The 53,294-nt window shown below is 66.8% G+C and carries 50 protein-coding genes, 1 tRNA gene and 1 pseudogene; 17 read left to right on the top strand and 35 right to left on the bottom strand.

Features of this window, described 5'->3' with window-relative positions:
• Positions 1 to 17: 17 nt before the first annotated feature.
• The 3 genes from ACVBEQ_RS23710 to ACVBEQ_RS23700 form a co-directional block, all read right to left on the bottom strand.
• The gene (locus ACVBEQ_RS23710) at positions 18 to 437 is read right to left on the bottom strand and encodes a hypothetical protein (protein ID WP_473163203.1); all 420 of its coding nucleotides are present in this window, start codon (positions 435 to 437) and stop codon (positions 18 to 20) included.
• Positions 438 to 626: 189 nt separating this feature from the next.
• Complete coding sequence (locus tag ACVBEQ_RS23705; protein WP_447155859.1) at positions 627 to 968, bottom strand: hypothetical protein; 342 nt, start codon at positions 966 to 968, stop codon at positions 627 to 629.
• 626 nt (positions 969 to 1,594) lie between these two features.
• The gene (locus ACVBEQ_RS23700) at positions 1,595 to 2,215 is read right to left on the bottom strand and encodes a PadR family transcriptional regulator (protein ID WP_447155858.1); all 621 of its coding nucleotides are present in this window, start codon (positions 2,213 to 2,215) and stop codon (positions 1,595 to 1,597) included.
• Between the two features lie 54 nt (positions 2,216 to 2,269).
• On the opposite strand from ACVBEQ_RS23700, the gene ACVBEQ_RS23695 reads away from it, so the two are divergent.
• The 5 genes from ACVBEQ_RS23695 (at position 2,270) to ACVBEQ_RS23675 (ending at position 5,814) form a co-directional block, all read left to right on the top strand.
• Positions 2,270 to 3,121 (top strand): class I SAM-dependent methyltransferase, encoded by an 852-nt coding sequence (locus tag ACVBEQ_RS23695; RefSeq protein WP_447155857.1) that lies wholly within the window; start codon positions 2,270 to 2,272, stop codon positions 3,119 to 3,121.
• 98 nt (positions 3,122 to 3,219) lie between these two features.
• Positions 3,220 to 4,098: an SDR family oxidoreductase gene (locus tag ACVBEQ_RS23690; RefSeq protein WP_447155856.1), complete on the top strand. Its 879-nt coding sequence runs from the start codon at positions 3,220 to 3,222 to the stop codon at positions 4,096 to 4,098.
• Positions 4,095 to 4,922, top strand: a complete 828-nt coding sequence (locus tag ACVBEQ_RS23685; protein WP_447155855.1) for an alpha/beta fold hydrolase — start codon at positions 4,095 to 4,097, stop codon at positions 4,920 to 4,922. Before ACVBEQ_RS23690 ends, ACVBEQ_RS23685 begins: the two co-directional genes overlap by 4 nt.
• Positions 4,919 to 5,563 (top strand): hypothetical protein, encoded by a 645-nt coding sequence (locus ACVBEQ_RS23680; protein WP_447155854.1) that lies wholly within the window; start codon positions 4,919 to 4,921, stop codon positions 5,561 to 5,563. Before ACVBEQ_RS23685 ends, ACVBEQ_RS23680 begins: the two co-directional genes overlap by 4 nt.
• 119 nt (positions 5,564 to 5,682) lie before the next feature.
• Positions 5,683 to 5,814: a hypothetical protein gene (locus tag ACVBEQ_RS23675; RefSeq protein ID WP_447155853.1), complete on the top strand. Its 132-nt coding sequence runs from the start codon at positions 5,683 to 5,685 to the stop codon at positions 5,812 to 5,814.
• A 31-nt stretch (positions 5,815 to 5,845) separates the two neighbouring features.
• On the opposite strand, the gene ACVBEQ_RS23670 is transcribed toward ACVBEQ_RS23675, so the two are convergent.
• The 8 genes from ACVBEQ_RS23670 to ACVBEQ_RS23635 form a co-directional block, all read right to left on the bottom strand.
• Positions 5,846 to 6,040, bottom strand: a complete 195-nt coding sequence (locus ACVBEQ_RS23670; RefSeq protein WP_447155852.1) for a hypothetical protein — start codon at positions 6,038 to 6,040, stop codon at positions 5,846 to 5,848.
• 63 nt (positions 6,041 to 6,103) lie between these two features.
• On the bottom strand, positions 6,104 to 8,614 hold the full coding sequence (locus tag ACVBEQ_RS23665) for an ABC transporter permease (protein WP_447155851.1): 2,511 nt from the start codon (positions 8,612 to 8,614) through the stop codon (positions 6,104 to 6,106).
• 50 nt (positions 8,615 to 8,664) lie between these two features.
• Entirely contained in the window at positions 8,665 to 9,459 is a 795-nt protein-coding gene (locus ACVBEQ_RS23660; RefSeq protein ID WP_447155850.1) for an ABC transporter ATP-binding protein, read from the bottom strand.
• A gap of 370 nt (positions 9,460 to 9,829) precedes the next feature.
• Positions 9,830 to 11,005, bottom strand: coding sequence for a DUF6544 family protein (locus ACVBEQ_RS23655; protein ID WP_447155849.1), 1,176 nt, complete (start codon positions 11,003 to 11,005; stop codon positions 9,830 to 9,832).
• Between the two features lie 72 nt (positions 11,006 to 11,077).
• A complete protein-coding gene (locus ACVBEQ_RS23650) occupies positions 11,078 to 11,644 on the bottom strand; it encodes a DUF4389 domain-containing protein (protein ID WP_447155848.1) in 567 nt (188 codons plus the stop codon).
• Positions 11,590 to 12,540 (bottom strand): hypothetical protein, encoded by a 951-nt coding sequence (locus ACVBEQ_RS23645; protein WP_447155847.1) that lies wholly within the window; start codon positions 12,538 to 12,540, stop codon positions 11,590 to 11,592. The genes ACVBEQ_RS23650 and ACVBEQ_RS23645 overlap by 55 nt, the downstream gene beginning before the upstream one ends.
• A 97-nt stretch (positions 12,541 to 12,637) precedes the next feature.
• Positions 12,638 to 13,336 (bottom strand): SRPBCC family protein, encoded by a 699-nt coding sequence (locus ACVBEQ_RS23640; protein ID WP_447155846.1) that lies wholly within the window; start codon positions 13,334 to 13,336, stop codon positions 12,638 to 12,640.
• Positions 13,337 to 13,618: 282 nt separating this feature from the next.
• Positions 13,619 to 14,089, bottom strand: a complete 471-nt coding sequence (locus ACVBEQ_RS23635; RefSeq protein WP_447155845.1) for a pyridoxamine 5'-phosphate oxidase family protein — start codon at positions 14,087 to 14,089, stop codon at positions 13,619 to 13,621.
• Between the two features lie 550 nt (positions 14,090 to 14,639).
• On the opposite strand from ACVBEQ_RS23635, the gene ACVBEQ_RS23630 reads away from it, so the two are divergent.
• Complete coding sequence (locus ACVBEQ_RS23630; protein WP_447155844.1) at positions 14,640 to 15,026, top strand: hypothetical protein; 387 nt, start codon at positions 14,640 to 14,642, stop codon at positions 15,024 to 15,026.
• Positions 15,027 to 15,377: 351 nt separating this feature from the next.
• A complete protein-coding gene (locus ACVBEQ_RS23625) occupies positions 15,378 to 15,899 on the top strand; it encodes a hypothetical protein (RefSeq protein WP_447155843.1) in 522 nt (173 codons plus the stop codon).
• A gap of 311 nt (positions 15,900 to 16,210) precedes the next feature.
• On the opposite strand, the pseudogene ACVBEQ_RS23620 reads toward ACVBEQ_RS23625, so the two are convergent.
• From ACVBEQ_RS23620 to ACVBEQ_RS23610, 3 genes and pseudogenes are all read right to left on the bottom strand, one after another.
• Positions 16,211 to 17,846: pseudogene (locus ACVBEQ_RS23620) on the bottom strand (sensor histidine kinase).
• A 518-nt stretch (positions 17,847 to 18,364) separates the two neighbouring features.
• Positions 18,365 to 18,715: a hypothetical protein gene (locus tag ACVBEQ_RS23615; protein ID WP_447155842.1), complete on the bottom strand. Its 351-nt coding sequence runs from the start codon at positions 18,713 to 18,715 to the stop codon at positions 18,365 to 18,367.
• Between the two features lie 148 nt (positions 18,716 to 18,863).
• A complete protein-coding gene (locus ACVBEQ_RS23610) occupies positions 18,864 to 19,775 on the bottom strand; it encodes a vacuolar protein sorting-associated family 26 protein (protein WP_447155841.1) in 912 nt (303 codons plus the stop codon).
• A gap of 234 nt (positions 19,776 to 20,009) precedes the next feature.
• Here ACVBEQ_RS23610 and ACVBEQ_RS23605 point away from each other — a divergent pair, with 234 nt between their 5' ends.
• From ACVBEQ_RS23605 to ACVBEQ_RS23590, 4 genes are all read left to right on the top strand, one after another.
• On the top strand, positions 20,010 to 20,201 hold the full coding sequence (locus tag ACVBEQ_RS23605; protein ID WP_447155840.1) for a hypothetical protein: 192 nt from the start codon (positions 20,010 to 20,012) through the stop codon (positions 20,199 to 20,201).
• Positions 20,202 to 20,427: 226 nt separating this feature from the next.
• Positions 20,428 to 21,342 carry a hypothetical protein gene (locus ACVBEQ_RS23600; RefSeq protein ID WP_447155839.1) on the top strand — a complete coding sequence of 305 codons (915 nt, stop codon included), beginning with the start codon at positions 20,428 to 20,430 and terminating at the stop codon, positions 21,340 to 21,342.
• 73 nt (positions 21,343 to 21,415) lie between these two features.
• Complete coding sequence (locus tag ACVBEQ_RS23595) at positions 21,416 to 21,547, top strand: hypothetical protein (protein WP_447155838.1); 132 nt, start codon at positions 21,416 to 21,418, stop codon at positions 21,545 to 21,547.
• Positions 21,544 to 22,062, top strand: coding sequence for a nitroreductase family deazaflavin-dependent oxidoreductase (locus tag ACVBEQ_RS23590; protein ID WP_447155837.1), 519 nt, complete (start codon positions 21,544 to 21,546; stop codon positions 22,060 to 22,062). The genes ACVBEQ_RS23595 and ACVBEQ_RS23590 overlap by 4 nt, the downstream gene beginning before the upstream one ends.
• 172 nt (positions 22,063 to 22,234) lie before the next feature.
• On the opposite strand, the gene ACVBEQ_RS23585 is transcribed toward ACVBEQ_RS23590, so the two are convergent.
• From ACVBEQ_RS23585 to ACVBEQ_RS23575, 3 genes are all read right to left on the bottom strand, one after another.
• On the bottom strand, positions 22,235 to 22,633 hold the full coding sequence (locus ACVBEQ_RS23585; RefSeq protein ID WP_447155836.1) for a hypothetical protein: 399 nt from the start codon (positions 22,631 to 22,633) through the stop codon (positions 22,235 to 22,237).
• 643 nt (positions 22,634 to 23,276) lie between these two features.
• On the bottom strand, positions 23,277 to 23,507 hold the full coding sequence (locus tag ACVBEQ_RS23580; RefSeq protein WP_447151831.1) for a three-helix bundle dimerization domain-containing protein: 231 nt from the start codon (positions 23,505 to 23,507) through the stop codon (positions 23,277 to 23,279).
• 595 nt (positions 23,508 to 24,102) lie between these two features.
• Positions 24,103 to 24,315 (bottom strand): hypothetical protein, encoded by a 213-nt coding sequence (locus tag ACVBEQ_RS23575; RefSeq protein ID WP_447154558.1) that lies wholly within the window; start codon positions 24,313 to 24,315, stop codon positions 24,103 to 24,105.
• 351 nt (positions 24,316 to 24,666) lie between these two features.
• On the opposite strand from ACVBEQ_RS23575, the gene ACVBEQ_RS23570 reads away from it, so the two are divergent.
• Together ACVBEQ_RS23570 and ACVBEQ_RS23565 are read left to right on the top strand one after the other, a co-directional pair.
• Entirely contained in the window at positions 24,667 to 25,449 is a 783-nt protein-coding gene (locus tag ACVBEQ_RS23570; protein WP_447155835.1) for a GAF and ANTAR domain-containing protein, read from the top strand.
• Positions 25,449 to 26,213, top strand: coding sequence for a GAF and ANTAR domain-containing protein (locus ACVBEQ_RS23565; protein ID WP_447155834.1), 765 nt, complete (start codon positions 25,449 to 25,451; stop codon positions 26,211 to 26,213). The genes ACVBEQ_RS23570 and ACVBEQ_RS23565 overlap by 1 nt, the downstream gene beginning before the upstream one ends.
• A 318-nt stretch (positions 26,214 to 26,531) precedes the next feature.
• Here the strand turns inward: ACVBEQ_RS23565 and ACVBEQ_RS23560 are convergent, their stop codons facing one another.
• From ACVBEQ_RS23560 to ACVBEQ_RS23530, 7 genes are all read right to left on the bottom strand, one after another.
• Positions 26,532 to 26,783, bottom strand: coding sequence for a hypothetical protein (locus tag ACVBEQ_RS23560; RefSeq protein WP_447155833.1), 252 nt, complete (start codon positions 26,781 to 26,783; stop codon positions 26,532 to 26,534).
• Positions 26,784 to 27,134: 351 nt separating this feature from the next.
• On the bottom strand, positions 27,135 to 28,130 hold the full coding sequence (locus ACVBEQ_RS23555) for an Acg family FMN-binding oxidoreductase (protein ID WP_447155832.1): 996 nt from the start codon (positions 28,128 to 28,130) through the stop codon (positions 27,135 to 27,137).
• Positions 28,131 to 28,481: 351 nt separating this feature from the next.
• The gene (locus tag ACVBEQ_RS23550) at positions 28,482 to 28,934 is read right to left on the bottom strand and encodes an ANTAR domain-containing protein (RefSeq protein ID WP_447155831.1); all 453 of its coding nucleotides are present in this window, start codon (positions 28,932 to 28,934) and stop codon (positions 28,482 to 28,484) included.
• A 1,370-nt stretch (positions 28,935 to 30,304) separates the two neighbouring features.
• Positions 30,305 to 32,170 (bottom strand): putative bifunctional diguanylate cyclase/phosphodiesterase, encoded by a 1,866-nt coding sequence (locus ACVBEQ_RS23545; protein WP_447155830.1) that lies wholly within the window; start codon positions 32,168 to 32,170, stop codon positions 30,305 to 30,307.
• Positions 32,170 to 34,368, bottom strand: coding sequence for an Rv1355c family protein (locus ACVBEQ_RS23540; protein WP_447155829.1), 2,199 nt, complete (start codon positions 34,366 to 34,368; stop codon positions 32,170 to 32,172). Before ACVBEQ_RS23540 ends, ACVBEQ_RS23545 begins: the two co-directional genes overlap by 1 nt.
• Positions 34,365 to 35,396, bottom strand: a complete 1,032-nt coding sequence (locus ACVBEQ_RS23535) for a hypothetical protein (protein WP_447155828.1) — start codon at positions 35,394 to 35,396, stop codon at positions 34,365 to 34,367. Before ACVBEQ_RS23535 ends, ACVBEQ_RS23540 begins: the two co-directional genes overlap by 4 nt.
• Before the next feature lie 1,176 nt (positions 35,397 to 36,572).
• Entirely contained in the window at positions 36,573 to 36,881 is a 309-nt protein-coding gene (locus tag ACVBEQ_RS23530) for a DUF4193 domain-containing protein (protein WP_447155863.1), read from the bottom strand.
• 450 nt (positions 36,882 to 37,331) lie between these two features.
• Between ACVBEQ_RS23530 and ACVBEQ_RS23525 the strand changes: the two genes are divergently transcribed.
• Positions 37,332 to 37,724, top strand: a complete 393-nt coding sequence (locus tag ACVBEQ_RS23525) for a hypothetical protein (RefSeq protein WP_447155827.1) — start codon at positions 37,332 to 37,334, stop codon at positions 37,722 to 37,724.
• 107 nt (positions 37,725 to 37,831) lie between these two features.
• Here the strand turns inward: ACVBEQ_RS23525 and ACVBEQ_RS23520 are convergent, their stop codons facing one another.
• The 5 genes from ACVBEQ_RS23520 to ACVBEQ_RS23500 all read right to left on the bottom strand — a co-directional run bounded on the left by ACVBEQ_RS23520 (position 37,832) and on the right by ACVBEQ_RS23500 (position 44,395).
• Complete coding sequence (locus ACVBEQ_RS23520; RefSeq protein ID WP_447155826.1) at positions 37,832 to 37,999, bottom strand: hypothetical protein; 168 nt, start codon at positions 37,997 to 37,999, stop codon at positions 37,832 to 37,834.
• A gap of 1,826 nt (positions 38,000 to 39,825) precedes the next feature.
• Positions 39,826 to 39,898, bottom strand: a tRNA-Arg gene (locus ACVBEQ_RS23515).
• Between the two features lie 146 nt (positions 39,899 to 40,044).
• Complete coding sequence (locus ACVBEQ_RS23510) at positions 40,045 to 41,928, bottom strand: putative nucleotidyltransferase substrate binding domain-containing protein (RefSeq protein ID WP_447155825.1); 1,884 nt, start codon at positions 41,926 to 41,928, stop codon at positions 40,045 to 40,047.
• Positions 41,929 to 42,000: 72 nt separating this feature from the next.
• Complete coding sequence (locus ACVBEQ_RS23505; protein ID WP_447155824.1) at positions 42,001 to 42,861, bottom strand: glutamate ABC transporter substrate-binding protein; 861 nt, start codon at positions 42,859 to 42,861, stop codon at positions 42,001 to 42,003.
• Between the two features lie 70 nt (positions 42,862 to 42,931).
• On the bottom strand, positions 42,932 to 44,395 hold the full coding sequence (locus tag ACVBEQ_RS23500) for an amino acid permease (RefSeq protein ID WP_447155862.1): 1,464 nt from the start codon (positions 44,393 to 44,395) through the stop codon (positions 42,932 to 42,934).
• 468 nt (positions 44,396 to 44,863) lie between these two features.
• Here ACVBEQ_RS23500 and ACVBEQ_RS23495 point away from each other — a divergent pair, with 468 nt between their 5' ends.
• Positions 44,864 to 45,592 (top strand): TerD family protein, encoded by a 729-nt coding sequence (locus ACVBEQ_RS23495; protein ID WP_447155823.1) that lies wholly within the window; start codon positions 44,864 to 44,866, stop codon positions 45,590 to 45,592.
• 15 nt (positions 45,593 to 45,607) lie between these two features.
• On the opposite strand, the gene ACVBEQ_RS23490 is transcribed toward ACVBEQ_RS23495, so the two are convergent.
• Both ACVBEQ_RS23490 and ACVBEQ_RS23485 read right to left on the bottom strand, forming a co-directional pair.
• Positions 45,608 to 47,308, bottom strand: coding sequence for a RecQ family ATP-dependent DNA helicase (locus tag ACVBEQ_RS23490; protein ID WP_447155822.1), 1,701 nt, complete (start codon positions 47,306 to 47,308; stop codon positions 45,608 to 45,610).
• Positions 47,305 to 47,859: a MarR family winged helix-turn-helix transcriptional regulator gene (locus ACVBEQ_RS23485; protein WP_447155821.1), complete on the bottom strand. Its 555-nt coding sequence runs from the start codon at positions 47,857 to 47,859 to the stop codon at positions 47,305 to 47,307. Before ACVBEQ_RS23485 ends, ACVBEQ_RS23490 begins: the two co-directional genes overlap by 4 nt.
• A gap of 79 nt (positions 47,860 to 47,938) precedes the next feature.
• On the opposite strand from ACVBEQ_RS23485, the gene ACVBEQ_RS23480 reads away from it, so the two are divergent.
• Positions 47,939 to 48,340 carry a nuclear transport factor 2 family protein gene (locus ACVBEQ_RS23480; RefSeq protein ID WP_447155820.1) on the top strand — a complete coding sequence of 134 codons (402 nt, stop codon included), beginning with the start codon at positions 47,939 to 47,941 and terminating at the stop codon, positions 48,338 to 48,340.
• 19 nt (positions 48,341 to 48,359) lie between these two features.
• Here the strand turns inward: ACVBEQ_RS23480 and ACVBEQ_RS23475 are convergent, their stop codons facing one another.
• From ACVBEQ_RS23475 to ACVBEQ_RS23460, 4 genes are all read right to left on the bottom strand, one after another.
• Positions 48,360 to 48,989 carry an FMN-binding negative transcriptional regulator gene (locus ACVBEQ_RS23475; protein WP_447155819.1) on the bottom strand — a complete coding sequence of 210 codons (630 nt, stop codon included), beginning with the start codon at positions 48,987 to 48,989 and terminating at the stop codon, positions 48,360 to 48,362.
• Positions 48,990 to 49,045: 56 nt separating this feature from the next.
• Complete coding sequence (locus ACVBEQ_RS23470; RefSeq protein WP_447155818.1) at positions 49,046 to 49,723, bottom strand: DUF2461 domain-containing protein; 678 nt, start codon at positions 49,721 to 49,723, stop codon at positions 49,046 to 49,048.
• A gap of 169 nt (positions 49,724 to 49,892) precedes the next feature.
• Positions 49,893 to 50,975, bottom strand: coding sequence for a L,D-transpeptidase (locus ACVBEQ_RS23465; protein WP_447155817.1), 1,083 nt, complete (start codon positions 50,973 to 50,975; stop codon positions 49,893 to 49,895).
• A 153-nt stretch (positions 50,976 to 51,128) separates the two neighbouring features.
• Positions 51,129 to 52,463, bottom strand: a complete 1,335-nt coding sequence (locus ACVBEQ_RS23460) for an alpha-amylase family glycosyl hydrolase (RefSeq protein WP_447155861.1) — start codon at positions 52,461 to 52,463, stop codon at positions 51,129 to 51,131.
• Between the two features lie 296 nt (positions 52,464 to 52,759).
• Between ACVBEQ_RS23460 and ACVBEQ_RS23455 the strand changes: the two genes are divergently transcribed.
• The gene (locus tag ACVBEQ_RS23455; protein ID WP_447155816.1) at positions 52,760 to 53,287 is read left to right on the top strand and encodes a hypothetical protein; all 528 of its coding nucleotides are present in this window, start codon (positions 52,760 to 52,762) and stop codon (positions 53,285 to 53,287) included.
• Positions 53,288 to 53,294: the final 7 nt, after the last annotated feature.

Genomic DNA, 53,294 nt, shown 5'->3' with positions numbered 1-53,294 from the left:
AGTCGGTGATTAAGCTATTAAGCGCCCGGTTCATCGAGCACGAATCGATGGTCGAGGATGGGTTCGACAATGCGCCATTCCTGTTGAATGGTGTCCTCACGGGCGAATCGGTGGCGGTGGCCGTCCATGGCGTCGTCGAGGAGCCGTTCGTAGGCTTCGCGTCGATGCCCGAGGGCGGTGGTGAAATCGACTTTGAGGTCGACGGGTTGGGCGATGGTGCGGGCGCCGGGAGCCTTGGTTTGCACGGACATGGTGACGCCGTCGTCGCGGCCCAGCCGGAACCGGATGAGGCCTGGCTGGGGTTCGGTGGCGTCGTGTCCGGCGAAGAGCAGACGGGGTGGCCGGCGGAGTTCGACGACTGCTTCGGTGGCATCGCCGGGCATATATTTTCCGGCGCGGACGTGGAACGGCACACCCGCCCACGATCGACGGCTCAAGCGGTGCTCCCGGTTCACGCTGTGGGCGGGTGCCGGTGGTTTGCCCTCGCTGCCGGCGCCCCACCGGTGGAGGCGCAGTACGCGACGCAGACGGCAGCGGAGATGATCGGGTGGGCGCTGGCGTTGTCCCGACGACCGCCCGGGCGTACGCGGGGGATTGGGCGCTGTTCACCGAACCCGACCACATCTTCAGCAGCAGGCGACGCCATCGCAGCGGCGGCGCTGATGTCCACAGCACCGCCGCTCGGGCGACCCGTTACTGCGCAGCGACGGATGACGCGAAGAAAACCTTGGCGTCCGCGTCTCCTGGCTGTGCGAGGACGTGACATGGTCGAAGTCGGTCTCCCAATCAGCGACCGAGACCCGAACCAGGTCTCTGCTGAGAGTTGATTGGCTCGACGCCTTGAATCGGAAACCCCCGCCGTTGTTCTGCACCGGCGTGGTGGGGGTATGCGCCGGAACGGTGTCGAACTGCCCGACGGTCGTGGTGAACGCCGAGCCATATTGAGCCAGCGCGCCGTTCTGCTTCACCTGCGTGCCGAGCAGGCCCTCGATCTTGAGTGATGCTCCTATTGGGTGTCATGACCGGTGGAATCCGCCAACCTCGTTACCACCGGACACGGCCAGTGGATCCACTCCGCCCGGAGCCGGAGCCACCCAGCAACTGGCTAAGTAATTCGCTGCGTCGACGCCGTCCGAGAAATCGTTTGGCGACTTGGAAACGAACGCGGGCCTACCGGCGGGCACTGCGGTTCGTCGATCACCACCACACCGTCGCTGCGGAGTCGCCCGGCGGGTACCTGTAGCCATTTGGAACCAGCACGGTCGAGCTGGAGACCCACCTCGAGTTACTGCACTGGGAACTCGGCGCGGCCCCCATCGGCGTGTCACCCCGGCCAGCAGCCACTTCCAGATCGAGCTTTCCCAGGCTGCGGGAGGTCGAGCCGGGTTTGGCGTGACCATCGCCTGCGTCCGTCAGTCCCTGCGCGCAAACGACCTCGAGACCATCCTCCCGTCGCGGCCGCGCCTTGTGCAGGGAAAAGGCGCGGCCGCGACCGGCAAGTCAGCCCCATGATGTGCAGTATGGAGACGGCGTTGGCGTTGGCGTTGCGGTAGGCGATCTGGCGTCACCGTGAGCCGCTGTCGCATCGAAAGCCTCACCAGTCGGCTCTCCGCGCGATTGCCTGCAGGTCAGCCGGGTCAGCGACGGCGTCGGCTGGGTTCTCCGGCCAGGTTTCGACCGTTTCAGCGGCCCAGTCGGCCCACCGGGCAACCATTGCGTAGAAGTCGGTGAAGAAGGCCCCGGCCAGCATGGGCGGGGCTGCGCGGTCCTGCTGAGGGCCCTCTCCGGATGCGTATTCGCGGGCGATGGCCAGGTTGCTGGCGTTGGCTTGCTCGGCCCAGGCGCGGGCGGCGGCAATTGTTCGCAATGCGTCGTCGCGGGTGCCGTTGTCGGCGAAGGTGAGCTTGACCAGCTGCTCGAATTCGACGGCCGGTCCCTCTCCCGGTTCGGCTAGCCACTCGGCCAGGGCGGCGCGGCCCTGGCCGGTGATCGTGTAAACGGTGCGTGGCCGCTGGCCCACGTGCTCGGTGGCTGCGGTGGACCATCCGAGCGCCACCAACTTCTTGGGTTCCAGGTAGAGCCGGCTTTCCGCGCGCGGCCACATCCGTCCGAGGCTGCGCTGGACCTGCCGGGTCAGTTCGTAGGTGCTCCATGGATGTGCAGCAAGCAGGCCGAGGACGGCAAATGTGGTGCTGGTAGCGCGAGGGCTTGACATTTACTCTCCTTGAGACGATCCTTGGTACTCTCAATGAGAGTATAGGAGAGGGAGATGTTCGAGACCACGGCCGCCGTCGATGCGAGCAACCGGGACCAGGAGCGTTCCTGGGACGGCGACGATGGCGCTTACTGGGCCACCCATTACGAGCGCTTCGAGGCCTCGTTGGCGCTCTATCAGCCGGCGTTCATGGCAGCCGCGGCCATCAGCCCGCATCATCGGGTGCTCGACATCGGCTGCGGCACCGGTGTTTCCACTCGCGCGGCCGCTGAGGCGGCACACACAGGGGAGGTGCTGGGCGTCGACCTGTCCGCGCAGATGATCGCTGTCGCGCGTCGGTTGGCCAACCGGGCCGGACTGCGCAACGTGGCATTCGAGCGGGCCGACGCCCAGATCCACCCCTTCGAAAACGAGCATTTCGACCGTGTCATCAGCCGCACCGGAGCAATGTTCTTCGGTCGCCCGGACGTGGCCTTCCGCAACCTGCGGCGCAGCCTGAAGCCCGGGGGTCGGCTCGCCCTGCTGGCCTGGCAATCACCTGACCGTCAAGAGTGGGTCAGCGCCTTCTCCCAAGCGCTCACCGGCCGGACTCCGCCGATGCCGCCCGCCGACCTCCCGGGCCCTTTCTCCCTCAGCGACCCCGACCGAGTGCACGCTTTGCTGCAAGCAACCGGGTTCAGCGACATCCAGTTGACCGCGGCCACCGAAACAACCACCTATGGACGCACTGTCGACGAGGCACACGACCTTCTTCTGGGCACACTCGGCTGGATGCTCGAGGGACAAGACCAGCGGCGACGCGAACAGTCGATCGCCGCGCTGCGCAGCGTCCTCGAAACCCACGTCACCGCAGACGGGGTCCGTTTCGGATCCGCCGCGTGGCTGATCACCGCGCAACGCACCTAGCAACCTAGGAACGACCTGAGTTCTCCGAGGGTCAGCACCACCATTCACGCGGTCGCCTGACCACCGCAGACAACACCTACCCGAAATGGAGCACGACCATGCTCACAACCGTCCTGATCACCGGCGCCACCGGCACCGTCGGGAGCGTCCTCGTCCGTACCCTCGTCGGTTCCGGCGTCCGCCCCCGTGTCTACGTCCGAGATCCCGAGAAGGCCCGAGCACTGTTCGGCGGCGACATCGATGTCAGCGTAGGGGATCTCGCCGACCAGGACGCGCTACGCCACGCCCTCACCGGGGTGGACGCGTTCTTCCTCGCTTGCGGCAACGTCCCCGACCAGGTGGACCTCGAGTGTGCGGCCATCGACGCCGCCACATCCGCAGGCGTACGCCGATTGGCGAAACTCTCGGCACGCGGCGCCGCCAGCACCGCCACCGCTGCGGTGTGGCGCGCACACGCGGCCATTGAGGAACACCTCACCACTGCCAATGTTTCGGCGGTGATCCTGCGGCCCGCGTTCTACATGACCAACCTGCTTGCAGCGGCCGAACCGGTGCGTCACTTCAATGCGCTGCCGGCCGCGGCCGGCACTGCGCCTATCGCCATGATCGACCCGGCCGACATCGCTGCCGTGGCAGCCCGGGTCCTGTTCGACGACTCGGTTCGCCCGGGTGTCTTGCAGCTGACCGGTCCTGAAGCCCTCACCTACCACCAGGTCGCACAACGGCTGTCCGACGTCACCGGTCGCGACATCAGTTACCTGGACGTGCCTCCCGACGACGCCGCCAAGGCGATGGTGGCCAACGGGATTCCCGAACCAACCGCGAGGCAGATCCTCGAAGTCTTCGCCGGACTACGACGCGGCGAGTACGCGACCACCACCGACGACGTGCCGCGCATCATCGGCCGGGCCGGCAGGACACTCGCCGAATTCGCCCGCGCCCACGCAGCTGCCTTCACCGAGTTGGTGAAGGCGTGAACACCTACTCCGTTGACCAAAGTCTTTGCCTGCCAGCTCTCTTCATCCCGGGCCTGGCCGGCCATGCCGCAGAGTTCGACGCCCTCGCGCAGCTGTTGAGCGGCCCCACCCTCTGTCTCGACCCCGTCTACACCGGTGACCTGTCCATCGCGGGCCAGGCGCAGCACATCACTGAGCAGGCCCTGGCCGCCGGGTTCTACAGGTTCGTCGTGGTCGGGCACAGCCAGGGCGGGCTCGTCGCTCTCGAGTTGGCGGTGTCCCGTCCCGACCTGGTGGCCGGTGTTGTCATCCTGGACTCGCCGATCCAGCTGCCACCACCGCTGAGAGCCGCGCTGCGCCTTTTCACCGCCCTGCTCCGTACACCCGTTGGACCGTCGCTGCTCCGGGCGTTCTACACCGCAACGTTTTCCGAGGTGGACAACCCCCGGCACCGGCACGCCCTACTGGACCGACTTGCCCGTGTGCCGCACGAAGCCGCCCGGCACATCGTCGGCGCTGCATTCGGCTACGACAGCGCCACCGCGCTCAACTCGATCCAGGTACCGGCGTTGTACGTCAAGGCCAACATTCCGACCAAGCTCGATCGGCTACCGGCGTCTGTCCGGGGATGCGAGATCAGCGGGGTCGGCCATTGGGTCCACGTACACCGACCGCGGGACCTGAGCCGGGAACTCCACCAGCTGGCCGTCACCCCACCCGTTAGTGAGGCATTCACGAAACAGCCGACCGTGGCTGTCTTTCCGCTCGCAACACCGCGATCGGTTCATAACGGCGAGCAACTGGCAAACACCGCCCTGTTCAGCTCGAAAGGACCAGTTCCATGAACCCCACCACGGCCGTCACTGGCCCCGACCACACCGAGAACGCCGCCGGACGGTCCGCACCAACACGCCGCAAGCTCGTCACGGCGTGCATCGGCGGCGCCATCGGCGGGCTGGCGCTGTTCTGCGACCTGTCCCTGCACGCCTTCAATCCGCTGGGCCGCTCCTACTACCTGGCGGCCACCGTGATGGCGCTCTGCCTCCTCGGCTTACCGGCTGCGTATTGGCTGCGCGGCGCAATCGCCACCGGATGGCGCCGCGGGCTCGCCGCTACCGGAACCGGCTTGGTCGTCCTGGGTGTCGCCGCCTGGATCACCGCCTTCGCGATCGTGTTCACAGATCCCGACGGCGCCTTCTCCCAACGACTCACCCCGGCAGGGTCGGTCCTGATGGCCCTGGGCATGCTGCTGCTGGGCACCGCAGTACTGGTTTCCCAACGTCTCTCGGGCATTTGTGCACTGGCCCCCTTGATCGTCGGCGTCTACTTCCCCGCCCAGCTCACCATCCAGCTCACCTTCTTCATCAACGGCAAGGACGCCACTCCAGGACCCAATGGCGCCCTGCTGGGAACGTGGGGGCTCCTGTGGGCCTGGGCGGCTTGGGCAGCCTGGTTCCGCGTGGGAACGCGTGGGAACGCGCACTGACGCGGCATCACCCACGGCGTACACGCGTCACGTCCTCCGGCTTGGACCGGACCGCCGCACCGGCGGGCCCCTACTCACCATCGCGCGCATCACCAAAAGCACAAAAGAAAGGAATCACCATGCTGACCAGAATCCGCAGGCGCACCCGTGACCGCCGCAGGCGGGCAACCATGATCAAGACCATTGCCGGCGCGAGCCAGCCGCAAAGGGACGAACTGATCGTCCTGGCACAACGGCAAGGCCTGCTGTGAGTGCGGCCTTGGTACGCCGGCGCCGCCGCCTCTACCGCTGCCTCCGCCGGAAGCTCCACCGACGTTGTGCCGCGGTGATGTCAACGGCAGCCCCAGCAACGACGCCACCCCGGCCCGCGACCCCGGTGACCTCAGCCAGCGCCTGCACAGCCGCGGACAGCTTCACCGGCTGCTGCTCGCTCACTGAGGTCTTGTCGCCTGGGGTGACGGTTAGGATTTCGTCCATTCCTGAGACTCCACTTTTCGGCTCGATTTCGACAGCGTTCGAGACGCGGTGGCACCGCCGGTGTCAGGTGGCGGTGATCGCCCGAAGGACGCCCATCCGGGCTGCGCGGCGGGCGGGGAAGACGGCGGCGAGCACGCCGACCGCACCGGCCAGCAGGACGAACACGGCCAGCTGGGTCCACGGGATGGACAGCACGGTGATGCCTTGACCGGCCATGGCACTACGCAGGCTGATCCCGAAAACGACGCCCAGCCCGATCCCGAATACGGCGCCCAGGATGGCGATGGCCACCGATTCCAGCCGGATCATCGACCGCAGCTGCCGGCGGCTCATCCCGACTGCGCGGAGCAGCCCGACCTCGCGGGTGCGTTCGATCATCGACAGCCCGAGGGTGTTGACGATGCCGAGCACGGCGATGATCACCGCCAGGGCGAGCAGCGCGTAGATGATGGCCAAGAACTGGTCGATCGTTGCCCGTTGGGTGTCGGCGAAGGCGGCCTTGTCCTGCAGTGTCACGGTCGGTAGTGCGGCCAGTTCGGCTTGGATTCCGGCGGCCACCGCGGCCGGGTCCGCGCCGGGAACCTGCGATACGAAGACGATCGAATCGACGGGTGCGACGCCACCGGCGGTGAGAACTGCGGGTGAGACCACGAGGTCCGCGGCGAGGAACCTGTTGGCGGTGATGATGCCGGTGACCGTGAGGTCGGTGGCGCGGGCGGGCAGCCCGACAGTGACGGTGTCGCCGACTTTCCACCCTTCGGCGGCGGCCCGGGGGTTGGAGACCAGCAGACCCTGGTCGCCGGTGGTGAGGCTGCCCGATTCCACGGTCATCGCGACGACCTGGTTGAACACGGGGGGGTCGACCGCGGCCACCGCGCCGTCCTGTCCGTTGACCATGGCAGCGGTGACCCGCAGCGGAACCGCGAGCGCCACCCCAGGGACGGCGGCGATCCGGGACGCGATCGCCGGGGAGAACGGCGCCGACGTTGCGCCGGACACCACGTAGTCGGCGGTGAGGCCGGTGCTGACGATCTCGTCCGTGCTGGACTTCAGGGACTGGCCCAGGACCGCCATGGTGCTGATCAGCGCCAGCCCGATCATCAACGCCGACGCGGTCGCGGCGGTCCGCCGGGGGTTGCGGCGCGAGTTCTCCCTGGCCAGGGTTCCGACGGTTCCGAACAACCGGGGGAACGGTCCGGCGATGACCGCGACGATCGGCCGGCCGATCACCGGGCTGAGCAGCGCAACCCCGACGAACACCGCCAGCACCCCACCACCCAGCACTGCCAGGGCACCGTCGAAGGCCAACCCCCACACCATGAGGACGGCACCCGCAGCGGTCAGCACAGCCCCGCCGAGCATCCGCCGGCGCAGCGATGACTCGGGGATGGCGACCTCGTCGCGCATCGCGGCGATCGGTGGCACCCTGGACGCCTTCCGCGCGGGCAGGTACGCGGCGACGAGGGTGACCAGCACACCGACCGTGTAGGCGGCGGCGACCGTGCGCCACTGGAACACCAGCTCGGCTGCGGTCAGGTCGATGCCGATGGCCCCGAACAATGTCTTCAATCCCTGGGCCAGGCCGACACCGAGCAGCAGCCCGATGGTGGACCCGATCAGCCCGATCACCAGCGCCTCGAACAGCACCGAGCGGGTGACCTGCGGGCGGGACGCACCCAGCGCCCGGAACAGGGCAAGTTCCCGGGTGCGCTGGGCAACGACGATGGAGAACGTGTTCAGGATCAGGAAGGTGCCCACGAACAGCGATACCGCGGCGAACACCAGCAGCAGGGCGGTGAAGATGGACAGGGTCTGTTGCAACTGGCTCTGGTTCTCCGCGGCGGTCTGCTCGTCGTCGACGGCCTCGAACCCGGGCGGCAACGCCGTCGTGACGGCGTCTCGGAGCTCCGAGTTGGGTAGTGTTCCGTCGCCGGTGACAGAAATCTCCTGGAACGCGTCCGCGCCGCCCAGGTACAACTGCTGCGCCGTTGGGGTGTCCATCAACACCAGCGTCGCCCCGACGAGGTTGCCGGTCGGGCCGAAACGGACGGTGCCGACCATGGTGCCGGTCACCGAGGGCTGCTCACTTGAGGTGATCAGCTGCACGCTGTCTCCTACCGCGTAGCCGGCGGTGGCGGCGGTCTTGTCGTCCAGCAGCAGCTGCCCCGGCCCGGTCGGGGCGGTGCCCGAGGTGATGGTGGTGATCTGGGATCCATCCGCGGCGGGGCCGCCGGTGTAGTTCCCGCCGATGCCGGGGGCGCCGCCGCTGCTGCCGCCGCTGCTGATCACCTTGCCGTCTTTGCCGATGACCAGGGTGCCCTGGTCGGTGATGTCGCCGTCGGCCCGGGCAACACCGGGCAACTCGGCCAGCGCCGCGACCAGCGCCGCCGGTGCGACCCTGGTGTCCGAGCCGGTGAACCCACCCGAGGACGCGGCCTGCGAGTCCGCGGGTCGGACCATCACATCCGGGGCGGTCTGCCGGAAAAGGTCGGTGAAGCTGCTGTTCAGGGTGTCGGTGAAGATGAAAGTGCCGGAAACGAACGCGACCCCCAGGACGATCGCGAAGGTACTCATCGCCATCCGAAGCTTGTGCACAAGCAGGCCTTTCAACGTGGAGTGCAGCATCACGACACCCCCGCCGGGAGTGAACTGTTGCTGTCGAAACCCTTCATCCGGTCAAGCACCCGATCCGCGGTGGGATCGGCCATCTCGTCGACGATCCGCCCGTCGGCCAGGAACAGCACCCGGTCGGCGTACCCGGCGGCCACCGGGTCGTGGGTGACCATCACCACGGTCTGGTCGAACTCCCGGACCGAACGGCGCAGGAAACCCAGCACCTCCGCGCCGGCCACCGAATCGAGGTTCCCGGTCGGTTCGTCGGCGAAAATGATCTCTGGACGAGACAGCATGGCCCGGGCGCACGCCACTCGCTGCTGCTGGCCACCGGAGAGTTGGCTCGGCTTGTGCCGGACTCGCGCAGCCAGGCCCAGGGTGGCGATCACGGTGTCCGACCAGGCTCGGTCAGGTTTCCGCCCGGCGATGTCCATGGGCAGGGTGATGTTCTCCAACGCAGTCAGGGTCGGTACCAGGTTGTAGGACTGGAACACGAACCCGACCCGGTCCCGCCGGAGCAGTGTCAATTCCTTGTCTTTCAGCGTGGTCAGCTCCGCGTCGCCAATGAAAACCCGCCCCGACGTCGCGTCATCAAGCGCAGCAAGGCAGTGCAGCAACGTCGATTTCCCCGAACCCGACGGCCCCATGATCGCGGTGAACTGGCCGCGACCGAATTCCACGCTCACCCCGTCAAGGGCGGCCAGCGCGGTATCCCCCGACCCGTACACCTTCCGCAGATCAATCGTCCGAGCCGCCGCAGTCCCAGGGAGACCGTCAAGAACAGTGGGAACGAGACTTGTACTCATCATGCAACTCCGGGCTCAGACCAAGCATCAAATGGTGGAGAAAAACAGACGGCCCGACAGGGCCATGCAACAAGGATTATCCCCTTAGTTGAGATGTGTCACCGACCAATTCCATGATCCGGCCACACGCAGATGATGACGTTCATCACCACTCGAAGAAAAGGCCATGAATTCCTGCCGCACCTGCCGGATAAAACAGCTACGGGTGAGATCTCGCGTGGATCTACCGGGGTAGGTGTCCTCGAGGACGGTGTTGGTCATGACGTCGTGGAAACGGGCGGGTTCCTCGAACATCGCCCGGTGCCCGGAGTGGTCGAACACGAAGAGCTGTTTGGTCGGTGCCTGCAGTTGGATGAACCATTCCCCCCGCTCAGCCGTCCGTGCGACTGCCGGCGGCGATAGGCCAGATCGACGGTTCTGTGCTGCGGTGTCGGTGAGCCTGGTTGTAGGCCAAGGAGGTGAGTGCGAACTCGCCGTAGGTCCAGGCGCCGGTGGCGGGGTGCCACCTGGTCTCCGCAGTGGTGGGGACCCTCGCGGGGCCCACCTTGGCGTAGTCGCGGACCGGGGTGCTCCAGCCCACGCGAGTGAACGTGCGACCATCCGGTGAGCCCGCCGCCCTATCGTCGGAAACAAAATCGACCAGGTCGCCGTCGTCGTCGAACGTCAGTTCCGCTGTGATGGTGTTGACCCCCAGGGTGAAATGGCCGATGACATGGTGCGCGTCAACGCAATCCCAGGTGACCGTGAAATTCGAGGTGGCGAAGATCAGTGCGCCCGGCGCCAGGACGCACATGTCGTTGAACAGGGTGACCGTTTCGGCGCGGGTCATCTCAGCGCCGTGTGCATCGACCATGGTGCGGACGGACAGCAGCCTAACCCGCATCGTTGCGCCCTTGTCGTCGAAGGAGTGCAGCACATCGACCGGCAGACCCTTCATCCGGGCGTCCATCCGGAAGAAGCGACGTGGAGTGTCCAGGATGTTCACCTGGTCCGCCGTGAACCCCATCCACGGGCTGTCCGGGTCGCTGCGGATCCGACCGGTGAACCTCGCCCGGAAATCAACCACCCTGGGCCGACCGACCACCTCGGCCCGGCGGAGATAACGCTGCAACGGATCCGGCAGCGCCACCAGATCCTCCTCCGTCACGAGTCGTGGATCGGCGGACGGCCACTCCCGCGCAATGTCATGTTCGGATTCCGCGCGCAGACTGAACGGTCCACGTGCAGCGAACCCGTACGCCACCGCCACGAGCAGCAGTAGGTTGGCGACCGTGCCGACGCCGGCGTCGGACCAGGCTGTTGCGATCGCGACCTGCGACGTCGCGACCGCCAGCGCACCGACGATCCACCACCACCGCGGGGTGACGAACAGTGCGGCAGCCGCCGCGAAGCAAAGCAATGCAGCCATCAGCCACACCACCCCGACGGGTTCGGAGATTGACTGGGCTAGCAGCGGCAGGTCGGCGACGCCGAAGGCCTTGGCAAATCCGAACAGGTGGATCAGGCCGTGCAGCACGAACAACGCTGCGACAACGATGCGGACCATGTCCTTTTCCAGGCGAGTTTCTTGAAAGATCGGGCGACGAGCTGCCGTCCGTGATGCCGATGCGGATCGGTCTCACACCGGTTGCGGTACCCGCGGGAGTGTCGGCCCGGCGGCCGGCAGCACCGGTGGCGGCGCGGCCGGTTCGGATCCGCCCTGGTCGAGCCGGAAGGGTGGGTACTGGTCGGTCATCAGAGTGGCGTAGGCGATGACCCGGTAGATCCACCGGTTGAACCCGACGATCGCGGCGAACAACTGCAGGGGGTATTTCGCGGAAAACAGCAGGATGACGGCGGCGATGACGACCAGCAGCCCGAGAAGGCCGCCGCTGCCGACCGGCCCGAACGCGAACCGCTCACCGGTCGAGGACCAGCCCCACCAGTTGGTGACGAGCAGTCCGATCATCACGTAATGCGGGATCGCCAGCAGCCACCATTTGATCAGCACCAGGCCCCGGGAAAGGTGTGCCGGGTAGGCGAGGTCGAGGGTGGCCGGGTAGTCCGGGGCGGCCCCGAGGGTGAACGGTGGGTACTGGTCGGTGCCGAGACCGCCGCTGGAGGCGTAGTAGGACACCCGCCAGGTCCACCTCAGCACACCGCTGGTGAAGTCGAACAGCCCGCGGGGGTAGCGGCCGGTGAACAAGATGCCGACCCGGCAATGACGGTGACCACCAGGAATGCCGGCCACAGAAACGTCAGGATGACGTAATGCGGGATGGCCAGGAACCATTTCACCATCCACTTCCAGCGGGAAAGACCCGGATCGAGGTGGGCGGTGAGGACGACCGGATGCTCCGCCGTCGCCGAGCCTGCCGCATCGGCCGGCACTGCGCCGCCGACGACCGGCGCCCACCCCCGATCTGTCTTGCCGGTGCGCCTGCCTGAGGCCCCGACGACGATCAGAACGATCGCGCCGGCGGTGGTCACAAAACCGGCGATCAGCAGGATGATCAAGAGCGGCAGCAGGAATCCGGCTTTGATCTGCACCATTCCGGCGACCGAGACACCGGGCGATCCGTCAGCATTCATGATCACCGCCGCCCATCGGCCATCGGTGGGGTGCCAGCTCAGTTCCTGCGTTCCCACTCCCTGGGTTGATGCGACCCAGAAGGTTTGATCGCCGGGGGCCGCTGCCTTCCATCCTCCTTCGCTGGTGCGGTAAACCGGCGTGCCCTTGGTCAAACCGATGATCTCGGCGTGTCCGACGCCGCTGAGGTAGGCATCGACATCGGCTGCGGGACCGATCCCGAGAAACGTCCCGACGTCACCGCTGACGGCGGTGGCACGAAGCCGGACGTCGGTGTCCAGGGTGTCGATCACCCACGTCGACTTCTGCAGATCAGTTGTCAGTGTGGGCGTTTCGGCGGTGATGGCCGCGGTGGCGGTCCGCAGACCGATCACCGACGACGAGAAGTAGCCCGCATCGTTGCGTCCGGTGGTGTACGCGAGGCCGAGCAACCCGCCACCGAACAACATCCCGAGACCCGGCACCAGCAGCAGGCATCCGATGACCAGGGCGACAATCCGAGATGTCTTCACCGCGGGCTTCCTTTCACTCCATGGTTCTGTGGCACGTTTTAAAACATGTTTCTGGGTATTGCGACACGAGCGAGACCGGCCGGTCGGCCAGGTGAGATCAGGCCGAAGCGAGTCGGCTGGCAGGGTGCGCCGGCGTCTCGTGCGGTATCCGCCCTGGGACGACGGGTTTCGGTGGCGGGCGCTGCGCCCTGTCCCTGATGCCGCGTAACATCTTCGGCGTCATCAGGGAACTGACGAGCTGCGCGGGTTGGACGATCAATCCCGCCCACCGCCGGGTGTAGGAATAGCGTTCACGCACGAGGAGCCGCGTCGACCCGTCCGATTGAGGCAGCAGCACGAAGGCCCAGGTGAATTCGTAAGGCGCCGGGATGGTTCCCATGGGGACACTTCCGCGCAGGACCAGCGACCGGCCGACGCCCTCCCCGACCACCTGCAGCGGCACCTCTGGGGCGAGCCGGACCTGGGAACCGACGACGATGTGTTGCCACTCCGCAACGATCCGGTCGGCGTTGTGAATGTCGGTGCGGGGGACCAGGTTTTCGAGCCAGTCGTAAGAGTAGAAGCCGCCGCGACCCTGCCCGAGCTGCGCGACCCACGGCCAGACCTGCTCCGGGGGCGCGGTGATGGTGATCGCGCGGGTGGCCGAGTGAATAGGACCGGCAAGCTCCGCATCTCCGGCCAGCACGCGATCGAGATCTGCGTCGGTGGCGCCCCATCGCTGGTATCGGGCCCGGATCGCGGCGGCGAACCCGCCCACGGTCGTCAGCAGCAGCGCACGTCGTACCAGCTTGCTCACGAGGAGCACCCACTCACATCGCGGACGACGAAGACCCAGGCGGGTGACGTCCGACGAGCTCAGCCTAGTTTCGTGAGCACACCTCGCGCAGTGCCGAAAGGCCTATCACAGGGCCGAAAGATGCCGGCTCGATGAGACGGACGGGTGCCGGCACCCGTCCGTGAATTCTTCGATCAGAAGCCGGCAGGACCTCTTCAAGCGCGAATGCGACACTACAACGCGGTCAGGCGCCAGCCCTCTCGGGCGTCACCAGCGCGCGCCCTGTCAGGCGGTTTCTAGGGGTCATTCCGAGACGGACTCCGGTGCGGTGTTCGCCAGCCGGCGGCCGGTGACCTGGGTGATCGGTATGGCGATGGTGGTGGTCAATGGCCCGTTCCAGACGGACCGCGGGATTGTTTGGAGCAGGGCGGTGAGCCGCTGAACATCGGTGACTGAGTAGGCCTGCCCAACTGCGAGCACGCTCCACCCGTCCTGGGTGTTCAGGTCGATGTCGTCGGCCTCGAAGGCGACGACAGCCCCGGTGACCGCGTGGTCCAGGGCGCTGCCACGATCGGTGTGGAAGATGACCTCGTCGCCGTCGACGCCGTAGGTGACCGGTTGGGCGGCGGGCATGGCCCCGCTGGTGTAAATCACCCTCCCGAGTCGGCCCCGCGTGAGCAGTTGGACGCAACTGCGGTATCCCAGTGGCTCGAGCCGGCGGCGCTCAGGATCGCTGGGCACCGGCCGGGTCGCGCTGATCGTGACGGGTGGCATCGCATGCCTCCAGACCCCGATAGACGGGTGAACCGCGGGTTTCTCGACCGGCGGTGTTCAGTTCAGGATGGGACACCACACGCGGGTGATGAAGGGTACAAAGTCACACAACGACGTCAGTCACGTTGGTAGCGCTGTGCCCGGGACCGCCCGATGCGGAAGCCGGGGAGTAACGGGTCCGGTCCCGGAGACCATCAACAACACGGGGACGCGTTCCGCGGCGCCGTCCGGGTGGTCGATCGGGATCGGGATCAGCGAGCGCGGTACCGAAGGCCGGTCCGGTCGGACCCGTCGACTCCTTCGGAACACACGATGAACCTTGCTGCCGGTCGTCACTGCTCTCAGCGTGAATGCCTTCGCCTGCCGCCGTCAGGGTCATCGGACGTCAACGTCACGGTCATCACGTTGACCCGAAGTGGTGGCAGGTCGGATGCTGGATGTGCTGGCGCACTGCGTATCTGGTTCCGTCCGGGTCGTCGGCTGGGACCTTGGCCCCTACCGCGCCGGCCGTTGGCGGTTCATTCTGAGGGGTGGGAGAAGGGGGTAGGTCATGAAGAACACCTACAGGAACTTGATTGCCTCGCTTCTGGTCGCTGCGATCGTGGTGCCGTACGTCGGCTACCTGGTCCGCGGCGAGATGCCGTTCCTGAAGGACACCCGCGGGATGGCGGCCACCGGTTTGATCCTGGGGCTGATCGCTGCCGCGATGGCCGGACACGCTGTCTTCGCGAGTGGGCTGTGGCACCGGATCGCGCTCTGCGCGGGCGTTGTCACGCTCGGCGTGGGAATCGCCGCTGTGTGGTTCGAGGGCAATGACATGCTGCTCGCGGCTTTCATGGCGGGCATCGTGGTGACCTACGGACTGGCGGAGATGTTGTACCTGCAATTGCCGCATGCCATGGCTGTATCCGGCGGGCGTTCGCTGCGACACAGTTGACAGCAGGGAGTCTCGGCGGGGGATGTCGCTGTCCGGACAAGTCGGCGCGTGGTTCCCTGCCGGGTGGTGACCACGGCGCCGCAAACCATGCGCGTTTCGCTGGGGGATGCGTTGAGCCGCCCCGCAGACTGATCGAACAACCGATGGTCACCACCGACGTTTCAGGCGTTGGGCCGGTCACCGAACCGAAAGGCCCTTGCGCGGAACCGAAAGGCCCTTGCGCGAGCGACGGCGTTCGCTTGTCCTTCAGGCGCCCGGTGACCTGATGTTCGCGGTCGGTTGAGACCTTTTGTTCTGTCACTGTCTGGGTGGCTCGTGAAGGTTGGTTCAGGGAATGGAGGGGTCCTCGTGTTGACGAGAGTGGTTGTGTGGGGCGCGTTCGTGGTGGCGGTGACGGTGTTCTGCCTGGTGAGGCCGCAGGCGGGGAGGCTTTTCGTCGGGGTGTTCTTCGGCGTGATGGGACTTGCTGTTCATGGCTCGCTGGTCATTTCGGATCCGCACGGGTACGTGGGCTTCGCCGAACAGGCGTTGCTGCCTTTCTACCGGCGAATCGGGTTGTTCCTCATCGAGCCGAACCCTCGGGTGTTCGGGATCGTCATGCTGATCGTCGAGTTGGCATTGGCCGCACTGATCCTGAGCCGTGGATTGTGGGTCAAGGTCGGTCTCAGCGGGGCGATTCTCTTCCTGGTCGGGATCAGTCCGTTGGGTTACGACGTGATGCCGAATCTGCTTCTCGCTGCGGCGCTGGTCTATCTCCTGACCCAGGACTTCCCGCGGGATGTGTTCACCATGTTTCGTGATCGACGTGGCCGCCGAACCGCTGCACTGGCCGGTCACCGCCCATCACCGCGGGACAGTTCAGTGCGGTCCTGATGACCGGACGATGGCAAACGTGATGCTGGGCCCGCCAGGGTTGTCCGCCGGGAATGGTGAGGGTTCGAGCTCTCCTCGGTCCCTAACAGTCACCGGAAGGATGACCACGGGGAGGGCCACCCAACTCGGGATCACAGCGCAGCTGCAGCCTTTGGCTACCTCCGGGCAGCCGCGTGCCGCGAGCGGCCCGAGCGCTCACCCTCACAAATGGCGTCGTGCCGGGCGCCGCACCTTCCAGCGAGACGTTCTCAGAGCGGCGCGTTCTGACCGGGTTTCGTGAACGGCGCACGTATTGCCGGCGGGGTGGGATGTCAGTGCAGGGATGCGGTCCAGTTGAGCGTGGTTCCGCCGCTCGTGGGCGCGCTGATGGTGCACCGGCCGCCGACTTGTGTGGCGCGGTCGGTGAGGTTGCGTAGGCCACTGCGGGCGGTGGCGTCGGGCATTCCGATGCCGTCGTCGGTGATGGTGATGGTGATGTCACCGTTGACCGACACCGTGACGGAAAGGTTGTCGGCGTGGGAGTGCCGGACCGCGTTGCTGACGCCTTCCCGGACAACCGCCCGGACGTGCCGTGCGAGGTCGGTCGGGACGGCGTCCAAGGGGCCGGAGATCCGCACCGTGGTGTGCAGGGGCGCGTCCTCGGTGAGTTCACCGATGATGTCGTTCAGCTCCGTGCGCAGGTGCGCGGCGCCGCCCGGCTCGGTCTGCAAATTGAAGATGACGGTGCGGATGTCGCGGATCACGTCGTCAAGGTCGTCGATGTGAACGTTCAGCCGGTTGGTAGCGTCCGGCGTGGTGAGTCTGCGTTGAGTGCTGTTCATCGCGAGTCCGATGGCGAACAGCCGCTGGATGACGTGGTCGTGCAGGTCCTTCGCGATCCGGTCGCGATCGGTCAGAATCTCCAGTTCCCTTGCCCTCGCCGTGTTCTCTGCGCGTTCCAGCGCCAGCGCCGCTTGATCGGCGAAGGTCGAGACCAGGCGGAGTTCACCGTCGTCGAACGCGGAAGATCCCGCCTTGCGGACCGTCAACAGGACCCCGGCCGGAAGCTGGTCGGTGCCCAGAGGCAGTGCCAGCGCCGGGCCGGACGGCACCTTCCCGCCCGCTGCGAGGTCGAACGCCAGCTGCGGCACGCTGCGCGGCGTGTGGTCTGCGTAGACCGCTCCGGTGGTGGAACCGTTGACCGGGATGTGACGTCCGAGGATCTCCTGGGCGCCGACCCCGACGCAGACCTCGACGATCAACTCATCCGCTTGCTGCGCTGTACTGCGGGTTTTAGGGACCGCGATCAGCGTGTACTCGGCGTTGGTGAGTTCCTGGGTGCGGGTGGCGATCAGCTGCAGCGCCTGCTGGGTTCCGTCGTCACCGAGGAGTGTCGCCGACACCTCCGCGGTCGCCTGCAGCCAACGCTCCCGCCGCCGGGCGTCCTCGTACAACCGGGCGTTGTCGATGGCGATGCCGGCCGCACCGGCCAAAGCCAGGACCACCACCTCATCGTCGGCGGTGAATTCCTGACCGCCGTTCTTCTCGGTCAGATAGAGCCGGCCGAAGACCTCGCCGCGGGCCTTGACCGGCACGCCCAGGAACGTGTGCATCGGCGGATGGTGCGGCGGGAAGCCGATGGACATCGGGTGTTGCGATGTCGCGCAGCCGTAGCGGCTTGTCGTCCTCGATCACGACCCCAAGTACCCCGTGGCCGGTCGGCAGCGGCCCGATCAGTTCCTTCGTGCCCTCGTCGATACCGACGGGCAGAAAACGGATCACCCCCCCGCGCTCGTCCAGGACACCCATCGCCCCGTATCGGGCATCCACGAGCTCCATCGCGCCCTGCACGATCCGACGCAACGTGGAATCAAGGTCGAGCCCGGTGGACACCGACAGCACCGCATCGAGCAGGGCCTCCATGCGATCCCGGGTCGCCGACAAGATGTCGTCCACACCGGCTTCCATCTCCACGAGCAGCTCCTGCAGCCGGGTCTGCGAGAGTTGATATCCGACGCCGCGGGCTCCAACCCGCTTCCTGCCGCCGGGATCGGAGAAACTGTCCCCACCGTGCACGGTGTCGCGCCGCATCTTCTCCCCGCTCCACTGCTGCAAATCTATCCCCGGTCGAACACCCTCATTACCCTCCCGGCAGCTTGGTTCAAACGTCCCCAAGGGCTTTCGACGATCACCCGTGCCGCCGAGGCGCAGCGGCGAGAGACTGGAATCCCGCGATCGTGACGAAATGGAGAGCGGAACGTAGGTGACCATGCGGCTTCCGCACACCAACCATGCGCATGAGCAGATCGTGAAACCTCCGCGCGCCCGCCCTGGCGGATCACCACGGCGTCGAGCGATGGTACCGGGCACAGGAACCTTGACCTCCGCCCCGGGCACCGGGTCAACATTTGCAGCCGCCGCTCTGAATGAGTCAGTGCGCAGCGACCCGCCTATCAGCCCACCGGGCCGTGCGGGTGGTGCCGCTGTCAGCCGGTGTGCTGTCGGCGGATCAGCCATCTCGACGCGGCAGGTGCAAAGGTCATGGTGAGCAACACCAGAGGCCACAGGCGGCCGCGGCGGATGTTGTAGTCCGCTGCCGCTTCGGACATGGACAAGCCCCGCGACCGACCCAGGGCGAACTCGAACAGCACCGTCATCGCCGCCCAGCTCGCGCCGACGCCAAGGGCCGTTCCTGTCGTTGGCAACGGGACTCGCCGTTGCAGCCAATGGATGTACCGGGTGAGGGAAAGCATCAGCGTCAGTGTCGAAACCTGATGGGCCCGTTGCTCGCTGATGCGCCCGCGTAGTGTCGCCTCCCGCGCGACGCCGTTCAGCACACCGATCCCAGCAGCACCCAGCCATCCCGCCAGCCAACGGCCCCGTGTCCCCACACTGCAGCTCCCTTCCATCAGAACCTGCGTCCACCATGCCCGCGCAGCGCGGTCACCGCGACACACATGAAGCCGAATGGCCCGGATCAGTGCGTCAGGGCGTTCGCTCGGGTGCCGTGATGCCCTGAAGTTCCACCTCCACCAACGGGTCCGGGCGGTGCACACGGTCCAGCACGCCGCGCAGCAGCCAGCTCACCGTGAATTCCCGGGTGTCCAGGGACGGCCCGGGCAACACCTGCGGAATGGCAAGACTGAACGGGAAGTCCTGTCGCTGCGCTCCCATCCGCAGCCCCGTGGCCAGCGTGGCGGTTGCGATCGGGGTCTGGGTTTCCTTCTGCTGCCCTTCCGGGATGACGGTTGCATCGTCATTGCCCACCCATGGACCGTGGTGAACCTGCTCCAGCAGAACAAGTTCCACCCGCAGGGCACGCGCGGTCAACGGTTTGATCGCCGCCACAGTCAGCGTGCCGGTCAGGATCGATCCCGGCGTCACCCGGCCACCGGCCAGCGCATCGAAACTGAGGACGGCCGCTCTGTGGTCGACCACCCGCGGCGGTCTGCTGACAACGAAGGGCCGATCATCGGGCGCGAGAAGCAACCGGACCGGCCGGGACTCCTCTGCATCCGGCACCCCGGGCACGTGGAGCCGTACGCGAACGCCCCAGGCGATCTGCACCAGCTCACCGGTCACGCTTGGCAGCGCGTCGACGGGGACCCGCAGCGTGACCACACCGATCACCGACTCCGTCCGCCGCAAAGAATAGGGGTGCAGGACTTGCCGGTCGACGACCTCCGTGCGGTCGGCATGGGCGGTGGTCGCGCCGCCGAAGGCGCCGAACTGCCGGTACCGGTAGGTCACCCGGTTGATCAGTGTCACCTCGCCCTCGACCACAGGGTTGCCCAAAGCCGAGGCCTTGATCACAGCTTCGAAGCTGTCACCCGGCCGCGCTGCCCGGGGTGCGTCAACTGTCAATGTGACGGGCTCGATGACCGATGTGATTCCCACGGTCCCACCCCCATTGGCCGCACACGGCCCCGGCGGGCCGTCCCGATACCAGGCTGGCACGTGCGGTCGCAACGGCCGCAGAGTCGAAAGTCACGCCGCGGAGGGCGATGTGGCTATCCATCGGAGGACCCGGTCGCAGGTCAAGACACTGACATACCCGCCCATCACTTGCGCGACACGTTCGGCCCACTTCTGCGTCCCGATGCGGTGGTGGGTCACCGAGATCCGGGACGAGTGAGAGGGGGCCTGATCAGCCCCATCACGTTCCTGGTGTCGCTGTTCAATGACAACGTCAACATCTGCGAGGTCAACATCAACGGCAACTGGTACAACTTCGGGTTCATGCTCGGGGTGTGCGTCGTGTTCTCCGGTGCACCGGGTTCGCGGTACGCCCAATCCCGGCGCCCGCGCCGGTCCAAGCCCTGACCGGAGCCGCTGCTGCGGCCCCGGCTGCTGACCACAAACCCGTCGGTGTAGGGACTTTCGCCCGTACCGGGCTGCCGGCCGGGTGGTTAACCTCATCGGTGGAGGTGGCCGTGTGCGTCACTCCCTGCGGGTCGCCTCTTCCCGGTCGGAGCCCAGGAGGCGCGCCATGTTCATCGATCACCGGACTCCTGCTCATCCGGTCGGCACTGACCGACCGGGTTCAGCGATGCACACCGACGACCACCGCCGCGGTGGGCTGATCCTGTCGGCCTTGGTCGCGGTGTTGATGCTCGTTGCTTCCGTGGCCGGCGTGGGCCTGGACGGGGTGTACCCGGGGCCGGCGTCGACGGCCGCGATGTTCCGCGGCTACGACGTGGTGACCCTGACCGTGGTTGTCCCGGTATTCGTGCTGGCACTGATTGGTGTCCGGCGTAGATTGCTTGTCGCCGAACTGGTGTGGATCGCGATCCTGGTCTATGCCGCGTACACCTACGCGTTTTACCTGTTCGCGGCCGACTTCAACGACCTGTTCCTGCTGCACATCGGTGTGTTCGCCGGTGCCCTGTTCGGTTTGGTGTGGGCACTGCCGGCGCTCGACCCGCCGAGCATGCCGGGCCGGTTCCATCCCCGCACCCCGGTCCGGTTCATCAGCGGTGTGCTCGCGGCGCTCGCACTGGGCCTGGGCGGGATGTGGGTGTACGCCGCGGCAAGGTTCGCCATCACCGGAGAGCTGCCCGTTGGCAGTGACCTGGTCGAGACCGACACCGTTGTGCACCTGGGCATCGCGCTGGACCTGGCCCTGCTCGTGCCCACCTACGCCCTTGCGGCGGTGTGGTTGTGGCGCCGGGTCGGGTGGGGGTACGCGCTGGCTGCGGTGGCGTTGATCGGCGGAACGCTGCACCAACTGACCTACATCGTCGCGCTGCAATTCCAGGCCGCCGCCGACGTACCAGGTTCGGTGTCATTCGACCCCGCCGAACCGGTCATAGTCATGTTGTACCTCGTCGCGACCGCCGGGCTGCTCCTCGGCGCCGCCCGCGGACCAGACCCGTCAGCCGCTGACCCTGGAACAGCGAGCGTCTGTCCAAACGCCACAGACACCCACGATCCGATGCCCGCCGCGGCGCCGCCATCCCACTGACCTGAGCTGGCGGCGGAACCCGGGGTGTCAGCCGCGACGACCGGCTTCGCGACGCGATGACGCTGGAGAAGACATGCTGTCGGAGCATTTCAAGACCCGCGCCGAGCACTTCATCGACACCCGGTCGGTGAGGATCGGTGCGTGGCTGTACCGAAGAACCAACGGGCGGATCACCCAGCTCTGGTCGCGCCGGGCGCTGCTGTGACCACGACCGGCCGGCGGACCGGGCTCCCACGAACAGTGATCGTCCAATTCTTCCCCGACCACGAGAACCTGATCGTGGTAGCCGCCAACAGCGGACTGCCGAACCACCCAGCCTGGTACCTCAACCTCAAAGCGCACCGGACGCCCGAGCCGAGGTCGAGGGACAAGACTTCGAGGTCCGAGCCGAGTAACTGCGCCCCGCCGAGGCAGAGGACTTCTGGCCACGGGTCTTGGCCACCGCACCGGACTACGCCTGCTACCGACAACGCACCACCCGCGACATCCCACTGGTACGTCCGGTTCCACAGCACACCACCCGGCAGTCGTCGCCGACCGCGACCAGGTCAGTGTCGGTGGCATAACCGGGCGCCGATTTCCATGGTGGAAGCGAATTGTCTGACATCATCGGCGGCACGGGTATTGCCATCGATGTGTCACTGCATGCGTGAACTGAAATACCAACCGCCGTTGGCGCTTCCCCTCCATACATGGGTTCCCCGTCCAGGAACTCCGTGACACCGCCATGTCATGCAACGTTTCTCGGGGTCGAGCACCCGTGCGCGGGCCCGCCCCGGGTCTACGTGAAGGTCCACCCCCGGCACAACCTGGCCCCGACATGTGCTGCTGATTCACCGTCGGACCGGACACATCAGCGGTGTGGGGACCATTGGCAACGAGCCTCCTGTGGTCAAGTCCTGTCGGTGTCGGTGTCGCCCTCGGTCAGTGCGACGCGATCGTCGTCGGATGCCGCGCGGTCGTCCAGCGCGTGACGGCGGTCGAGGTTGGCGTTTCGCCGCTCCGGCCAGTGGGTGCCATATTTGCCTTCAGGGTCCAGCATCTCGGCGCGGTCGGAATCGTTCTCCCGCTTCTCGGCCGCGGTGTCCCGCGCATTGGACACGGCGTCACGCTCGTCGGCTGCCTCGCTGATGTCCTTGGCCGCCTCTATCCGCTGGCCATGGGCGTCCTCCCACGCCTGGACGGCAGTCTCCCGGGCCTCGACGGCGGCCTCGCGATGCTCGAGGTCCGCGTCTGGTCCGGGAAGGCGTGGGTCGGATAGTTGACCGCGGTTGCTGCCCGACACGCTCATGACGAGAAGTGAAGCACGAACCCGCCCGGTGAGAAAGTTTGCTGGGCTGCCGCACCAGGTCGCCGACCGGCCGATCGCCGTCAGCGGATGTCTCAGTCAAGGATCCGTACGACGTCTCGGCGCCCACGCGGACGGACTCAGCCGCGCAGACCTGCCCGCCGCGCTTGGGATGTCGCGCGGCCAACTGGCCTTACTGCCTTCCCAGGTCCGGCAGACCAAGGGCGCGTCGATTGGCACCGACGGACTCTCGCTCGCGACGCATCCGATCTGCGGCGGTTGCGCTGATGAACCGGAGCGTCATGATCCGGGTCATCACCGCAGGCTGACCACCCCGTTGTTCAGAAGCCGGACCAGCACGGTCGGCATGGCCGCTTCGACCAGCCCCGGACGAGATGACTCCGCAGCCTGCAACCAGCCCGGCGCCGAACGGCCCCAACGACGCACCAACGGGGATCGCCATCGCCCGGCCGACGACCCCAGATCAGCCCGACTTGTAGTGGGCCACGCGCTCAGCGCCGGGCCGCTGACCGTCCAAGGGTTCGTGGAACCTCAGGTCTGCAGGAGCTGCCGCCACCGGACGAACGCGCGCGGCACCACGTTCGGTGCTTCATTGCCAACCCGCGTTCACGGAGTCCTTGGGCTCCTAGAGCCGCGACCCTCCGCGTATCGAGCAGGCTTCGAGGTGTCCTCTGAGCCGGTCCCGCGAGGTTTCCTCGACCAGCACGGGCACAAAATTCGGATTGGGATGATCCACGTACTGCCGGTAGCTATCAGAAACCACCCCGGTCACGACGAGAGGATCGACCGACGGGAACAGTGCCGATAACCGTTGCACCACACGATGTGTCGCCGCATTGCTGGTTCCCGGGTCCATCAGATGAGGGTATCGGTCGCGGCTGATGCACTGTCAATGACGCGAACGGGTCCGAACTGCGCCGTGCCCACGGACGAAGCGACAGCCCCAGCGACTATCACCGGCATCGCGTGGTAGCAGCAGCGTGCCGCGGGTGGACGGACGGTCGTCGCCGCGCCGCCTTTCAGCCCGGGGCAGCCCGAATGGTTGTGCACAATAGGTGGATAACCGGTGGACAGTTCACCGAAGCTCCCGAAGTGGAGGGTTCCGGACAAGGACGGCGGCCGATCGGGCATTGCTGGCTTCCCCCAATGGCTCATCGCCTGTTTCGCCGCGATGATCGCTCCGCGACGGAGAACCGACCGCGACAATGCGCGCTCGCTCACCTTGTGACCTCATCCGGACAGCGGCGGTCGCCACGGTGTTTCTTCGCAAGAGCGGTTCATTAATGGGTCCGCATCAATGAACGGCGGGGGGAACGCGCCGCGACTCTCGGCAGCACCGTGGGTGAGGAATCGACATGCCTCCAGGCGCTTCCGTTCCGCGAGCGGTCCCGGCCGGGCACCGCTCCCGGCATCTCACCGACCGTCACCGACACCCGCCCGCCGGAGGTTATTCACGTGCGCCTGTCCGGTCCATCTTCCAGGGAGAGAACCGCTTTGCTGGCCGCGTACAGGTCGGCGAAGCCGGGCGTCACACCCGAGTCCAGCGAATTCAACCCGTCATCGCTGCCACTCCGCCTGGTGGCGGCTTCGGTCGCCGCCTGTAGATATTCGCGGGTCGCCCGGACATGCCATTCACGGACCGACTCGTTGCCGTCACGGGGCATGACTTTTCTTCCCGGGCCGAGCGTGCGGCCCAACGTCTTGATCCGAGAGCACATCAGCCCGAGCGCGCAACGCTCAGCGAGCGACAACATGCTCTACGCGGACACGTCCGCACCGACCGCACTGAACGGGCAGTACCCGGTCTGGGCGCCCTCACACGGGTAGGCGGCGTGGTCCCGGCGACTCCAACGGTTGAAAGGACGCGCGATGCGCCGGCGGGCGCCGCGGTGGCCAGGGTCGTCGCCCGCGCGTGGCAATGGTCAATTCGGGACGTCGACGAGTTCACTGCCTTTCCAGGATGCTCACTCACGTCGGAATGACCGGAATCCTTAGCCGGGCGATAGATTGAACCGGTGGCCGAGGGGTGGGATGTGGTGCGCGACGGGCTCACCGCGGCGATCGGCGGGTCGGGCACGGCCCGCGACGTGGCGAAGCGATTGTGTGTGGCGTGCGTTGATCTGCTCGGCGTGCAGGGCGCGGGCTTGTGGTTGGTGACCGGTGATTCGACCGGTCATTCGCTGAGCCGGTGCGGTGTGGTGACCGCGTCGTTGGAGTGGTCGCAGTTCTCCGCCGGCAAGGGTCCCTGTTGGGACGCGGTCGAGACAGCAAGTTTCGTCACCGCCCCTGATCTCGCGGCAGCCGATTCGGCGCGCTGGCCGGCTTTCGCCGCCGCCGCCGCTACTGGCGGTGTCCGGGCCGTGTTCGCGATGCCGGTCACCGTCGCGGGCGTCCCGATGGGGGCGCTGTATCTGTGTCGTTACCAGCCCGGCCCGTTGATCGGGGCCGCGCAGAGCGGCGCTTTTCTTGCCGGGGAGCTGGCTGCTTTGCCGCTGCTCGACCTGATCGCCGAGACCCGTTCCGTGGCAGTCGGATCACCCCCTTCGACCCGATCCGATATCGGGTGGCTGACCCGGTCGGAGGTGTATCAGGCGGTGGGGATGATCACCGCCCAGTTGGGCGTCCATCCGGCCGAGGCGATGTTGCGGTTGCGCGGGCACGCCTTCGCCCACGACCTGACCGTCAGCCAGGTCGCGTTCCAGATCATCGAGCGGCAGCTTCAGTTGGACGACGACGGCACCGGAACCGACGGCTGGCACGACTTGGACGGCTGGCCAGAATCAGGGGGTGGGCTTTGATGATCAAGAGCCGCGAACAGGACATCATCGACTCGTTCAGCAGCCTGACCGATCGGGTGGTCGGGAACATGGACGTGCTGGAGCTGACCGCTGAACTCGCTCAGGACTGCGCCCGGTTGCTCGACGTTGCCGCGGCCGGGCTGCTGCTGGCCGACGCCGGCGGGGTGCTGCACCTGCTGGCAGCGACCTCCGAGGAGGCCCGCAATCTCGAGCTGTTCATGCTGCAACGCGACGAGGGACCCTGCCTTGACTGTTACCACACCGGTGCGGCGGTCAGCGTCGCCGACCTGAGCACCCAGACAGCGCGGTGGCCCCGGTTCACTGCGGCCGCGGCCGACCAGGGCTTTGCTTCGGTCCACGCCATCCCCATGCTGCTGCGTGGTGACACCCTGGGCGCTCTCGGTCTTTTCGGCACGACACCCGGCGCTCTCGGCGAAACCGATCTCGCATTGGCGCAGGGCCTTGCCCATGTGGCATCCATCGCGATCGTCCAATCCACCTCACGCGCCGACCGGGACGAAGTACTTCCAGCCCTGCACGCGGCCATCACCAGTCGCGCCGTGGTCGAAACGGCAAAGGGTGTCCTCGCCCATGTCCATGGCCTCACCATGCAAGAGGCGTTCGCTGCGCTGCGTGACACCGCCCGGAACCAAGACCGGCTCCTAGCCGACATCGCCCGCGAGGTCATCGCCAACGATCCACCAACCAGCCGTCAGTTAGGCGGGCGCAGCTCGGCATCGCCCGGGCCGACAATCGAGCCGTGAAGGCCCGATAACGTCAGCACCGCGATTCAGCCAGCTGGCCCAGCGGAATCGGTTGGTGCCGCTCAGCGCGTACGGAGGACCGGAGTCATCGACGAGGCCAATCGTTGTCTTGGACACCGCGGACCCGAAGTCAGCTCCGTCGGCCGGCTGGACCCTCAGGGTCGTGAACAAGGTGGTGCTCGTAACTTCCGGCGTCGCACGGTGTTCGCCGGCGGGTGAACGCCGAACCGCTTGGACGCGGTGCCCGGACGCCGACCCGCACCGACCGCGGGCACTCCGGGCCGGTGGGGTGGGGACCGTGCTCGCGCGGGTCCCGGGTTAGAAGTCTGCGTACCCGGTGGTGGGTGCGGGTTCGATGCCCAGGCCGATTTCGATCTCGTCGATCAGGATCTCGATCCGGCCGCGTACCTGGTCCACCGCCTCGGCCGAGGGTTCAGTGGGGCCAGGCAGTTGGCAGCTGGCCAGCAGATCGTTCAGTTGCACCAGGTCGCGCTGCTGTTCTCTGGTGGTCCCGGACCGCCACCGTTGCCTGATCTGTTCCAGGTCGTCCCGGATGGCAGTGATCGTCATCGGCGCGACTTCCGTGTTTCACTGTGGGCCGTTGCCGTCCCACTGGCCGCAGGACTCGGTGCCGTGCGGATCGCGGTATTGATGGAATTGACCGATCCGACCCCGGCCGCCCGCTGGACCCTTGCTGGGTAGTTGCTGCGCAGCCGCCGTTGCCCTGACCGCTAGGGCTGCCGGCACCGTGCCGAACCTTTTCCGCATGTTTGCCTTCCGCGTGGTCATTTGCTCAATGAATCGGGTTGTTTTTGGTTTGCATGCTGCGGTTGTGACTGCCCCAGGGGCGACCGAGGGTATTCGCTCCATGGGGCGTTCTGGCTGAAGGAGAAGGGGTCTGTGTCATCGGGTGCCTGCCGATCAGTGCGCGGATCCGATGTGTTCGGGCAGCAGCAGGTCCGCCGCGTCCCGCCGTGGCGTGGCCGTTGCTGGTGCAGAGAACCCGAGGCGCAACACTGCCTGTGGGTGCCGATCATCGGCCAGCAGTCGGCGCAGTTCCGCGCGCTCGTCGCTGACCTCGATGGGCTGGGACAGGAATGACGCCGACAGTCGGAGAGCGGTCGCGGTCAGCAGCAGGCGTTGCAGGGCTTGACCGGCCCGGACCTGGCAGCCGGGTCGGTCTGTCGGGGTGGAGATGACCACGATGAGCGGTTCGTATTCGAAGTCTTGATCGGTGGACCGCCCCCCGCCGAACCCGTTACCGATGTCCCGGGACGCCCACGCGTCCTGCGGTTCAGGTTGCGGACCGGCCGCGGCCAGTGGCACCCCGTCCAGGTGACCATTGCGGTACCCGGTCCAGGCGTTCATCTCTGCCCGGCACACCACGTCGGCGCGTTGCCGCTGATCTGCGCCGGTGATCATGCACCGCAACCGGGATCGCTGCGCCGGGGTGCTGATCCTGCGCAGGTCCGCACCCTCCGCGGCGGCGGCGTAGGTCAGTACCCGCCGGTAGACGTCCGGGATCGATGCATTCAGGAAGGGTCGCCGGTTGGTTCGCCGTTGTCTGATCGCCTGGTGCAGGGCGGCGTCGTCATGCGCGCGCACGCTGGGCGGGCCGCGGCGGATGACGGCCAATGCGTCGGGTGGGTCGCCCGGTTCGACGGTCACCACCGGGGTGACTCCGTGTGCGTGCAATGCCAGCCGGAGGTTGAACTGTGCCGCACCGCAGGCGATCCTTAGCTCCCGGTCTTCGGGGTCGTGGGCGATCAACCGGCGGCCCAGGTCGGCGTGGAGCTCGATGCGGTCCGGGCGGAGCCGAAACCGCCACGGTTGCGTGTTGAACAGTGACGGGGCCATCCCGGCCTCCGACACCACCTGCCGGGTAGCTGCTTGCGATAACCCCAACGACGTGCTCATGACGCTCGAACCTCTTTCCGGTGCTCTGTCGACCTGGGTCGGTGCGGTTTCGGACGTGTCCTACGGTGTGGCCCCCGGCACCGGGGGTGCGACCCCCGGTGCGGGAGGCGGGGAAGCGCCGGACCCGCCGGAAACCGACCGTTCCGACGGGCGGCAGCGTGGCTCACATGGGCGTCGGGACGAACGCGCGCAAAGCTGAACAAGTCAGTACGTCAAGCGTCTCCACCCCCGGAACGCCGCATCATGGGTGTCCACCCTGCAACGCCAACCCGTGATCGGCGGAAGCAACCGGTGTCGGGGCGTGCAAAACCGGGATTGGTGAGTCGCTGGTTGATCTGTCGGTTTGGACAGTCACCACACGAGCGGGCCGTCGTGGTGATTGTCGGGGCTGGATTCCTGGTCGGCTTCCAAGAGTAGGAGTCCTCGCGCACCCCGAACGTACGCGGCCGCGAGATGCTTGACGTCGCGAATCGAGCCGACGATGACGACCACCGCTGACGGGTTCATGCCCAACAGCAGGTCGGTGGCCTCGGCCCCGTCAGTGTTGCCCCCGTCCACGCCGATCAGCACCAGGTCGGCTGGTCTGGCCGCGTATGCATCGACCAGCGCAAAACCATCTCGCACCACGGAAATGTCGACCAGGAGGGGCAGCGGTCGCAGCATCTCCGACAGACCCCGCGCAGCGTTGGGTCGATTGTCGTAGATCATCACGGAGGTCACCGGGCCGTTGTTGGCGATCAGGCAGATCCCGGTGAGTAATGCCCGGGCGGCCGCCGCGGTCGTGGTGTCGTCGTGTTGATGCATGTTGGTGATTCCTTTGGGAACTGAAGTCAAAAGGCGCCGGATGCATTGGGCTGTGGGACGACCACCCACCGCTGGCGGTTCCGCATCGGTGTTGGCCATGGCGACCTCTGGGAGGCCACGTGGAAGTGACGCGAAGGAATCGGCATCTCGAGATGGCCGGCGTTGCAGAATACAGGCCACTCGATCTCCGGATCCCGTACAAAATGATTCGAATGCGATACAGAGGACCCCGTGTCAGCCGTCGCGGTGGTTGTGCTCTCCATTTCAGCCGGTCAATCCGCCGCATTTGGTCCACGCAAACCTGCACACTGCTAAGCTTTTCAGTGCCTGTTGGCGTTTGCCTGGTCGCGGCTCCACATGAAGCTATAGCAAATTATAGCCATGAAACACACCGGGACGAAATGTTCAGTGCGACGGCCGGATAGCAACCCGTTCGGTGGTATTCAGGGCGGTCACTGAACGGTGATGCGCGGAAGCTCTCAGTTACCCCGGCGAACGAGTCACTTACCCGCGGTCACAATATGAGTATCCGATAGACGGGGGGTGACAAGGGCCTTCGATTAGAAGGCGTCGGCAGTTGTGGGACCTGATCTGCCAACCGGTTTCTCAACGAACCGAATCACAGATGGTTCGCATGCCGTGTCATCGATGGAATCACGGCAACGGTTGTTGTTCGTCGCGCCGAATATTGACGCGTCGAGGACGAGTTCGGGGCTGGACACCACGAATAGCGGCACACCCCCCCGAACGGCGGTGTGCTGCCTGGGCGTTACGACGCGCGCTCCGCTGCGCCGGTGGCGTTCATATCCCGCGTCTCGACCCCACGCCGCATGGGCAGACCCACCGCCATTCCGGTCCCCCGCGACTGGCCTCGGGCAGGGATCCCGCCGACCGTGGGAGTGACGTTCTGACCGATGCTCCGGGAAGTCCAAGGCGTCGGCACCCATTGCTCTTCGGGCCGATCCACGGGCCGTGTTCGGGACATGCCCGGGACATGAGGCCTGGGTCGGTGAGAGGAGTTGATCGTGCCGCGGCGGACGGCTTGCGGGTCAAATCAACAGACCATGGTCGGCCAGGAATCGGGCGTCAGGGTCAAGTGCATGTTGCACGAGGGTTTCGGGCGAGCCAGGCCCTGACTCTGGGGTGCCTCGATGAGACGACCGCCGGCCCAGCGTCGGAGTACAGGGTTCGGGCTGGAAGCAGGCGGTGTAAGGGGGTTCACCATTTACGTGGAGGACGCACCCTCACCACATGGCCGCGAGGATCTCTCACCTGTACCGCCTGACGCTCGTCTGGAAGGGGCGCGGGGCGGCCCGGATCGTTCCGGTGATCGGCTTCTGCGTCGTCTGGAACAGCCTGCGGTCACTTACTCAGTCATGGGCGGGTAACGAGTGCGGTCCGGGTGGCCGGTGGTTTGGCGTTTCGTGTTCGAGTGCCCATTCCGCGTCCTGGGCGGTGAGAGGTTTGGCGAACAGGAATCCCTGAGCCCGGGTGCAGCCCAGGTCGAGCAGGGTCGCTGCGGACAGCGTGGTTTCGACGCCTTCGGCGACGAGTTGTAGCCCGAAGGACCGGGCGAGACCGACGATCGAGGTCACGATGGCCAGGTCGTCGGCGCTGACGCCGAGCTCGCGGACGAATCCTTGGTCGATCTTGAGCGTGTCCACGGGCAAGGCCTTGAGCTGCGCGAGGGAGCTGTATCCAGTGCCGAAGTCGTCGATGGCCACCTTAACTCCGATGTCTTTCAGGCCGCGGAGGGTGATCAGTGCCTGTTCGGTGTCGCGGAGCACTGCTTGTTCGGTGATTTCCAGGGTCAGGTAACGGCCCTGCAGACCACATTGGTCCAGGATCTGGGACACGGTGGTCACGAAGTCCAGGGTGATCAGCTGGGCGGGTGAGACGTTGACGCTCATTCCGAGAGTGGGTTGCCGGTATTCGTGCTGCCATTTCTTCAGTTGGCGGCAGGCGGTTTCGATGACCCAACGGCCGAGCTCACCCGCCAGGTTGGTGGCCTCGGCGATGGCGATGAATTCGCCGGGCGGCAGGAGTCCTAAGGTGGGGTGGGGCCAGCGGACCAGGGCCTCGAAGCCGAGGATGCGGCCGCTGACCAGGTCGACCTCCGGCTGGTAGTGCAGCACCAGGGAACCGTTGCCGATCGCGGTGCCCAGATGCAGCTCGATTGCCGTGCGGATCTCGTTGCGTCGGCGCATCTCGGTGGTGAAGACGCTGATGGTGTTGCCGCCGCGCGCTTTCGACTGGTGCATCGCCTGGTCCGCCTGGCCCATCAGCCGGGAGACGGTCAACGCTCCTGGGGTTCCGGTGGCGACGCCGACGCTGACGCCGCGGCTGACCTCCTCACCGCCGAGTGGAATGGGTTCAACCGCGACTCGGCGGAGTTCCTCGGCCATTAGGGTGGCGACTGATTCGTCGGCGCAGTGCTGCATCACCAGCACGAACTCGTCCCCGCCGAGCCGGGCGACCAGGTGACCATTGGACGCCGCGCTCAGCCGGTGGGCCAGGGTTTTCAGGTACTGGTCGCCGCTGACATGACCCAGGACGCTGTTCAACGCCTTCAACCGGTCGACGTCCAGGAAGATGAGCGCGACCGGCCCCGCGGCACCGACCACCATCCGCTGGTTGAGGTGGTCGATCAACGCCCGCCGGTTCGCCAGCCCGGTGAGCTCGTCGTGGTAGGCCATGCTGCGGAGCCGTTCCTCGGCGGCGACCCGCGCCTCGACCTGGGTGAGCAGCGCGGCAACAGCGCGCAGGGCATTGATTTCGGTGTTGCGCCATTCCCGATCGCCGAAGGTGACGAATCCCAGCACCCCCATGGTGTCCCTGATGCTGAGCAATGGAACCGTCACCGAGGAGACAGAGCCGGGAAGCCCCGAACCCCTTCTGATGGTGTCCTGGTAGTCGTCGTCCGTGCCGTCCGGGTGGGTGATCATCACGGTCGATAGATGCTCGGTGGCCGCGAAGGTGCGGTCCGCACCGGCGAAGGAGACGACGCCCAACGGGTCGGGTTCGGGAACATGCGGTCTGGGCGGCCATTCGGCGACCAGGATGGTCGTCCTTGCGGTGTGGTCGTTGCGGCGGAAGAAGCTCAGATCCACGTCGAAGTAGCCGACCAGTTCACGCAGCAGTTGTTCGGATGCCTCGCCCAGTGTTGTTGCGGTTACGCCCATCAGGTGCGAGGCGGCCACGGTAACCAGCTCGTCCAGGCTCCGGTTGGCGGCCATCACCGTGCTGCCGCCATCGAGGACGGATCGCCGGTGAGGACCCGCGCCAACGGTAGCCGGGCGCTGCGCGCCGTGCTGCCCGCATGGTGACTGAGCCGCAGCACCAGGGCCGGGGCCTCACCGGGCAGCAGGCCCAAAATTGCCTCGAACCGGCGTTGCAGGTCGGCGAGTTCGACACTGAAACGTGCGGACAGCCCGCGCCTGTCGGTGTCGTCCCTCGCGTACAGGAAGACAGGTGACAGGGGTTGGACGCCGAGGTTGCTGCGGGTCGCGCTGATCCAGACCCGCTCGACGGCCGCTCCGCCGCGCACATAGTCGCTGCCGGTGTCTGAGCCGACGGTGACGACCGCGACCGCCGAACAGGTGGTGATCCGTTCCCGGGTTGCGTCGCCCAACGCGTGTCCTGCTCCCCATACGGCGAGCAGGTCCATCACGTCGGACCGGCCGGCGACCCGCAGTTTCGCCAGCTCCGCGGCGTCCAGGCCGAGGGTTCGCACATCGATACCGGTGTCAAGCCGGTCGATGCCCGGCCACCTCAGCTCCGCCATCATTTCCCGATGCAGGATCGGTGTCAGGTAGCGGAGCCGGTCCGATTCAGCGAACACCTCGGCCAACTCGGCCAATTGGCTGGGCGCCGTCACCAGGCGAACGCTCGCCCCCTCCGCTTCCGCGGCCGCGTGGAGCCCGCCGGTGACCCGGGCCGTCAAGGGTTCCCGTCGCCCGAGGTTCCGGTTCGTCACGCGACCGATCATCGCCGGATACTGATCCGCCAACTCCCGGTCGGCACCACCGGCCAGGGTCAGGGACAGCACCACGTCGGACGCGCCGCCGCCAGGGAACGCGGTCATCGATCCGAGCACGGCGTGTGCGGCAGCGGCGACCCGGGCATTGAAACCGGCGGCACCGATGGCCAGATAACTGCCGCGGAACCCGACGTCCATCGCCGAGGTCCGGTCGGCGGCCAGGTGGATGTCGACTCCCTCGGTGGTGCGGGTGACGAACCACGGTTGGCTGTTCCCCCCCGATGGCGCCAACCGGACGGCATGAATGACCGCCTGCACCGGGTCCGCGGGAACCCGGACAGTGAGATCCACGACGTCACCATGTGTCACCCGCTCAACCGTGAGCGCCGACGAGACGGCGTCGGGGCTCCCGTCGAGGTGATCGAGGCTGGCGTCCAGGTCGACCCGGACCCGGCCCGAGGGCAGGTTGCCACCGCCCCCGAAGCGTCGGACGGCCGCGGCCACCGTGGCCGCGCCCAGCGCGACGTCGCCACCGAGTTGCGGCCACGTGGACACCGAGTGATCGATCTCCACCATGGACGCGGCCAACGGCGCGGACAATTGCTCGGTCTGCAGGATCCGCATCACATACGGGGCCTTCTCCCGATTCGTCAGCCCGCTCAGCGCCCCAGGGTCGAGCCCGCCCAGCAGACCGTGGAACAGCGGGCGGTCGGGTTCCAGGTCGAACCTTTCGACGTCGAACAGCCCCCGGTCGCTGGTTTCCATCAGCACCGCAATGCCGCGTGCCCTGGCCTCCTGACGGACTCGCAGCTTCATGTCCAAGGAATCACATTCCTCGATCAGCAGATCCAAGCCGTCCAGGAACGGCGCCATCGTCGTGTCGGTCAGGCCGTCGGTGAAAACCTGCACCGCGAGGTATGGGTCCAGCTCCGCGATCCGGCGTGCCGTCACCAACGCCTTGTTGATTCCCAGGTCGAGAAGCGATGCCGGAACCCTGTTCAAATTGGACAGTTCCAGGTGGTCGTGATCGGCCAACCGCAGCTCACCGCACAGCCCTTCCATCGCCAGGGTGTGCGCGACGGCGTGGCCGACGCTGAGCCCGACAATCCCGATCTTCAGCCGACCGAGCTGCGCCTGCCCGGCAGGGGTGATCTTGTTCCGGTTGCGGTCCAGCCGCAGCCGCCGGAACCCTGCAGGGCCCAGCACCCAGACCAGGGTCCGCCGCCACGGGTAGAAACACCACCGGCCGGGCTCAGTCAGCTCGTCGACCGGGGGGGTCGGTCGAAGCGCCCCCAACTGGGCGAGCATCGCCGCCCGGTGATCGATGACATCCACCCGAGGGTCGGACCGCAACCGGGTCAACATCGCCCGGTCCGCAGCACTGTGCTCGTGCAGGATGAGGTGCCCGTGCGAGTCGCTGGCCGGGCCGGCACACACCGGGACGGGCGTCGTCATGCGGCCGGCGCCGACAGGCCGGGGTGGTCGGCGCCCCCGAACTGGGCGGACTCATCGATCAGCCGGGGAAGCTGTTCGGCCGTAGCCAGGTCGGCGTAGCTCTCCCGATCCCACCACATCGCCGATGTGAGGTAACGATCGTCGGGATACGCCACCGGCGGCACCGTCGCACTGACCACCCCGCCCGTTGTCTGCCACCGCGCGACCGCGTGGGCGGCCACGGTGCCCAAGGCGTAACGCACGTTCAGTAGCGTCATAGAGTGCACGAAAACCCGCGCCAGCGCTGCCGTCACCTCCATGCGGCGCGCGGCGTGGTGGCTCACCCAGCCGGTTTTCATCTCGATCACCCCGGCCGGGATCCGCTCGGAGATCTCCGCATGAAGCGCCGCGGCGCCGTCGTGACCGGCCCATTCGACCACGGCATGGGCCCGATCGGCGTGCGGGTACGGGCCCTGGGCGCGCATCCCACCGGCCACCTGCCCGTCGCGGTCGATGGCCGCGAAGAACAGCGCGGTCGACCGTCCGTCGCGGGTCTTGTCGTACTCCAGCACCCGTTCGACGCCGAACCGGCGGTAACTGATCCGGGCGCCCCCCAGATAGGCTGACCACAACTCCGGTTGCGCCGCCGGCCGGGCAATCACGAAATGACACCCTGAAACCGGATCAAAGTATCTCCCCACCCGGTTCCCGAAATGAGCAGTTGAAGTCAACGCAGAAAAGCTATTCGTGTACACCGGCGCGATCATAAAGCCCACCCGTCCGACAAAACCGCGGACACCAGATGGCAGACACAACCCCGCCCCTGCGATGATCTGCTCGACGACCGCAAACCCCCGAACAACAGCTGCCTGACACAGCGACCAACGCGCGAAGAAAATGCTCAGTCGCAACGGCTTTCCAGCTCCGAGCACGGAAAAGACGATCAGCGAATGAATGCCCACAAGAGCGACCACGCGGCCATCGCCGGTCCGCGCCGACCGCCTCCCCTCGCGATCAACACACCAGAGGCTGTGAACCCGGACAGGCATACCCCGTTCCAGCGCCAGGTGTCGACCTGCACTAACGCTCGGATGGACCAACGAGAACACTCGCCGGGTCACGACCCGATGACCCCGGCTGCGGTGCTCCGGCGGTGTCCGGGCGCGTTGCCCAGGCTTGGCTCTCCCAGCCCGGCTGGCCCCCTGCGCGCGGCCGCCACGATGTACGAAAAAGCCGCCGTTGATGGCACTTTCCCTCGCGGCATCGGCGCGTGACTCCACGATGCCTCGACAACCCGCGGACCGTCTTCCCGTCAACATGAGGCCCGCTCCGAGCGAAAGTATGAAGATCACACCGCACATCCAAACGATACTTTGCCCCTAAAACTGTCCCGGTTGTAGACGGGCTCCCCGACGTCGCGGCGTCAGCGGCGGCATCGCTCCCGAGCGGCTGTCATTCAGCTTTATCAGCACACTCCAAGGAAACCTGTGTGTCAAGAAACCGCCCTGAATCAAGAATAATAGGTGACGACCGAGATCATGCCTGGAATGTAGCCGCCCGTTACCGGCGGATCATATTCTGGGCCAGAGGCGTCATCGTCGACCCATTCGATTGACCCCTGGCGTTGAGGCTCCCAACCCTGCCTACCCTGCGTGCTCGGCGACCCAAGCTCATTGCCCATTCGCCAGGAAACGTCACGACGAAAACCCTTCTCCCGACCCCCAGGCCCCAAGAAACGGCTGCACTACCGCCTGTCTCTGCGCCCGCGCATACGGTTGGCCAACGCCGATGACAGCAAGGCTCCAATCGGTCGACCCGTTCGATGCAAGAACCGATGCTCCCGACGCAAGGCCGCGGATAAGCGGGCCGGGCATCGTGCCACCCCGACAAGTGCATGTACCGATGCGGGCGGTCCCGGCGCTCGGCGACCGGCCCGTCGACGATCAGCCGAGAGATCCGTCGAATCAGCGGCGCCGGGAATTCCCGCCGGCCATCGGCGACCGGTCCTCGGCCCATCACCCAGGAACTGTCCTGGGTATCTGCTCACGCCGCAGCAACATCGGCGAGCCACGAAGGGAACCACTAGTGGTGTGTTTCTTACTGGCTGATGGCTTGTTGGAGAGCGACTCGTCCACGGCATCATCATGCTGAGGCCGCGGTTCACCGGCGCCAACCGAGCCCGGACCCGCTCTCGCCCGGCGCGAATACGGGAGCCATCACGGGGGTTAGGTGCAGTCGATGCAGATTAGGTCTGCTCCTGAAGCTGTGGCGATCCGGTTGCGGTGTTGCACCAGGAAGCAGGACGTGCAAGTGAACTCGTCGGCCCGCTTCGGAATAACCGGCATGGTGAGTTCGTCGGTGATGAGCTCGGCGCCGGGCAAGTCGACAGCGTCATCGCTGTCACCTTCGTCGACATCGGCCAAGGGTGACTGCTTTTCGGCGCGGGTCGCGTTAAGGGCGTCCAGGGATTCGAGATCGTTGTCAGTGTCTTCTGCAATGCCGCGGCGTGGTGCGTCGTAATCGGTCGTAGCCATCATGACCCCCGGGGAAACCCCTGTACTCGCCAGCGATTCGCGGTTACTGGCGGCCAAGATACAACACCCCGGGGACCGAGAGAGCCATCGCAGGACATCCCTCCGCCGGACCAATCAGACGCCGTTCCGTCCCGCCCGCACGACCTCGGCATCGAGCCAGTATGCCCCGGCACGCAGGAACAACAGCCCGGACCATTGCGAGCACTCGACAGTCAGGCTGCTACGACCAACTCCGGATTCCCGACGACATTGTTGCTCGGGCAATGCGTGTCAGGTGGCGGGCCGGGCAGCTGCATTCGTTGCGACCCGTGTTCCGCGAGCTCGGACACCCGCCGCGTTCGTCTACGAAGCCCTCGAACACACCCACCGACCGGAACGCAGCTTCGACCTCGCCAGCAGCACCGGGCTGTCCCGCCGCGCCGTCCACGACGCCCTGCAGACCCTCGCCGCGTGGAACCTGGTCACCACGCGGCGGGACGCTGCAACAACTGGCCGAGCAATTCGGCTGCATCGAAGCCGTCCGTGCACCAGCACCGGGTCGAACGAGCCGCCTACCGGCGAGCACTCCGGATCGTCGACCAACACCACACCGTCATCGAAGAGCCGCCGGAGGGGTACCTGTGGCCCCCCGAACCACCGCCGGTCGAAATCGAGACACTGCTCGAGTTGCTGCACATGAACTCGGCGCCTACGCCATCGGCGCGTAACCCCCGGGGGGAACCTTCCGGTGGGCGGTACCTCGGCGGTTTGGCGGCGGAGATCGCTTGGCGCTGCTGCTGTGGGCGTACGCCTACTGCGACCGACCGGTCCGACGAGGTCGCCGGTGACCTGCTCAGCTGGTGATCGGCATCATCCCTGAAAGCAGGCGTCCCCGATGGCCAAGAACCCATTCATGAGCGCATACCTCAGCGCAGCGGTCAGCAGACGCCGTCACTCCGCTGTGGGGGGTGTCAGGCAGCGGTCAACGCCGGGTGCGGCTCGGCTTTGTGGAGGAAGGTGAGCATGTGGTGGACCACCGAGGTGGGGTCGTCGGAGATCGGCACCTGGTTCAGGCCGGGTAGCCACACCAGTTGGGCGCCGGGGATGAGGGCCTGGTACCGGGATACCTGTTGGCTCATCAACGGGTCCGCGGTGCCCTGCAGGAGCAGGGTGGGCGCGGTGATGGTGTCCAGGTGGTGGGCATGTCGAATGCGGCCGCCCAGTTCGTAGCCTCGTAGGCGGGTGAGTCGCGTAGCCGGTCAACAACTGCTGGGCCTCCGCGGGGGTGAGCTGCCAGGGCAGGCTGCGGCTGCCTGCGAAGAACACCGACCTGCCTGCTGGGGTTCTGCTGAGCAGACCGGCGGCGCATGCTGGCCCACCGTGCTTCCGTATCGCCGTATCACTTCTACTGCCGGCGGGTGAGGTCGCGGTAGCTGCGGCCGTAATGAGCTCGCGGTCCGGGATGGGTGGCACCACCGGTCTGGAGTGCTGCGCGCGGGCGGCCCATTCGGTGAGCACCTCCACCGGCCACAGGTCGCCCGGACCGCGGTAGCATCGCCGCCGGTGCACCGCCCAGCGCAGCGCCTGCCCGCAGGCGAAGAACACCGTAGCCCCGTCCGGGCCTAGCGCGCCGACCGCGGCGGCTGCCCCCCAACGACCGGTGGCGGCGAACGCGAGCACCGCAGCAGCCTCGGGGCGGAGTGGTTCGACCAACGCCGCGACCCCTGGGTCGGTTCGAACCTCGACGCCCCCGGCCTGCGGCCCGGTCAGGTCGGCCGCGTCCCGCCAGGTGCCGAACCGGCGCGGGCCCTCCGGCCCGCCGTGACCCCACGCGCCGATGCCGGGATCGTCCCGGGGAGGGGTGCCGACGCTCAGCGTGCCGATCCGGGCGGACAGCCGCCGCCACGGGTCCTCCGGCGGCAGCGTGCCCAGCACGTCGGCGAGCGCACCGGCGAACAGCACCGCCGCCCACCGCGGGTAATCGACCGCCTGCTTCCGCATCTCGCCGTCGGCGGCGATCCTCGCGGCCGTGCTCAGCAGCGGCTCGGTGAGCCCGACCGCCCAGCGGCACGCCGTCTCAAACGCATCGACCACCTCGCACCTCGCCTCCGAAGCCGGTCTGGTCGAAGGCGAACCTACCCGCCGCGGGCCGATCAACGGCGGCCGCATAGGACCCGGCATGACATCACAGCCAGCTCCACTCGCCGTCGGACTAATCGGTCTACCAGGCCTTACCGGACCGCTGCGCCGCGTCGGTTTACGGGCGGTCACCGGTGACGGGTTCCTCAGCGCCGCTGCAGCGGTCAAGCACTTCATCGACGGCGGCACGCCACTGCCGGTGCTGATCCGGGAAACCGGCACCGGCGGTCTGGTGCGTACATCACCGCATTGGCCGGCCGCGGGGTGCGGACGGTGCTGCTGCGCGCCGGCGAAGCCCGTGATCGACGCCGGGACCCGGTGGCGGTGGTCGACCTACCGGCAGCACCGGTTCGGGCACGGTGGACCGCGACGGGACCGTGCGGGACAACGCCACCGAACCGGCCGCCCTCCCCAGGGCGGAACGTTCGCGTGATGACGGGTGCCTGTGGATCCGTGGTGGGTGGCGCCGGAGCTGGGTGGTGCAGCCAGCGGCGGTGAGGACAGCCGGCTTGGCTGTGACGGGCGAGCGGAATGCCGGGGTCCAGCGGATGCCGAGCCGTGCTCTGTCGACGGCCGCCGAGCGTCGGTTGGTCGATGGCCCGACGACCGAAGTGCCTCAGCGGGGTTGCTATGGCGAAGTCCCCTGCAGCTTGGCGATCCCCTGTCGCGCGGACGATGTCCCAGCCCTCAAGATCATCTTCCGTGCAATTAGCGTGCAATAAGCAGCCGCAAACAGCCGCTAAGCGCGGTCGTCAACGGGTACGTGAGGCAGATCACTGGGTGTACGTATCTGCAGCTAGGGCGACTATTTGGTACTAGTGGACAGTGCCCCCAGCAGGATTCGAACCTGCGACACACGGTTTAGGAAACCGATGCTCTATCCCCTGAGCTATGAGGGCTGACCTGCGGAAACACTGTACAAGACGGTATCAATGCCCTCCCGCGTGCCAGCTGCAGGCCAACGGGTGGCAAGGACGACCGAAGTGAGGATACGTGCTTGGGCGCTGCTCAGGTCGCGGGGTCCGGGCGGCGACTGCCCATTCGATCAAGCGTCGGGATGCTCGGACCAGGAGTCGGCCGGCAGGTACACCGCGACATTGTCCATCCGGCGTTGGACGGAGGCGACCTCGTGCACGGCCTGGGCGAGCATGCTCCGGTCGATCGGCGACAGGCGATCCCGCTGCAGCATGTCCGACGGCTTCTCGGAGCGTTCGTATTGCTCGATCTGGTAGCGCAGCCGCAACCGCTGGACGACGTCGAAGGCCTCGATCAGATTGTGCGCCTGCTCGTCGGGCAGCACGGCGGAGCCGGCGGCCGCCTTGAGCCGCTCGGGGGTGGGGAGCGCTGCAGATCCCACGCTCAGGGCGGCCCAGCGCGCGATGTTGACGATTGGCAGCAACGCGTGTGTCTTGATGTCGAAAGTGTCGCGCCGGGTGAAGATGTCGCGCACCGAACGGTATCTGGCGCGCATGGCCAGGGATTCCTGCATCAGCAATCGCATCGTGCCGGGATGACGGCGGACGTCCCGGAAGACTTCCATGACGGCGGGCAGCCCGGGGTCACCGTGAATCGGCCGGCCGTCCACCAGGAGCGAGGTCATGATGGCGCCCTGATTCTTTTCCGGATACCTGAGCCAATCCTGGGCGGCCGTGCGCCACGACGCGTTCGTCCGTGCGAACGCGGGCCTGTCCGCGGTCGCGCCATGGTCGTCGGCGGTCAGACCCGCTTCCGCGAGCAGTCGTTTGATTCCTCCGAAAACCGGTCGATATTTGTCGATCTCAGCCGGGTCGACCGCATCGTCGAAGGCCACCGCTGAGTCGATGTCGGAACTCGGTGTGGCTTCCCGCCGGCCGTTGCTGCCCAACGACAGCCAGGTGAACGCGTCGACCGACAGCTCCGGATGCTGCTGGAAGACCAGGGTGAGCGCGCGCCTGACGACGGTGTCCACAATCGCCGAATACACCGTGATGACCTTGCCCGGCGCCAATTGCCGCGACAGCAGGTCATCGAGCACCGACGGGACACGGCGAATCCTTTCCTGTAGTTCCGGCACCGTCGAAGCCCGGCGAATCTGCTCGTGGATCGACACCCCGCCCGTCATCGGAGAAACGGTGAAGTCGCGCGGAGTCACGACACCGCGGAGCGTTCCTGCGCCGTCGGTGACGAGCAGGAAATCGGCGTTGTGGTCGAGCATCAAGATCAGTGCCTCGGCGGCAGAGTCGCCCAGAACGGCCGTCGGGACGGAGTCGTCCAGGACCAGTCCGGCCGGCGTCGTGGCTGGTAGCCCTTCGACAAGGATCCGCCGACGCAACAGGGCGTCGGTGACCGCCCCGAACCGGCCCTTCGCCAGTCGGACGGCGGCGCAGGAGCACCCGCGCTCGGTCATCAGCCGTGCCACCTCGTCGGCCGGGGTGGTGATGTCGACGGCCAACGGTTCGCTGAAGATGAGGTCGTCGATGAGGCTGTACCGCGAGATGACGGTCCGCTGCCTGGCGATCGCAACCTGCTCGGCAAGGAACTGCGCGCCGGTGCGGGATTCGAAGGCGGGTTCCACGACAGACGCAGCGATCGCCGCAACGGTGACAGGTGACGCTGCGATCGCCAGCGGTCCGACCGCCCGATTGACCAGCATCGCGGAGAAGCCGAAGATCCCACCGGGTCCGAGCCGATCATCGGCCGCACTGTCGCTGTCCTGCAACGAGGTCCAGAGGTCCACGGACCCCGCGATCACGACGAAGACCTCGGTGGCGGCAGCGGTGAACGCATCGAGGATGATCTCGCCCGGCGCGAACCGCTCGAAACGCGCCGCCTGGCACATGTGCAGTCGTGCCGGGCTCGGCAAGCCGTCGAACGGTGCGGTCCGAAGCAGAACGTCGGCCAGAACGGCAACGTCATCGTCGCCGCCCGGCCCCCATCGAACGTTCACCATCACCTCGGCCCGTGGGTTACCACCCGATCGTCCCGCAACGGGCCTTCGCCCGCAGAGTTGGGGTGAACTCCCTCATGCCGTGCCCGGCGTCGGCGGGTCAGGAATCGAATATCCCGAGGGCCGGACGGTGGACTCCAGCGACTTGGCCCACGACCCGTCTTCGATGTACTGCTGAAGGGCGGCGTTGACCTTGGCCACCATCTTGGTGTCGCCCTTCTTGACGCCGATTCCGTACACCTCATCCGAGAAACCCTTGCCGACGACCTTGAGTTTGCCGCGATACTGCTCCTCGGCCGCGAATCCGGCGAGAATGACGTCATCGCTGGTCACCGCGTCGACCTTGCTGTTGGCAAGTGCCGTGACGCAGTCGGAGAAGGTGGGGAATTCGGTCAGCTGGATCTCGCCCTGGTACTTCTCCTTGACGTTGGCCGCCGATGTCGTGCCGGTGACGGAGCAGAGCTTACGGCCGTTCAGCTCTTCCGGACTGGTGATGTCCGTTTCGTTGCGGCGCACCAGTAGGTCCTGGTGCGCCTCGAAATACGGCCCGGCGAAATCGATCACCTTCTTGCGATCGTCGGTGATGGAGAACGTCGAGACGATCAGGTCGGCCTCACCGGAGACCAGCAGGTTCTGGCGATCGTCCCCATTGGCCTCCTTCCAGGTGATGTTCTCCGCCGGTACACCCAACGCCGCAGCGACGTACGTCGCGGTGTCGACGTCGAAGCCGGTATAGGTGTCGCCGTCCTTGAATGACAGTCCCGGTTGGTCGAAGGCGATCCCGATCGTGAGTGTGCCGCCACTGGCGGCTCCGGACACCGTTGACGGGCTCGGATTGGGACGCTCGTTGCTCGATCCGCACCCGGTCATCGCCAGCACAATGGCGACCGCGGTGGCACCGGCTGCGGTGAATTTACGCCGCCCGACGTTGTTCATGTCTTTTCTTTCTCGAGATGATGACGGACCGTTGTGGAGGGCTGATTAAACCGTCGAACCACCTGACGGATCAGCTGGGTATGACCTGCTCTCCGTGACCGGGATCGAGATCGTCGGGGCTGACGTCATTCCCGTAGGTCGGGCCGGAGTCGGACCAGACTGCCCTCGGCCGCCCACCGGTGTTGGCGATGACCTCCTTCCTGACGGCCATCCAGCCGATCGTCAGGCAGATGGCGAGCACCGGGATGCCGAAGACGACCACGATGAAACCGGTCTTGTGCCAGAAGTAGGGCGAAGCCTGCCATCCCGAGACCGCGATGCCGACGATCACCAAGGCGAGGAAGGCCAGTCCGATGCAGCTGGTCCACGGGTGGCCGGGAGCCTGGAACTTGCTCTTCGGTATCACGCCCAGGTTCACCAGCTTCCGCAGCCGAAGCTGGCACGCGAAGATCGTTCCCCAGGTGAACACCACACCGATGGCCGCTGCCTCCAGGGCCAGTTCGAATGCGTCCGGGACGAGGAAGTTGAGTACGGCGCCGAAGATGAAGACCACCGACGTCATGACGATGCCCGCCCAAGGCACCCCCGAACTGCTCATCTTGAGGGTGAACTTCGGTGCCTGCTTCGACATTCCCAGGCTGCGCAGTACCCGTCCGGTCGAATACAGACCGGAGTTGAGGCTGGACATCGCCGCCACGATCAGGATTGCCTGGATCACCGCACTCATCCAGGTCATCCCGAGTCGCTCGAACACGGTGACGAACGGACTGGTGCCGGCGGTGTATTCGGTGGTCGGCAGGATGGAGACCAGCAGCAGGATGGACCCGCAGTAGAAGATGCCGATGCGGAAGATGACCGCGTTGACGGCCTTGGGGACCTCCGTTTCTGAGTCCTCCATCTCGCCGGCGGCGACGCCGACCATTTCGATGGCGGCGTAGGCGAACACGACCCCCGACATGACCAGGATCGGGCCGTACCAGAAGTAGCCGTCGCCGGTCGGCCAGAAACCTCCCGGATTGCTGTACAGGTTCTGGAATCCCGCCTCATGGCCGCCGACATCCATCTTGCCGAGCACCAGCACGGTCCCGACGATGAGGAACGCCACGATGGCGCCGACCTTGAGGATCGAGGCCCAGAATTCGAACTCGCCGAACGCCCGTGCTGACAGCAAATTGATCGTCAGCACCACGGCCAGCGCGATCAGCACCGTCGCCCAGGTAGGCATCAAAGGAAACCAGAACTGGACATAAAGACCGACGGCCGATAATTCGGCGATGCCCGTCAGTCCCCAATTGAGCCAGTACAACCAGCCGGTGACGAAGGCGGCCTTTTCGCCGAAAAACTCCCGCATGTAGGAGACGAACGCTCCGGAGGTCGGGCGGTGCAGCACGAGCTCGCCGAGCGCTCGCATGAGGAAGTAGGCGATGACGCCCACAAAGGCGTAACTGAACAGCAAGGCAGGGCCCGTGCTGTGCAGGCGGGAAGCGGAACCCAGGAAAAGGCCGGTGCCGATCGCGCCTCCGATCGCGATCATCTGGACGTGACGGCGGCCCAGAGATTGTTTGTAGCCGACCTGTTCGGCGTGCAGCGACTGTGGGGCGACCTGCTTGTCAGTGGTTGTCACGGTGGTGCCTTTCGATCGCTCGGTGGCCGGTGCGAGGGTTCGGTGGGCCGATAGCCGGCCCGAGACGTGCATTGTGGGTCAGATAGTTTGCAGAGGGAAGTGCCGCTCTCATCAACCTGCCTTCACGAGGTGCGAGTGCAATACCTTCGCAACAAGCCGCAATATCGTCGAAACAATGTCGGTCCAGACGTTCCATTGCAGGCGACAACTGGTCCCGCCGACGTGTATCCGCGGGTGCTGAACTCAAACCTTGTTCGATGGAAGATATTGGCACATGAATCCGTGACCTCCGACGACGCTGCCCGGAACGGACGTCCTCCGCTGCCGGGTTGGAGGGTCGATTGGCCCATTCGGGTATTTGACTGCACCATGGTCGGCATGACTTCTATGACCAAGGGCGCCAATGTGCCGGTGGCTGTGTCGTCGGTGCGTGCCGTGCTGACCTGGTCCGCCGGTCCGGGAATACCCGATGTCGACGTCTCGGCGCTCCTGGTCACCGAGCAGGGACGGGTCCGCGGCGACGACGACTTCATCTTCTACAACCAATCGCGGCACTCGTCGGGAGCCGTCGCGCACGGCGGGAAGTCGGCTGCAGGGTCGACGATGACCGACGTCATCCGGGTCGATCTGGGTGCTGTGGAACCCGCGATCGGTTCCGTGCTGATTGCCGCTTCGGCGGACGGCGGAGTGTTCGGCGACGTCCCCGGCCTTGCTCTGACGGTGCTGGGCGACGATGGTTCACCGCTCGCGGTCTTCGAGATCACGGACGCCACAACGGAAACCGCATTTGTTTTCGGTGAGTTCTATCGGCGCGCGGGTGGGTGGAAGTTCAGGGCCGTCGGGCAGGGCTATGCATCCGGGCTCGGTGGTCTTGCCGCTGACTTCGGGATCGGAATCGACGACGAGCCGCAGCAGGTTGGTCCGGTCGACGGACGGGCCACGGTGGGTAATGCCGTCGGCGATGCGGCCGGCAAGCCCACGGTCAGACCGCCAGAACAACCGGCCTGGCCGCCCCGGCCACCGCAGTCCCCGCCGCCTCCGCTGCTGCCGACGCCGATGCCGCCGTTCCCCGCTGTGCCCTCACCGTTTTCGAGCCGGGGCCGCTGAGTCCCGCCCCATCACTCATTCCGCGGGCAGCACGCGCAGCAGGCCGGCGCTGACCGCGGCCGGCGTGAGGTGCCGGTATCCGACGGTGTCGAAGACGACGACCAGTTCGTGGGGGTCGGCGGACAGCACCAGGCCTTCGCCCCAGGTGGCGTGTTGCACGCGGCTTCCGGCGGCCACCCCGGAATCAGGCAGCGGTGCCTCGGCAGAGCGGGCAATGCCGTGCGGCGTCCAGGGCGGGGGTCGGAGGTCGTTGTCGCAGTTGCCGCACGGCGGGTCGTAGTGCTCACCGAAATACGCGAGCAGCTCTGCGCGGCGGCAGCTCTGGGCCTCGGCGTACCAACGGACGGCGTCGATGCGGCTCTCGGCGACGGCCTGTTTCGCTTCCTCCGCGCTGTGCGTCCGAACGCTCGCGCGAGCGGCCTGCGCGCTGTCGTCCAGCTGCGGCGTCACGACGCCGTCGTGCAGCGTGGCGGCTCCTGCATCGACCAGTCGCTCCACGACGGTCTCGGTGCGGCGGGAGCCCCATCCCACGATGCCGGTGAGTTCGGCCAACGGCATTGGCCCCGCGGCGCGGCACAACTCGGCGACAATCGCGTCGACGTCGGTGTCCTTCACCCGGGCAGCGGAGGCGAACATGCGCGGCAGCCGCAGGTCCGACGCGTTGAACACCAGCACAGCCCTGGCCGGCTGCCTGTCCCGGCCGGCGCGTCCGACCTCCTGGTAGTACTCGTCCAGGCTCCCGGGCGGGCTGGCGTGCACCACGCTGCGGACGTCGGCCTTGTCGATGCCGAGCCCGAACGCGCTGGTGGCCACCACCACATCCAGTTCGCCGCCCAGGAACGCATCCTGAGTGGCCGAGCGCTCCGCGACCGGCAGGCCGGCGTGATACGGCGCGGCGCGCAGCACGTCGTGCCGGAACCGGTCGGCGAGTTGTTCGCAGTGTCGGCGGCTGCCGGCGTAGACCAATGCGGGAGTCGGCCCGGCGAGCACCGCTCGCACCACCGCGTCGTCGGCGCGCCGGCGGTCGGCCGCCGAACCGCCGTGCACCGGGTGAACGTCGAGGCTGATGTTCGGTCGGTCGAAACCAGCGACAACCACTGCGGGGTCGGTCATCCGGAGCCGGCGGGTGATCTCGGTCTGTACCGGAGGGGACGCCGTCGCGGTCAGAGCGAGGACCTGCGGCATCCCCAGCAAGTCTCGCGCATCGGCCAACTGCAGGTAGTCGGGCCGGAAGTCCAGGCCCCATTCGCTGACCAGGTGGGCCTCGTCAACCACCAGCAGCCGGCACGGCCGGCCGGATCCGGCCAACAGCTCGCGGGTGGCGGGTCGGGTGAGCTGTTCCGGCCCCAACAGCAGGAAGTCCAGGTCGCCCGCCGCGACCGCGGCCCGCGCTTCCCGGGCCTCCACCGCGTGCACCGTCGCGTTCAACTGCGCCGCGCGCACCAGCCGGCCGTCCGGCAGCCGTCGGTCCTGCAGACCGCGGAGCTGGTCGCGCTGTAGGGCGACCAGTGGGGACACGACCACCGTCAGCCCACCCGAGAGCAGACCTGCGAGCTGGTAGACCGCGCTCTTGCCACTCCCGGTGGCGAGCACCGCCAGGGTGTCCCGGCCGGCCAGCACCGGTTCGAGCGCACGGCGCTGGACCGAACGGAGCTGGGCGTAGCCGAACGCGCTCAACGCCAGCGCCGACACTGCTTCGGGAGAAGGAGCTGTCATGACGACCGGCCAGCAGACGCGTCCGGCTTCAGCCCGGGCAGCCGATGCTGGAACCGGGTGGGCCGGGGCAGGGTGCCGATACTGAGCACCTGCTCGTGCACCTGCTCGAGCGCGACGCGCAGCGGAGGGAGCAACGCCGGATCCAGGCCGTCGAAGAACATCCGCCTGACCAACTGGGCGTGACCCGGCGTCGCTGCCATCAGTGCAGCGTGCCCGGTGTCGGTCAGCAGGGCATCGGTGGCTCGGCCGTCCCCGGTCGAAGGAACGAGCTGGACAAGTCCGCGCTTGCCCATCCGCTGCAGGTGATGACTGACCCGGCTGCGCTCCCATCCGATACGGGTGGCCAGGGCGGTGAGCTGCAACCTGCCGCCGGGGGAGTCGGCCAGGGCGTTGAGCACGTCGTAGTCGGACAGCGAAAGATCGCTGTCCGACTGCAATTGCCGGTTCATCTCGTAGGTCAACCGCAGCATCACCCGCATGTAGGAGAACCAGGTTTCCTGCTGTTCGTCGGTGAGGGGAATGTTCGACGGGCCGGCTGAGTTACGTGACATGTCATGTTACTTTCTGTCCGACGGCCTCGTCAGTGTCGACTCCCGGGCCGCGGTCGGTCGACCTCCGAGGAGAACCATCGTGACCGATGCCCCGAAACCCCTGCCGCAAAGCGTGCCCGACGGCGCGGCCGAGACGATCACCGACATTCTCACCCGCAGTGTCACGGAGGTCTTCAACGCGTCGGACGCCGAGCGCCGGGACGTGCTGATGGCCTCCACCTACAGCCGGGACATCGTCTTCGCCGACCCGGAGGGGACCGTCACCGGGCTCGATGCGTTCGCCGCAAAGATCGCCCCCTTGCTGGCGGGCTCCGCCAGGCTCACGTTCACCCTGCGCGGGCCGATCCAGGAGAGCGCCGGGCTGGGAGTGGCCAGGTGGCAGCTCGCAACTGCCGGGCAGCCGCCGATGGTGACCGGCACGGATGTTGCGCTGGTCGAGAACGGGCTCGTCACTCGTATGTGGACGTTGCTGGACCAGTGAGTCGGCCGATCCACCTCGCCTAGTGGTCGTGACGGGCGTCGCGGACCGCAGCGGCGCCCGTCGGGTCGCCGGCGCTTTCGAGTCCCGCGACCACGCCGTCCACGTCCAGCGGTGGCCGGTTCTGGCTGAGTTTCAATTTCGCCTCGACGCGACTGATGACGACTTCCACGCCGACGATCGCGCGCAACTGGCCGGCGACGAATTTCGGCGGTGCATCGTCCACCGACCACGGATCGTCCCTGCCCGCTTCGTGCCGCTCGGTCAACCGGCGGACCAGCGACTCCAGCCAGTCGACGTCGTCGTGGATGACCAGTCGGCCGTGGACGTGTGCGGTGCTGTAGTTCCAGGTGGGGACCACCCGGCCGTGCTCGGCCTTGGAGGCGTACCAGGACGGTGAGATGTAGGCGTCGCCAGGACCGCGGAGGATCACCATCGCCTCGCCCAGCGCCGGCGTCCGCCACTGGTCGTTGTTCCGCGCGACGTGCCCGAGCAGTGCGCCATGATCGCCGCGATCGGGGTCGAACAGCAGGGGCAGGAATGTCGCCATCAGCCCCTCCGTCGTCGCGGTGACAAGGTCGGCGGCCCGCTGGCTCTCGAGCAACCGGCGGACCTGGGCGTCATCGGGAGCGAAGTGCTGAGGGACGTACACGATCCCGAGTATGGGCCCTGCCGTGGTAGGTCGGGCCGCACGGCGGGACCCAGGGCTCAGCGACGCTCGTCCGGCGGCAGCACGGACGGCCCGACGTTGGCGTTCAGCCACTCGTTGAGAGGGGTTGCCGCGCGCCAGGTGTCGATGATGCGACGCTTCGCCTGGCGCGTCGACAGCCAGGTCGGGGCGCCGAAATCACGGCCGGCTGTGAGCCCCTTGTGCTGGAGGAAGCGAATGCGGGGATGGTCGCGCGGATAGCCCCGCGGCGCGGTCGTCAGCGCCCGACCGCTGATCGTGTACTTGCCCTCCAGCCGTGCGACCCGCGCGACCAGATCCTCGCCGGTCCGTTCGGCGTCGACCGCCCGGCGGAAGCGGCCGAGCTGGTCGACCGCCATCTGGTAGTACCCGGACGCGGCCATCAGGCCGTCGGCATTGATCTGGACGTAGTAGAACTCGCCGCCCTCGCCTTCGGTCACCGCGCCCTGGCTGGTCTTGTACGGGCTCTTGTCGGCGCTGAACCGCACGTCACGGTTCGGCCTGAACACCTTGAACTCCCCGAATTCCGCGGACAACTCGGAGGTCAGCGCCAGCATCGGACCGCGGACGGCCTTCTCGTAGACGTCGCGGTGCGAGGCCCAGAACTCCCGTGAGTTGTTCACCGTCAGCTGCTGATACAGCTCGATGCCGGCAGTGGGAAAGCCTTCGAACGGGGGAACGGGCGGATCGTCGGTCACCTGGATGACCGTACCCAGGCGCGGTGTGCGGACCTGTCGCGCCGGAGTCGGTTGATGATCAGTTCGCCGCGAGGGTGGTCCACTCCGACCACGGAATGGCCCAGTCGTAGATGTCGCCGTCGGCGGGGGACAGGTCGACGCTGGTCCCCGTCACCTCGACCGGATCGCCTTAGATGGCGGTCTGGAAGTATGCCTGCGCATCGGCCGCGGACAGGTTGATGCAGCCGTGGCTGACGTTGTCGACGCCCTGCGCCGCGACGGTGTCCTGGTTCTGGTGGATGAATTCGCCGTTGTCGCTGATCCGGACCGCCCAGTGCTCGGTGACGTCGGTATAGCCGTAGGCGGGATTGCTCATCGTGGTGGTTTCCTTCTTGTCCATCACGATGTGGACTCCCGAGCGGGTGACCCGGTTGGGGTCGCCGATGATGTCGCCGCTGCCGTAGGAGGCGTCGTAGGTGGCGACGGTGACGCCGTCCTGCTGCACCACCATCGTGTGCGAGTTCGCATCGGCGAGCACGACCTGATTGCGACCGATGGTGAAGTCGGAGGTGACCTTGTCGCCACCGAACTGCCCGCCGCCGAAATCCACCCCGTACAGATCGGACTCGACGTGCACGGTGGTGCCCTCGGGCCAGTAGCTCTTGGGCCGCCAGTCCAGCGACGGCCACGTGTCGCCGTCGTGGGTGATCCAGGCCCAGGCGCCCTCGACCTTCGGCGTGGTGGTGATGGTGACGTGCTTCTCGACCACGGCCTTATCGGCGGGCTCGGAGCCGAACCGGACGATGACCGGTGCCGCGACGCCGACCACCACGTCGTCACCGGGTGAGATCTTGCTGGTGATCTTGTCGGTCGGCGTCACAGTCGTGTAGCTGCCTGCGATCGGCACCTTCTTGCCATCGGTCCCGGTGGCGGTGCCCGAGACGGTGTACGTCTTGCCGTAGCCCAGCGGCTCTGCGACTTTCCACGATTTCCTGTCGGCCGACAGGGTGCCCTTGACCTCGGCGCCCGCCGGGCTCTTCACCGTCAGTGCGGTGATGGTGCCTTTGGCGACGGAGATGGTGACCGGCTGCACCGGCGAGAGCGTGGCGGTTCCCAGCGCGGGGGAGGCGGTCACGGTAGCGACCGGAGCCGCGTCAGCCGCCTGCACAGGTTGACCGTCGACCGGGCCGGCGGTGCACGCCGCGCTGCCGGCGACGGCGGCGGCCGCCATGACGGCGACAAGGGCCCGGAACGGTCTGGTGGTGTGCAGCAATCGAGTGCCTCTCCTGGGTGCCGACAGAGCCGGACAGCCTCGACGAAGCAGAGGTGACCGTTGGTGGACGCCCCGAGCGGGTCGGCGTTGGTCCCGCAGTACGTGAGCCACACCACGCCACTGGCGAGGGGGGCGGTGCGGCAAGGACCGGCGTCAGGAACCGACGCGGACGATCGCCCATCCGTGGGCGGCCACCGGCACACCGGACGCCTCTTCCGGCTCGCCGGCGGACGGGTTGTCGTCGTCCAGGAGCACGTCGACCGGCCCGCCCACATCGAAGGTGTGCGTTTCGTCGGCGATGTTCAACAGCACCACGAGGGACTGCCCGTCCGGACCGGAACACCGATAGGACAACTGGTCGTTGGCCAGCTCCAGAACCTCGACATCTGCTGTGGTCAGCCATGATTCGCGGCGGCGCAGCCCGATCAGGGCTTGGTGCAGCCGGTACACCGGCCAGCCGTCCGGGGCGAGGTCGTCGGGTGCGGCCGGGAAGGCCGGCCGGACCGCGTCGTCACCGCCCTCCCTGTCCTCCTTGACGCCGCGGAACCCCTGTTCGTCGCCGTAGTAGATCGACGGGATGCCGGGGAGGGTGAACAGCACCACCAGCGCGTGCCCGAGGGTGCGGACATCGGTCAGCTTGCTGGCGATGCGGGTGACGTCGTGGTTGCCGACGAAGGTGAACGGAATGAAGGTCCGGCAGAAGCCGATGTGCCGTTCGACCGCGTGCGCGAGTTCGTAGAAGTTGCCGTCGTTCAGCGAGCTCCAGATGGATTTCCAGAGCTCGTACTGGGTGACCGAGTCGAGCCCACCCTCCGTGACCCACTCCGGGAAGTCGCCGTGGATCACCTCTCCGACGAACCATGCCTCGGGGAACCGTTCCCGCACTCGCGCCGTGACCCTCCGCCAGAACGGCAGCGGGACGGCATAGGCCGCGTCCAGTCGCCAACCGTCGACGCCGCGGGCCAACCAGTGCTCCATCACCGCCACCACGTAGTCCTCCACGGCGCTGGACTCGTGATTCAGCGCGACCAGGCCGCCGTGACCCTCGAAGGTCCGGTACCCGAATCCGTCATGCCCGTCGGCGTCCCAGTCGATGTCGAACCAGTCGGCGTTGTCGGAGTCCTCCCGCCGTTCGAGCACGTCGACAAAGCCGGGAAAGCTCCGTCCGACGTGGTTGAACACGCCGTCGAAGAGCACCCTGACGCCCTTGTCGTGGCAGGCGGCGATCAGCGCGTCCACATCGCCGTCATCACCGAGGCGGGGGTCGACCGCGAAGTGGTCGACGATGTCGTAGCCATGCGTCTCCGAGGCGAAGATCGGGTTCAGCGCGAGTCCGTTGCAGCCCAGTTCGATGACGTAGTCCAGCCAGTCGATCAGCTTGGGCAGCCGGTGGTGTACCTCGGCTCCCTCCGGCGGGGTGCTCTCCGCTCCGACGAATCCGAGCGGGTACACCTGCCACCAGATGGCGGTTTCAGACCAGGAACTCACCCGCACCGCCTCATCGTCGAGAACCGCTCCCACCGAACTCTCGGTGTCGCCGGACGGCGGACCGTGCCGCCGATCCTCCGGCGCGCCGAGCGTACCGGCACCGGTCGGACCCCACCGAACACGTGCCGGCCGCGGATTCGATCGCGCATCCGACAGGCCCGATTTGTCGGTACTCATCCGGAAGCATCCCCGCAGCCGGGTGCGTCCGCTTCGGCGCCTCCGGCGCCGGGGTATCGGTTTCACCGGGCTGTGCGTTGAACAAGCCGGACCACCCGCCCGTACCGAAACGAGACCCCATGGCTTTGCATGCCGCGCTGGCGAAGGTGCAGGACGCTCCTTTCATCCTCGACGCGATCCGGGCCTCCGACGGTCTGACCGAGGCCGCTCGGCTGGACGGCGGGCCGCACGCGGTCAAGATCCTCAGCGCGGCCATCGCCGACGACAGTGACCAGGTCACCGCCATCGCGGCCGTCCACGCGCTCGGCGCCGTCTTCGACGACGGTGCGGCCGCGGTCCTTTCCGACCTGCTGTCCGACGACCGGGCCTTCCTGCGAGAGCACTCCGCGTGGGCGCTCGGGTCCCGCACCCCTCGCCTGGACACGGTCGGCAGGCTGGTGTCCGGTGTGGCCGCCGGCGGCTTCGCCACCGTCATCAATCAGCGTGCGCTGCGGCGCTGGGCGCAGATTTCCGCCGACCACATCGCGCTCGCACTGGAGGGAGCCCTGCTCTCCCGTGACGATGCAGCGGGCCGGGCCCGGCTCATCGACACGATGGGTCTCGTATCGATTCGTGCTTGTCCGTGGTACTCGGCAACCGTGGGCTGAGTCGGAG

It is taken from the genome of Nakamurella sp. GG22, from assembly GCF_052976845.2.
Note: the sequence above shows the minus strand (reverse complement) of the source record. Positions and strands in the feature narration are given on the sequence as shown.

Bases quoted from the DNA above. Each gene is read 5' to 3' on its own strand.
- ACVBEQ_RS23700 (WP_447155858.1), bottom strand. From the start codon at position 2,215: ATGTCAAGCCCTCGCGCTACCAGCACCACATTTGCCGTCCTCGGCCTG.
- ACVBEQ_RS23695 (WP_447155857.1), top strand. From the start codon at position 2,270: ATGTTCGAGACCACGGCCGCCGTCGATGCGAGCAACCGGGACCAGGAG.
- ACVBEQ_RS23690 (WP_447155856.1), top strand. From the start codon at position 3,220: ATGCTCACAACCGTCCTGATCACCGGCGCCACCGGCACCGTCGGGAGC.
- ACVBEQ_RS23680 (WP_447155854.1), top strand. From the start codon at position 4,919: ATGAACCCCACCACGGCCGTCACTGGCCCCGACCACACCGAGAACGCC.
- ACVBEQ_RS23675 (WP_447155853.1), top strand. From the start codon at position 5,683: ATGCTGACCAGAATCCGCAGGCGCACCCGTGACCGCCGCAGGCGGGCA.
- ACVBEQ_RS23670 (WP_447155852.1), bottom strand. From the start codon at position 6,040: ATGGACGAAATCCTAACCGTCACCCCAGGCGACAAGACCTCAGTGAGC.
- ACVBEQ_RS23665 (WP_447155851.1), bottom strand. From the start codon at position 8,614: ATGAGTACCTTCGCGATCGTCCTGGGGGTCGCGTTCGTTTCCGGCACT.
- ACVBEQ_RS23660 (WP_447155850.1), bottom strand. From the start codon at position 9,459: ATGAGTACAAGTCTCGTTCCCACTGTTCTTGACGGTCTCCCTGGGACT.
- ACVBEQ_RS23655 (WP_447155849.1), bottom strand. From the start codon at position 11,005: ATGGTCCGCATCGTTGTCGCAGCGTTGTTCGTGCTGCACGGCCTGATC.
- ACVBEQ_RS23635 (WP_447155845.1), bottom strand. From the start codon at position 14,089: ATGCCACCCGTCACGATCAGCGCGACCCGGCCGGTGCCCAGCGATCCT.
- ACVBEQ_RS23630 (WP_447155844.1), top strand. From the start codon at position 14,640: ATGAAGAACACCTACAGGAACTTGATTGCCTCGCTTCTGGTCGCTGCG.
- ACVBEQ_RS23600 (WP_447155839.1), top strand. From the start codon at position 20,428: ATGCACACCGACGACCACCGCCGCGGTGGGCTGATCCTGTCGGCCTTG.
- ACVBEQ_RS23595 (WP_447155838.1), top strand. From the start codon at position 21,416: ATGCTGTCGGAGCATTTCAAGACCCGCGCCGAGCACTTCATCGACACC.
- ACVBEQ_RS23585 (WP_447155836.1), bottom strand. From the start codon at position 22,633: ATGAGCGTGTCGGGCAGCAACCGCGGTCAACTATCCGACCCACGCCTT.
- ACVBEQ_RS23580 (WP_447151831.1), bottom strand. From the start codon at position 23,507: ATGGACCCGGGAACCAGCAATGCGGCGACACATCGTGTGGTGCAACGG.
- ACVBEQ_RS23575 (WP_447154558.1), bottom strand. From the start codon at position 24,315: ATGCCCCGTGACGGCAACGAGTCGGTCCGTGAATGGCATGTCCGGGCG.
- ACVBEQ_RS23565 (WP_447155834.1), top strand. From the start codon at position 25,449: ATGATCAAGAGCCGCGAACAGGACATCATCGACTCGTTCAGCAGCCTG.
- ACVBEQ_RS23560 (WP_447155833.1), bottom strand. From the start codon at position 26,783: ATGACGATCACTGCCATCCGGGACGACCTGGAACAGATCAGGCAACGG.
- ACVBEQ_RS23555 (WP_447155832.1), bottom strand. From the start codon at position 28,130: ATGAGCACGTCGTTGGGGTTATCGCAAGCAGCTACCCGGCAGGTGGTG.
- ACVBEQ_RS23550 (WP_447155831.1), bottom strand. From the start codon at position 28,934: ATGCATCAACACGACGACACCACGACCGCGGCGGCCGCCCGGGCATTA.
- ACVBEQ_RS23545 (WP_447155830.1), bottom strand. From the start codon at position 32,170: ATGGCCGCCAACCGGAGCCTGGACGAGCTGGTTACCGTGGCCGCCTCG.
- ACVBEQ_RS23540 (WP_447155829.1), bottom strand. From the start codon at position 34,368: ATGACGACGCCCGTCCCGGTGTGTGCCGGCCCGGCCAGCGACTCGCAC.
- ACVBEQ_RS23535 (WP_447155828.1), bottom strand. From the start codon at position 35,396: ATGCCTGTCCGGGTTCACAGCCTCTGGTGTGTTGATCGCGAGGGGAGG.
- ACVBEQ_RS23530 (WP_447155863.1), bottom strand. From the start codon at position 36,881: ATGGCTACGACCGATTACGACGCACCACGCCGCGGCATTGCAGAAGAC.
- ACVBEQ_RS23520 (WP_447155826.1), bottom strand. From the start codon at position 37,999: ATGAGCCAACAGGTATCCCGGTACCAGGCCCTCATCCCCGGCGCCCAA.
- ACVBEQ_RS23510 (WP_447155825.1), bottom strand. From the start codon at position 41,928: ATGGTGAACGTTCGATGGGGGCCGGGCGGCGACGATGACGTTGCCGTT.
- ACVBEQ_RS23505 (WP_447155824.1), bottom strand. From the start codon at position 42,861: ATGAACAACGTCGGGCGGCGTAAATTCACCGCAGCCGGTGCCACCGCG.
- ACVBEQ_RS23500 (WP_447155862.1), bottom strand. From the start codon at position 44,395: ATGATCGCGATCGGAGGCGCGATCGGCACCGGCCTTTTCCTGGGTTCC.
- ACVBEQ_RS23495 (WP_447155823.1), top strand. From the start codon at position 44,864: ATGACTTCTATGACCAAGGGCGCCAATGTGCCGGTGGCTGTGTCGTCG.
- ACVBEQ_RS23490 (WP_447155822.1), bottom strand. From the start codon at position 47,308: ATGACAGCTCCTTCTCCCGAAGCAGTGTCGGCGCTGGCGTTGAGCGCG.
- ACVBEQ_RS23485 (WP_447155821.1), bottom strand. From the start codon at position 47,859: ATGTCACGTAACTCAGCCGGCCCGTCGAACATTCCCCTCACCGACGAA.
- ACVBEQ_RS23455 (WP_447155816.1), top strand. From the start codon at position 52,760: ATGGCTTTGCATGCCGCGCTGGCGAAGGTGCAGGACGCTCCTTTCATC.